The organism is Emticicia aquatilis (assembly GCF_014644295.1).
Classification (GTDB): Bacteria; Bacteroidota; Bacteroidia; order Cytophagales; family Spirosomataceae; genus Emticicia; species Emticicia aquatilis.
In genome coordinates, this window is sequence record NZ_BMKK01000022.1 from 1 (window position 1) to 48,092 (window position 48,092).

Annotated in this window: 45 protein-coding genes; 24 read left to right on the plus strand and 21 right to left on the minus strand. The window is 38.4% G+C overall.

Going from position 1 to position 48,092, the window contains the following annotated elements:
- Window positions 1-77: 77 nt before the first annotated feature.
- From IEX65_RS27100 to IEX65_RS27115, 4 genes are all read right to left on the minus strand, one after another.
- On the minus strand, window positions 78-728 hold the full coding sequence (locus IEX65_RS27100; RefSeq protein ID WP_188771395.1) for a response regulator transcription factor: 651 nt from the start codon (window positions 726-728) through the stop codon (window positions 78-80).
- Between the two features lie 48 nt (window positions 729-776).
- Window positions 777-1,586, minus strand: coding sequence for a sensor histidine kinase (locus tag IEX65_RS27105; RefSeq protein WP_188771397.1), 810 nt, complete (start codon window positions 1,584-1,586; stop codon window positions 777-779).
- Window positions 1,587-2,294: 708 nt separating this feature from the next.
- Entirely contained in the window at window positions 2,295-2,708 is a 414-nt protein-coding gene (locus IEX65_RS27110) for a hypothetical protein (RefSeq protein ID WP_188771399.1), read from the minus strand.
- Between the two features lie 304 nt (window positions 2,709-3,012).
- Window positions 3,013-3,207 (minus strand): cold-shock protein, encoded by a 195-nt coding sequence (locus IEX65_RS27115; protein WP_188771401.1) that lies wholly within the window; start codon window positions 3,205-3,207, stop codon window positions 3,013-3,015.
- Between the two features lie 200 nt (window positions 3,208-3,407).
- Between IEX65_RS27115 and IEX65_RS27120 the strand changes: the two genes are divergently transcribed.
- Window positions 3,408-3,638 (plus strand): PspC domain-containing protein, encoded by a 231-nt coding sequence (locus tag IEX65_RS27120; protein WP_188771403.1) that lies wholly within the window; start codon window positions 3,408-3,410, stop codon window positions 3,636-3,638.
- A 92-nt stretch (window positions 3,639-3,730) separates the two neighbouring features.
- On the opposite strand, the gene IEX65_RS27125 is transcribed toward IEX65_RS27120, so the two are convergent.
- The gene (locus tag IEX65_RS27125; RefSeq protein WP_188771405.1) at window positions 3,731-6,340 is read right to left on the minus strand and encodes a DNA gyrase/topoisomerase IV subunit A; all 2,610 of its coding nucleotides are present in this window, start codon (window positions 6,338-6,340) and stop codon (window positions 3,731-3,733) included.
- Window positions 6,341-6,554: 214 nt separating this feature from the next.
- Here IEX65_RS27125 and IEX65_RS27130 point away from each other — a divergent pair, with 214 nt between their 5' ends.
- From IEX65_RS27130 to IEX65_RS27160, 7 genes are all read left to right on the plus strand, one after another.
- Window positions 6,555-6,785 carry a hypothetical protein gene (locus IEX65_RS27130; protein WP_188771407.1) on the plus strand — a complete coding sequence of 77 codons (231 nt, stop codon included), beginning with the start codon at window positions 6,555-6,557 and terminating at the stop codon, window positions 6,783-6,785.
- A 117-nt stretch (window positions 6,786-6,902) separates the two neighbouring features.
- The gene (locus IEX65_RS27135; RefSeq protein ID WP_188771409.1) at window positions 6,903-9,257 is read left to right on the plus strand and encodes a TonB-dependent siderophore receptor; all 2,355 of its coding nucleotides are present in this window, start codon (window positions 6,903-6,905) and stop codon (window positions 9,255-9,257) included.
- Between the two features lie 76 nt (window positions 9,258-9,333).
- Window positions 9,334-10,509 carry a PepSY-associated TM helix domain-containing protein gene (locus tag IEX65_RS27140; protein ID WP_188771411.1) on the plus strand — a complete coding sequence of 392 codons (1,176 nt, stop codon included), beginning with the start codon at window positions 9,334-9,336 and terminating at the stop codon, window positions 10,507-10,509.
- Window positions 10,502-10,963: a Fur family transcriptional regulator gene (locus tag IEX65_RS27145; protein ID WP_188771413.1), complete on the plus strand. Its 462-nt coding sequence runs from the start codon at window positions 10,502-10,504 to the stop codon at window positions 10,961-10,963. The genes IEX65_RS27140 and IEX65_RS27145 overlap by 8 nt, the downstream gene beginning before the upstream one ends.
- Window positions 10,964-11,097: 134 nt before the next feature.
- Window positions 11,098-13,524, plus strand: coding sequence for a TonB-dependent receptor (locus IEX65_RS27150; RefSeq protein ID WP_188771415.1), 2,427 nt, complete (start codon window positions 11,098-11,100; stop codon window positions 13,522-13,524).
- Window positions 13,525-13,619: 95 nt separating this feature from the next.
- A complete protein-coding gene (locus IEX65_RS27155; RefSeq protein ID WP_188771417.1) occupies window positions 13,620-15,974 on the plus strand; it encodes a TonB-dependent receptor in 2,355 nt (784 codons plus the stop codon).
- A 7-nt stretch (window positions 15,975-15,981) separates the two neighbouring features.
- The gene (locus IEX65_RS27160; RefSeq protein WP_188771419.1) at window positions 15,982-16,524 is read left to right on the plus strand and encodes a PepSY-associated TM helix domain-containing protein; all 543 of its coding nucleotides are present in this window, start codon (window positions 15,982-15,984) and stop codon (window positions 16,522-16,524) included.
- A gap of 74 nt (window positions 16,525-16,598) precedes the next feature.
- Here the strand turns inward: IEX65_RS27160 and IEX65_RS27165 are convergent, their stop codons facing one another.
- The 4 genes from IEX65_RS27165 to IEX65_RS27180 all read right to left on the minus strand — a co-directional run bounded on the left by IEX65_RS27165 (window position 16,599) and on the right by IEX65_RS27180 (window position 19,116).
- Window positions 16,599-17,306, minus strand: a complete 708-nt coding sequence (locus tag IEX65_RS27165; RefSeq protein WP_308424975.1) for a superoxide dismutase — start codon at window positions 17,304-17,306, stop codon at window positions 16,599-16,601.
- 89 nt (window positions 17,307-17,395) lie between these two features.
- Window positions 17,396-18,049 (minus strand): phosphoribosylanthranilate isomerase, encoded by a 654-nt coding sequence (locus IEX65_RS27170; protein ID WP_188771421.1) that lies wholly within the window; start codon window positions 18,047-18,049, stop codon window positions 17,396-17,398.
- A 39-nt stretch (window positions 18,050-18,088) separates the two neighbouring features.
- Complete coding sequence (gene recR, locus IEX65_RS27175; RefSeq protein ID WP_188771424.1) at window positions 18,089-18,694, minus strand: recombination mediator RecR; 606 nt, start codon at window positions 18,692-18,694, stop codon at window positions 18,089-18,091.
- Window positions 18,695-18,822: 128 nt separating this feature from the next.
- On the minus strand, window positions 18,823-19,116 hold the full coding sequence (locus IEX65_RS27180; RefSeq protein ID WP_188771426.1) for an ATP-dependent Clp protease adaptor ClpS: 294 nt from the start codon (window positions 19,114-19,116) through the stop codon (window positions 18,823-18,825).
- 202 nt (window positions 19,117-19,318) lie between these two features.
- Here IEX65_RS27180 and IEX65_RS27185 point away from each other — a divergent pair, with 202 nt between their 5' ends.
- Entirely contained in the window at window positions 19,319-20,761 is a 1,443-nt protein-coding gene (locus IEX65_RS27185; RefSeq protein WP_188771429.1) for a sodium:solute symporter, read from the plus strand.
- An 86-nt stretch (window positions 20,762-20,847) separates the two neighbouring features.
- On the plus strand, window positions 20,848-21,471 hold the full coding sequence (locus IEX65_RS27190) for a hypothetical protein (RefSeq protein ID WP_188771431.1): 624 nt from the start codon (window positions 20,848-20,850) through the stop codon (window positions 21,469-21,471).
- A gap of 171 nt (window positions 21,472-21,642) precedes the next feature.
- Here IEX65_RS27190 and IEX65_RS27195 read toward each other — a convergent pair whose 3' ends face one another.
- Window positions 21,643-23,526 (minus strand): M1 family metallopeptidase, encoded by a 1,884-nt coding sequence (locus IEX65_RS27195; RefSeq protein ID WP_188771433.1) that lies wholly within the window; start codon window positions 23,524-23,526, stop codon window positions 21,643-21,645.
- An 87-nt stretch (window positions 23,527-23,613) separates the two neighbouring features.
- Between IEX65_RS27195 and IEX65_RS27200 the strand changes: the two genes are divergently transcribed.
- From IEX65_RS27200 to IEX65_RS27210, 3 genes are read left to right on the plus strand one after another with little or no spacing between them, the layout of a single operon-like run.
- Window positions 23,614-24,237 carry a polysaccharide deacetylase family protein gene (locus tag IEX65_RS27200; protein WP_188771434.1) on the plus strand — a complete coding sequence of 208 codons (624 nt, stop codon included), beginning with the start codon at window positions 23,614-23,616 and terminating at the stop codon, window positions 24,235-24,237.
- Window positions 24,238-24,272: 35 nt separating this feature from the next.
- Window positions 24,273-24,812 (plus strand): hypothetical protein, encoded by a 540-nt coding sequence (locus tag IEX65_RS27205; RefSeq protein WP_188771436.1) that lies wholly within the window; start codon window positions 24,273-24,275, stop codon window positions 24,810-24,812.
- 51 nt (window positions 24,813-24,863) lie between these two features.
- Complete coding sequence (locus IEX65_RS27210; protein ID WP_188771438.1) at window positions 24,864-25,841, plus strand: glycosyltransferase; 978 nt, start codon at window positions 24,864-24,866, stop codon at window positions 25,839-25,841.
- Window positions 25,842-25,915: 74 nt separating this feature from the next.
- Here IEX65_RS27210 and IEX65_RS27215 read toward each other — a convergent pair whose 3' ends face one another.
- From IEX65_RS27215 to IEX65_RS27230, 4 genes are all read right to left on the minus strand, one after another.
- Window positions 25,916-29,137 carry a WD40/YVTN/BNR-like repeat-containing protein gene (locus IEX65_RS27215; RefSeq protein ID WP_188771440.1) on the minus strand — a complete coding sequence of 1,074 codons (3,222 nt, stop codon included), beginning with the start codon at window positions 29,135-29,137 and terminating at the stop codon, window positions 25,916-25,918.
- A gap of 170 nt (window positions 29,138-29,307) precedes the next feature.
- Complete coding sequence (corA, locus tag IEX65_RS27220; RefSeq protein WP_188771442.1) at window positions 29,308-30,390, minus strand: magnesium/cobalt transporter CorA; 1,083 nt, start codon at window positions 30,388-30,390, stop codon at window positions 29,308-29,310.
- A 1-nt stretch (window position 30,391) separates the two neighbouring features.
- On the minus strand, window positions 30,392-30,970 hold the full coding sequence (locus IEX65_RS27225; protein WP_188771444.1) for a Uma2 family endonuclease: 579 nt from the start codon (window positions 30,968-30,970) through the stop codon (window positions 30,392-30,394).
- A gap of 40 nt (window positions 30,971-31,010) precedes the next feature.
- Complete coding sequence (locus IEX65_RS27230) at window positions 31,011-32,438, minus strand: ATP-dependent DNA helicase (RefSeq protein ID WP_188771447.1); 1,428 nt, start codon at window positions 32,436-32,438, stop codon at window positions 31,011-31,013.
- 167 nt (window positions 32,439-32,605) lie between these two features.
- Between IEX65_RS27230 and IEX65_RS27235 the strand changes: the two genes are divergently transcribed.
- From IEX65_RS27235 to IEX65_RS27255, 5 genes are all read left to right on the plus strand, one after another.
- On the plus strand, window positions 32,606-33,091 hold the full coding sequence (locus IEX65_RS27235; protein ID WP_229250931.1) for an NUDIX domain-containing protein: 486 nt from the start codon (window positions 32,606-32,608) through the stop codon (window positions 33,089-33,091).
- A gap of 159 nt (window positions 33,092-33,250) precedes the next feature.
- Complete coding sequence (locus IEX65_RS27240) at window positions 33,251-34,129, plus strand: DUF3822 family protein (protein ID WP_188771449.1); 879 nt, start codon at window positions 33,251-33,253, stop codon at window positions 34,127-34,129.
- A gap of 65 nt (window positions 34,130-34,194) precedes the next feature.
- A complete protein-coding gene (coaD, locus tag IEX65_RS27245) occupies window positions 34,195-34,650 on the plus strand; it encodes a pantetheine-phosphate adenylyltransferase (RefSeq protein WP_188771451.1) in 456 nt (151 codons plus the stop codon).
- 24 nt (window positions 34,651-34,674) lie between these two features.
- Window positions 34,675-35,106, plus strand: coding sequence for a hypothetical protein (locus IEX65_RS27250; protein WP_188771453.1), 432 nt, complete (start codon window positions 34,675-34,677; stop codon window positions 35,104-35,106).
- Window positions 35,107-35,154: 48 nt separating this feature from the next.
- Complete coding sequence (locus IEX65_RS27255; protein ID WP_188771454.1) at window positions 35,155-37,644, plus strand: bifunctional UDP-N-acetylmuramoyl-tripeptide:D-alanyl-D-alanine ligase/alanine racemase; 2,490 nt, start codon at window positions 35,155-35,157, stop codon at window positions 37,642-37,644.
- Between the two features lie 52 nt (window positions 37,645-37,696).
- On the opposite strand, the gene IEX65_RS27260 is transcribed toward IEX65_RS27255, so the two are convergent.
- Entirely contained in the window at window positions 37,697-38,272 is a 576-nt protein-coding gene (locus IEX65_RS27260) for a peptidoglycan recognition protein family protein (RefSeq protein WP_188771456.1), read from the minus strand.
- Window positions 38,273-38,703: 431 nt separating this feature from the next.
- Between IEX65_RS27260 and IEX65_RS27265 the strand changes: the two genes are divergently transcribed.
- Window positions 38,704-39,075, plus strand: coding sequence for a hypothetical protein (locus IEX65_RS27265; protein ID WP_188771458.1), 372 nt, complete (start codon window positions 38,704-38,706; stop codon window positions 39,073-39,075).
- A 54-nt stretch (window positions 39,076-39,129) separates the two neighbouring features.
- Here IEX65_RS27265 and IEX65_RS27270 read toward each other — a convergent pair whose 3' ends face one another.
- Both IEX65_RS27270 and IEX65_RS27275 read right to left on the minus strand, forming a co-directional pair.
- Window positions 39,130-40,782: a L,D-transpeptidase family protein gene (locus IEX65_RS27270; protein ID WP_229250933.1), complete on the minus strand. Its 1,653-nt coding sequence runs from the start codon at window positions 40,780-40,782 to the stop codon at window positions 39,130-39,132.
- A 34-nt stretch (window positions 40,783-40,816) separates the two neighbouring features.
- A complete protein-coding gene (locus IEX65_RS27275) occupies window positions 40,817-41,455 on the minus strand; it encodes a murein L,D-transpeptidase catalytic domain family protein (RefSeq protein WP_188771463.1) in 639 nt (212 codons plus the stop codon).
- A gap of 191 nt (window positions 41,456-41,646) precedes the next feature.
- Here IEX65_RS27275 and IEX65_RS27280 point away from each other — a divergent pair, with 191 nt between their 5' ends.
- The 4 genes from IEX65_RS27280 (at window position 41,647) to IEX65_RS27295 (ending at window position 44,552) form a co-directional block, all read left to right on the plus strand.
- A complete protein-coding gene (locus IEX65_RS27280; protein WP_188771465.1) occupies window positions 41,647-42,246 on the plus strand; it encodes a DUF4136 domain-containing protein in 600 nt (199 codons plus the stop codon).
- Between the two features lie 52 nt (window positions 42,247-42,298).
- A complete protein-coding gene (locus IEX65_RS27285) occupies window positions 42,299-42,460 on the plus strand; it encodes a hypothetical protein (protein ID WP_188771466.1) in 162 nt (53 codons plus the stop codon).
- Window positions 42,461-42,751: 291 nt separating this feature from the next.
- Window positions 42,752-43,465: an RNA ligase family protein gene (locus IEX65_RS27290; RefSeq protein WP_188771468.1), complete on the plus strand. Its 714-nt coding sequence runs from the start codon at window positions 42,752-42,754 to the stop codon at window positions 43,463-43,465.
- Window positions 43,449-44,552, plus strand: a complete 1,104-nt coding sequence (locus tag IEX65_RS27295; protein WP_188771470.1) for an AAA family ATPase — start codon at window positions 43,449-43,451, stop codon at window positions 44,550-44,552. Before IEX65_RS27290 ends, IEX65_RS27295 begins: the two co-directional genes overlap by 17 nt.
- Before the next feature lie 31 nt (window positions 44,553-44,583).
- On the opposite strand, the gene IEX65_RS27300 is transcribed toward IEX65_RS27295, so the two are convergent.
- From IEX65_RS27300 to IEX65_RS27315, 4 genes are all read right to left on the minus strand, one after another.
- Window positions 44,584-45,366 carry a hypothetical protein gene (locus tag IEX65_RS27300; RefSeq protein ID WP_188771472.1) on the minus strand — a complete coding sequence of 261 codons (783 nt, stop codon included), beginning with the start codon at window positions 45,364-45,366 and terminating at the stop codon, window positions 44,584-44,586.
- Window positions 45,353-45,784, minus strand: coding sequence for an ABA4-like family protein (locus tag IEX65_RS27305; protein WP_188771474.1), 432 nt, complete (start codon window positions 45,782-45,784; stop codon window positions 45,353-45,355). The genes IEX65_RS27300 and IEX65_RS27305 overlap by 14 nt, the downstream gene beginning before the upstream one ends.
- Before the next feature lies 1 nt (window position 45,785).
- Window positions 45,786-46,208, minus strand: coding sequence for a DUF2141 domain-containing protein (locus IEX65_RS27310; RefSeq protein WP_188771476.1), 423 nt, complete (start codon window positions 46,206-46,208; stop codon window positions 45,786-45,788).
- 87 nt (window positions 46,209-46,295) lie between these two features.
- Complete coding sequence (locus IEX65_RS27315; protein ID WP_188771478.1) at window positions 46,296-46,886, minus strand: Crp/Fnr family transcriptional regulator; 591 nt, start codon at window positions 46,884-46,886, stop codon at window positions 46,296-46,298.
- Between the two features lie 147 nt (window positions 46,887-47,033).
- On the opposite strand from IEX65_RS27315, the gene IEX65_RS27320 reads away from it, so the two are divergent.
- Complete coding sequence (locus IEX65_RS27320) at window positions 47,034-48,005, plus strand: formylglycine-generating enzyme family protein (protein WP_188771479.1); 972 nt, start codon at window positions 47,034-47,036, stop codon at window positions 48,003-48,005.
- Window positions 48,006-48,092: the final 87 nt, after the last annotated feature.

Genomic DNA, 48,092 nt, shown 5'->3' on the forward strand with positions numbered 1-48,092 from the left:
AGGACAACTCCATTTCGCCTTAATAGGGTTCAACCCTACTTCGCTCGGCACATGCAACGTCTCTACAAATTATTGAATCAAACCAAATTATTTCTAATAGCATACGCCACCAAGCCGGCTGTATTCTTTAGCCCAAGTTTTTCCATCATTCTGAGGCGGTGGCCTTCAACCGTGCGTGGGCTGAGCGACACTATATCACCGATTTCGGCCGTTGTTAGCCCTTCACAGATATATTTTAAAACCTGTATTTCACGCTCCGAAAGGTCAGTTTTATAATTAAATATTTTGCTTTCTTGCTGAGGTTTACGGTTCATTTTGCGAAGCATAATTTTGCTCACAAAATCGCTGAAATATATATCTGTTTCGTTTACCTTTCTGATAGCTTTTTCTACTTCTTCGGGGTCGGTGTCTTTCAATAAATAGCCATTTGCACCGATTTCCATCAAATGCAACACAAATTGGTCTTCGTCTTGCATCGAAAGTATCAAAACCTTCGTATCAGGAAATTGGGCTTTTACGATTTCGGTAGTTTTTATGCCGTCGAGAATAGGCATTTGTAAATCTAATAATACTACGTCGATTGTCTGATTTTGGAGTTTGTCAATAAACTCTTGACCGTTGGTAGCTTCCATAACTACCTCAAAATCAGGTACTTGCTGAAGGATTGAAATCATTCCTTTGCGGAATAGATTATGGTCGTCAACGACCGCTAATTGTATCTTTGACATGGCAGTATAGGGTACGAGTTTAAAGAAAACTTCTCTAAACACTGGTTGTTAAATAGGTATTTCGATAGTTGTTTTTGTGCCTTGTCCTACTGTGGATTTCACTTCAATAGTGCCATTAATTACGCTCAGACGGCTTTCCATATTACGAAGTCCCAAGCCTGATTTAGGGTCATTGCGAATGGCAGCAAAATCAAAACCTTTACCATCATCGGTAAAGTTAAATATTATCTTATTGTTATTCTTCGCCAGCGTTAAAGTTATTTCGGTAGCCTCCGAGTGCTTGAGTGCATTGTTGACCAATTCTTGGATAAGACGATAAATTGTCAATTCAATTTTTTTATCGAAACGCTCTTTTTCTGAGATTCCTTCGTGACTAAAAGTAAAAGATGTAGTAGAAGCTAAATGTACTTTTTGGATAAATTCGTCGATAGAAAGTATAAGGCCGAATTCTTCGAGAGTGCTGGGTACGAGTTCTTTAGATATACGGCGAACTTGCCCGATTGATTGTTCGAGTAATTCACGAGTTTGTTTTCCCATGACAGCCAAATCTTCTGCGTTATCGAGTTTACGGAGGAGTTGGTTGAAACTCATTTTGGTAACCGAGAGCATCGCTCCAACCTCATCGTGTAGGTCTTTTGCAATTCGGATACGCTCTACCTCTTGTACTTCAAGGGCCGACTCAAGCATTTGGCGTTGCATTTCGTCTTTAAGCTCCTGCATTGCTTTTTGCTGCTCAAGGTCACGTCGGAGTTGCTGTTGTTGATAATAAGCCACAAAAATAACCAAACCAACACCCATCAGTAAAAGTATTCCTGTACCGATTACAATTAGCGTAGATGAGTCGTTGGTATTAATCATAGTGTACTTATAAAAAATTTAGATTGGGTATAAAATTACTTCTTTTCGTATTTGCTAACAATAAAAGCTACACAAATTAATAACCTGAAGAGAATATTGATTACTGAGATAATATCATAGAACAGCATGAATTTGTCATGTGGTGCGGTTGATGATAGTATTTGCTCGCCAAAAAGGAAGATAATTATACTACCCGTAGAGTATATCGTGAGGGTAGCACTGAGCCAAAATGGGGGGTGTAATAAAATATTCTTTACAGATATTTCGGAAAGAAGGGTATTGAAATAAAGAAATACCAATACCATATAGCATAGCCTATTGAAGACATAAGGTATAAAGGCGAATTCCGTTGCACGAAATTTAAATATACCGATGCTAAAAATTGTGATTAATAGTACCAATAAAAAGTTCTTTTTCAGAGGCTGTTTGGCAAGCATCCAAAAAATAAAGCACATAGTACTTACCTCAATAATTTCGAGAATATTGAAAATATTAAGATTATTTACCCATTTGACCGATAGCCAAGTGGAGTAAATATCTCCAATAAAGTGTATTACCGAGAAGTAAAAGAGTACTTTAAGCTCTTTTGATAAATACTTGTAGTAAATAATACCAAATATAACGGGGAAAATCGTAATGATATCAGATGTCGCCGTTATTGGGTATTTGTTGTATAAATACATGTATCTGTCCCACATAGGCTAATCCTTATATTTCGTTGCAATCTTGAGGACATGGTAGGCCACCACCAACACCGCCGCCATTAGGTTCATCTTTTAAAGCTGAAGCATCTATTTCAATATCTTTACCGTTTTCATCAACTGGTACTAAGAATAAACGTGGGCGTAGTTTGCCGCCTTCTTTGATAGTGCCGTCTTTATCTTCGGGGGCGTGACCGTAGTAGATTCTGATGCCACCAACTTCTTTGCCTCCAATATTTTTTAGTAGTTTTTCTAATACGTTTCTTCCAAATAATTCGGCTCTTCTTACCTCTCCATTGTCATCGTGAAATACATCAGAAGCAGCTTTTTTCCCTTTGACATGGGCAACATGATTTTTTACATGGCCTTGAATATCCTTTTTTTGGAAGAATGTTCCAGCATTTAATATTTTGTCTTTCATGACTTTTAAATAAATTTTAACAGTATTAGTGTTTGAGCGAGTATTTACTTTGAGTTATTCAAAAATATAAAAAAAACAATTTGTGCAAAAGTATAGATATGTTAGGTTTTTATTTAAATATCTCATTATAAGTGTTTTGTCGTAAATCCACGTATTAATTTTAGTAAAATTACCTGATGAATAGCGTAAAAATACGTATTGCTTGATACGTAAAAATACGTAGTCTTTAGCGAAATAAAAACCCCTCAAATCTTTTCAGAATGAGGGGTTAAGTAATGAGGTCAATTCTTAACTTAGAAAAAAACTATATTCTTTTCACGTTAACGGCATTTAAACCTTTACGCCCTTCGACAGTTTCGAACTCGACACGGTCGTTTTCACGAACCTTTACGCCGTTTAAGCCCGTCACGTGAAGAAAAATTTCTTGTCCTGAAGCATCATCAACAACAAATCCAAAGCCTTTAGTTTCGTTGAAGAATTTTACTGTACCTGTTTGCATTGAAATTAAATAAATTAAAAGAGTAAATAAATGAAATGCAATGTACGTATTTTTTAAGAAAAAACAAGTTTTCAAGAAAAATATTTTTGTACTAAACCAATATTTGATTGTACAAAATCTTAGTGTATATTATTATTTTATTGTTAAACTCTTGACAAACACGTTTTTTTCACTAACTTCGTATTCACTTTTTCAAAACAATGCTAAAAACAGGAAGATTTAGATACTTAGTTGAAAACCAACTTTTTGGGGTTTGTTCTCGGCTCGGCGAAAAGCTCAACTTTTCGGCAGGGAGTATTCGCATATACTTCATTTACGCATCGTTCTTTACATTCGGCTCACCAATTATTATTTATTTGGTACTCGCTTTTTGGATGGAAGTCCGAAAACACCTTCGCCGCCGACAAAATCCCACAGTTTGGGAGTTTTAAGTTAGTCAATAGTCGATAGACCACAAGTCCACGGTGAAAGACTGGAAACTTGGAGACTTCCCAAGTCTTTGAGACTTAGGAAGTCTATTCAATCAAAACAAAGCTAATTGTTTGTCATCATCTTGATTATCAATGTTTTCTGAGTCGATGTCTGAAATATTATCTTCTGACTGTTGACCGTTGACTGTGACTTGTGGACTAACAACTACTTCTTCGGGTTTTGGTTCGAGTTGTTTTACTTCCAACACTTCATAAGCATTGATTTTCTGTCCGATAGCTTTCCAGCCACGTACTTCTACAAATTCATCGACCAAAATTGTTTGGGTTTCGATAGCCGCTTTTTTATCAGCTTTGGTTTTTATTTCAAAACGAGGATATTTATCTAAGCAGGCCGTAAGCAAACGAGAGTTTTTGGTGTCAGAAATAAACAAGAATTTCTTATCCATCGTAGTAGTTTCAATCTTGAAACGTTTGATGTAATAAATCTTGTGTTCGCCCTCGTAGTGTAAGCACGAAATTGCTCTTTCTGGCTCGTATTTTACAACTTTCAGAATATCTTTTTGCTCGTAGCGGTTCGTTAGCTCAAAGTTCGTAAACTCATATTGACCATCTTTATAGATAACCAAAATCTTATCTTCCGAGCCAAAATTGCCCAAATATTGCCCGTGTTCGTCACGGTTGAGTTTTCCGATTACTGCATCGAACCAAATATCTACTCCACCAAGGGTTGATTTACCCACCGATTTCAAGACAATTTTACGCACTGGGAATTTCGTCAGAACATTCCCCATCGAACTACGATTTTTGATGGCTAATGTCGAGAAATCCCAATCGAATTGTTTCTTTTTGGCGGTCGAATTGGCCGTAAGATTTACCGCAACGGTTTCGGCTTCGCCATTATCATTGGCCGTAAAATACAATATTTTTGATTTCGGATTTCCCATCGAAACATCGTATTCTTTATCACGAGTGATACCCGTCACGAAGAAACGCTTTGCGTAAGATGTACCAGATTTTCCGTCGAGATAAACCGCATTATAGATTTTACGCTCATCGTTTTTGCGGAAAACCGAGCAGTAAATAATGTCTTTTCCTACGAATACTTTCTCTTGGATTTTAGTAATGACATATTTGCCGTCACGTTTGAAAGCAATGATATCATCAATATCCGAGCAGTCCATCACGTATTCGTCTTTTTTCAAGCCATAGCCAATGAAGCCTCCTTCACGGTCAACGTAAAGTTTTTGATTGTTGGCTGCCACTACGGTTGCTTGAACTGACTCAAACTGACGAATCTCGGTTTTACGCTCACGTCCTTTTCCGTATTTCTTCAATAATTCTTTGTAGAACGAAATCGTGTAGCGAACAATATTGGCTAAGTTATCTTCCACTTCGGCCAATTCATCGAGCAAGCGTTTCATTAATTCATCTGCCTTGAAAGAGTCGTATTTTGATATACGTTTGATTCTGATTTCGAGCAAACGAAGCAAATCATCTTCTATAATTTCACGGTAAAAATCTTTTTTGTAAGGCTCTAAACCTTTATCGACAGTTGCCACCACATCCTCAAAAGTCGTACACTCTTCAATGTCACGATAGATTTTATTTTCGATAAAAATCTTTTCAAGCGAGCTATAAAGCAATTTTTCTTTGAGTTCGTGACGCTTGATTTCGAGTTCACGTTGAAGCAAATGTTTGGTTTGCTCCGTACATTCTTTCAGAATATCGCTGACAGTGACGAAATGCGGTTTGTTATCAATGATGATACAAGCATTAGGCGAAATAGAGTTTTCGCACTCAGTAAATGCAAAAAGTGCATCAATCGTAATATCAGGCGAAGTATTGGGTGCCAAATGGATGATGATTGAAACATCTTTGGCCGTATTATCTTCAACTTTTTTGATTTTTATTTTTCCCGCATCATTGGCCTTGATGATAGAGTCAATGAGCGTTGCGGTAGTTGTACTGAACGGAATCTCTTGGATTTCGAGGGTTTTCTTGTCGATTTCGGCAATTTTTGCACGAACTTTAATTTTTCCGCCACGTCCGCCATCGTTATAGTTCGTTACATCAACCAAGCCGCCTGTCAAGAAATCGGGGTAAAGTTGAAATGGTTCTTTTTTCAGATAAGCGATTGATGCTTCGCACAACTCAATGAAGTTATGGGGCATCACTTTGGTCGAAAGACCTACGGCAATACCTTCAACACCCTGAGCAAGTAGGAGCGGAAACTTAGCTGGAAGATTAACAGGCTCACGCTTACGGCCATCGTACGACATCTGCCATTCGGTGGTATCTTCATTAAATAACACATCGTTGGCAAACTTCGATAAACGCACCTCAATATAACGTGGAGCTGCAGCACCATCGCCCGTACGAACATCGCCCCAGTTTCCTTGGGTATCGAGCAAAAGGTTTTTTTGTCCCATCGACACAATGGCATCACCGATAGAAGCATCGCCGTGTGGGTGATATTGCATACTCGAACCAATCACGTTGGCCACTTTATTGAAACGTCCGTCGTCCATTTCTTTAAGGGCGTGCATGATACGGCGTTGAACGGGCTTCAAACCATCTTCGATGGCAGGCACGGCACGTTCGAGAATTACATACGACGCATAGTCGAGAAACCAAGTCTCAAACATATCGTCAATTACTTCTTTTTGTTGTAGGGGGTCGTATTTGGAAGTTTCGTCACTCATAATAGTCTGTTAGCGAAAGCATAATAATATAAGGCAAATATAGTAAAAATGGTATTATTTATTGATTTTTTGACAATATGAGTTTTTTATTTAGAAATATTCTAAATAATGTTTGTGATTTTAAAATTCACTTTTACCTTTGTGTTATTATTTAGAATTAGTCTAAATAAATATAATTTCAATTTTAAAATTAATTCTGATTATAATCTGAGCCATGAAAACAATCAATTTCTTAGTCGATTTGCAGCAGTCAGTTAGTTTACAAAATCTTAAGAGCGAACTAAATACAGTAGGAGTGAGGGCTTTTACGATTGATTATGTGAAGCAGCAAATTTCAATCGTGAGTTCGGATGAAATAAAAGATGAAACGATTGATTGTGCAGTAAGGAAAGCAGGTTTTGACTGTAAGTGTTTTCGGGTGTGTAATCATACCGACTGTCTGTGAATCAGCTAAATATCTAAACCTAAGCCTAAAAAGACCTCGTTTTCGGGTGACATCGAAAACTGCCAAGACCCTAAGTCTGCACACTTTTTTAATTTTTATCTAAATCACTAAAGAAAAATGAAAAGTAAATTTATTAAAACTGGTATTCTCTTATTTATAAGTTCATTGCAAGTTGTTTTTGCCCAAAGTGGCATTATAAAAGGAAAAATCACGACATCTGATGGAAAACCCGCCGAGTTTGTAAATATAATTTTGAAAGGTACGACCAAAGGGGCTGTTGCCGATGTAGAGGGGAATTACGAGATTAAAAATATAAAGGAAGGTAACTATACTATACAAGCTACATTTGTTGGTTTGAAAACTGCATCAAAAAAAGTAACGATTGAGAATGGGCAAACTGCAAATCTTGATTTTGTATTGGAAGCCAACGCCAGTCAATTGCAAGAGGTTTTAGTAACGGCAAATCCGAGCAAATACGTAACCGATTATCCTTCTATTTCACTTCGATTGAAGACTCCATTGCTCGAAATTCCACAAAATATTCAGGTAATCACTCGCCAGAATCTACAAGACCAACAGATTTTTGATATGCAAGAAGGCGTGATACGCAACGTGAGTGGGGCTACTCGCTCTGAACACTGGGAAAACTATGCACGTATTGTGATGCGTGGCTCACGGATTGCGGCTTTCCGTAATGGAATGAATGTGCAGGCTACATGGGGGCCACTCAATGAAGACATGAGCATGGTTGAGCGTATCGAATTTGTAAAAGGCCCTGCGGGTTTTATGTTGGCCAGTGGCGAACCGAGTGGTTTTTATAATGTAGTTACAAAAAAGCCAACTGGCATAACGAAAGGCGAAGCCAATATGACAATTGGGAGTTTCGGGACGTATCGCACGACGGTAGATTTGGATGGTTTATTGAGCAAAGATGGAAAATTGCAATATCGTTTAAACGTAATGGGGCAAATGAAAGGTACGCAACGAGCCTTTGAATACAATAATCGTGTTTCGATTGCTCCAGTCATTAAATATCAAATCAATCCGAATACTTCTATTACGGCCGAATATACTTATCAAGGCGTAAATATGTCGCCATTAGGTTCGAACTACATTTACTCGCCAAATAATTTAGGCGATGTTGCTGCTGATTTTACTACGCTGGAGTCGAATATGGCTCCAACCAAAATCAATGACCAGTCACTATTCGTGACGCTCTCGCACAGCATCAATAATAATTGGAAATTTACCGGACAAATTGCTTACATGAATTTCAGTCAAGTAGGCTCAAGCCTCTGGCCGTCGGGTTTCAAAGGCGATACATTGCAAAGAGCCACATCGGTTTGGGATATTTTGGGACAAACTCGTGTAGGTCAGTTTTTTGTGAACGGCGATGTTGAAACTGGTAGAATCAAACACCGTATTTTGGCGGGTGTTGATATGGGCGATAAAGATTATTACCACGATTGGGCTCAGGGCGGAGCAATTGTTGGCTCACAAGGATTTAATGTGTATAACCCAGTTTTTGGAAAAGTACCTGCCTCGGCGTACCCTAAATTCGACCGTAGCCTAAGCATTCGTGAGCGTGGTGTACATTATAATAATCTTTACACCGCACTTTATGCCCAAGATGAAATCAGACTTTTAGATGATAAACTTCGCTTTACTTTAGCAGGAAGATATACTTCAACTGGCGATGAAGACCCGTATTCGGGAAAAGTTACGGCAGGGAAATTTACCCCGAGAATTGGTGTGAGCTATTCGCTCAATAAAAATACTAGCGTGTATGCGGTTTTAGATGAATCGTTTATTCCGCAGGCGGGGGCGTCATATACTGGCAAAAAATTCGACCCGATTACTGGCACAAACAAAGAAATTGGCTTTAAGCGTGAATGGCTCGATGGCCGTTGGACGGCTTCTGTAGCGGCTTACCAGATTACAAAAAATAATGTACTGACGGCCGACCCTGTCAACCAATTCTTCTCGGTGCAACTTGGTCAAACCAAAACCCAAGGAATTGAATTTGATGTGCGTGGACAAATATTGACCGGTTTAGACGTAACAATGAATTATGCCTATACCGATGGAAAAGTGACAAAAGATACCGAAAATCAGCAAGTTGACCGCCAGTTGCCAGGAACAGACAAACACATTGCGAATGCTTGGCTTAGCTACCGAGTGCCAAGTGGAGCTGCACAAGGCTTGGGGCTTTCGTTGGGAATTTCGCACGCAACGGGAAGAACTTCGTGGTACTCGGAATATGATAAAACTATTGACCCAGCGATGCCAAGTTATACACGTTTCGATGCCGCAGCTTCTTATCAATTCGGGAAATTTGGGGTGGCTCTTAATGTAAATAATTTATTCAACGCTGATGTTATTTCGGGGGCTTATTATTCATGGAGTAAATTTTACTACTGGCAAGCCGAAGCCATGAGAAATACTCGTTTGAGTATCAATTATAAGTTTTAAAACCATTATAAAAAACACTTCTAAGCTCCCCTCTCCAATTGGAGAGGGGCTGGGGGTGAGGTGAAAAAATCAACAAATGAATTTCAAAAAAATCATAGGTAACCGAATCGTCGGACAGTTACACCTTTGGCTGGGGCTTTCGACTGGCTTGGTGGTGTTTGTGGTCAGTATTACGGGTTGTTTGTATGCGTTTCAGCAAGAAATTCAAGATGCTACGCAGCCTTTTCGATTTTCAAAAGTAGAGAATCGTGCCGTTTTGCCACCATCTGCTTTTGAAGCGGTAGCCAGAAAAAAATTGCCCAAAGCTCATTTACACGCCATTAATTATCCTGCAAAAGGCCGTAGTGTAGAGGCTATTTTTTATGGTTTTGAGCCAGAGCATTATTATATCATTTATCATAATCCATATACTGCCGAGGTGATTCATGTGCAAAACATGGAAGAAACTTTCTTTCATTGGGTGCTTGATGGGCATTATTATTTGTGGCTTCCGCCCCAAATCGGCCAGCCGATAACTTCGTATGCTACGCTGATTTTTGTTTTTATGCTCATTTCGGGTATCATTCTTTGGTGGCCAAAAAACAAAGCAGCAGCCAAACAACGCTTTTGGTTTCGTTGGAAAGATGCTACTCAGTGGAAACGCAAAAACTACGATTTACACAATATTTTAGGGTTTTATAGTTCATTTTTATTACTGGTCATTGCTGTTACGGGTATTTTCTTCGGCATTCAGTGGTTTACTTCTATTGTTTATAAAACTCTTGGCGGAAACAAAGAGTTGTTGTTCGTAGAGCCAGTTTCTCAGCAACCCATTGCTACCGATTTCAAGAAGCCAGCGACCGATTTAATTTGGGAAAAAATGAAAGCCGAACATCCCGATGCGGTTTCACTCGAAGTTCATGCTATTGAATCTGATTCTTCGGCGATTGGAGCAAATGTAAACACCCGTGAAGGAGTTTATTGGAGTACCGACTATCGTTATTTCGACCAATATACTTTGAAGGAAATCTCAGTAAACAATGTTTATGGTCGACTGAAAGATGCCAAAATTGCGGATAAGTTAATCAGAATGACGTACGATATTCATACGGGTGGAATATTGGGTTTTTCGGGAAAAATTTTGGCGTTTTTGCTTTCGCTGGTTGCGGCAAGTTTACCAATTACAGGCTTTTACATTTGGTGGGGGAGACGCAAGAAAACGCACAAAGGAAAGTTGAATAACCACATGATAAACGATATGAGACATGTTTGAGCAAAATCATTATAGAGAAGTAAAGGCAATTTTAGATGCCAAGATTGAAGAGTTGGGGCTTCGGAAGACAGTTGAACGATATAAAATCTTAGAAGAAGTATATAAGCGTGACGACCATTTTGAGGCTGATGAACTATATTTTGCTTTTGTAGAACGTAATTTTTCAGTAAGCAAATCGACCGTTTATAACACGCTTGATTTACTTGTAGAGTTGGGACTCGTAAATAAACGCCAGTTTAATGGTTCGCACGCAGCTCGCTACGAAAAGTCCTTTGGCCGAAAACAACACAGCCATTTAATTTGTGTGGATTGTAATCGAGTATTTGAGTTCTGCGACCCACGCCTACAAGCCATTCAAGATTCAATCTCTCAATTCTACCAGATGCCTATCATCGAGCATTCGTTGATTATATACGGTCAATGCCAACGAGAAAACTGCCAGAAAAATGGGTAGTCCAGAAGCAGTTATGCTTATCTGTAAAATTCCTTATTTAAAATTAATCTAAATAAATCCTTGCTCATTAAAATTTCGTATTTACTTTTGCAGTGTTATTTAGAATTGGTCTAAACAAAAATAAGAATACTTAAATGAAGTCTTTAATTTATACAATTTTACTTTCTCAGTTGGTGGTTTTTGCCGCTTTTGGACAAAAAGCAGCTATCAATGGGAAAGTTACGGATGGGGCGAAGCAAGCGATTGTGGGAGCGAGTGTGACTTTGAAAGGAACGGTGAGAGGAGTACAGACCAACACCAACGGAGAATATGTGATTAAGGGTTTAAGAAATGGCGAATATACACTTGTAGTATCGAGCGTTGGTTTGAAAAATAAAGAATTGAGTTTTACACTTCAAGAAAACGAAGTAAAAAGTCTTGATTTTGAGTTAGAAGACGAAACTTATACTTTGAAAGACATTCAGGTAGTAGCAAGCCGTGGAGTAAGAGGAAACGAACATTTAGCCGAAGTTGATGGCTATTCGATTAATGCCACAAAGAAAAATGAAGTTATTAAACTCGATAACCTTAATGCCAACTTGGCAATGAATAATAGCCGTCAGATTTTTAGTCGCACGCCGGGTATTTCGGTTTGGGAAAACGATGGTTCGGGTATTCAGTTGGGCGTGGCATCTCGTGGTTTGAGTCCGAATCGTTCGTGGGAGTTTAATGTAAGAATGAATGGCTACGATATTACACCCGACCCAATGGGTTATCCAGAAGCATATTATACGCCACCAATGGAAGTGGTTGACCGCATAGAAATTGTCCGTGGAGCATCTTCACTTCAATATGGGCCACAGTTTGGCGGTTTGATGAATTTTGTACTTCGTAAACCTGATATTTCTACTCGTGTGACGGTCGAGTCGCAGAATACAACTGGAAGCAATGGTTTGTTCAGTACATTTAATTATATCGGTGGTACAGAAGGGCGTTTGAGCTATACGGCTTATTATCAAAAACGTTTTGGCAATGGCTGGAGAGATAATAGCTATTACAACACCGACCACGCTCACGCCGAATTGAGTTATGCCATCACGAATAAGTTTAAGATTGGAGCAGAAGCAACATACATGACTTACAAAAGTCAGCAAGCAGGTGGCTTGACCGACGCTCAGTTTGCTCAAGATGCACGCCAGAGTGTACGTAGTCGAAACTGGTTTAGTACGCCTTGGTTGGTTCCTTCGCTTTCAGCTGAATATATTTTTAGTGAGAAAACAAAACTGAGTTGGAAAGCCTTCGGTGTAATTGCCGAGCGTAGTAGCGTTGGAAATGTTTCGGCCATCACGACGGTTGATAATTTGACATCTAACCGACAAGTTGACAGAGATTATTATAATAATTATGGTTCAGAATTACGCTTCATCACAGATTATAAATTGTTGGGTTTAAACAATACCCTTGCGAGCGGATTGAGGTATTATAACGGAAACATCGACCGCAAACAACAAGGAAAAGGCACAATTAGCCAAGACATGGAATTTAATATCGAAGGCGACTATCCACGCGATTTAGACTTTAATAATATCAATAAAGCGGCTTATTTTGAGAATATTTTCCGCCTGAACAAGAAATTTTTAGTAACAGCAGGAGCAAGAATAGAAAATATCAGCTCGACCATGCAAGGGCGTTTTAGCCTATCGAATGGTGTTGCCAATAATCTTACATCGATTACCCGAAATCGTAGTTTCTTACTTTTTGGTGGAGGTGCTGAGTATCACCTGACCGAGCAATCAGAGTTTTATAGCAATATCTCGCAGGCCTATCGCCCAGTTTTGATTTCTGACCTTACACCTCCGGCTACAACCGATGTGATTGACGAAAATCTACAAGATGCTCGTGGCTATAATTTTGATTTCGGATACCGTGGCAAAGTAGCTAATTACTTGAACTTCGATGTTGATTATTTCTATGTGAATTACAATAACCGAATCGGAACAATCACACAAACCAATGCGGCCAATCAACGTTATCAATTCCGCACCAATTTAGGTCGTTCGGTAAGCCAAGGTTTTGAGGGTTATATAGAATTCGACCCGATTACGGCTTTCTTCAAAAAATCTAAAATTGGTTATGTGAGTATGTTTGCTTCGATAGCCTACATTGATGCAACTTACCGTGATTTCAAGACAACTTCGGTAGTGAACGGACAGGTAGTAGAAGGAAATCTTTCTGGAAAAAGAGTTGAAAATGCTCCTCGTAAAATCAACCGTTTTGGTATTACCTACAACAAAAAAGGCTTCTCGGTTACGTGGCAGATGAGCGATATTGGCAAAGCTTATGCCGATGCTTCGAATACAGAAGTTGCCAATGCTGCCGCTACAACTGGCGTAATTCCAGCTTATACCGTACAAGACCTTTCGGCGAGTTTCAAATTCTTGAAGCACTACAACTTTAAAGCAGGTGTAAACAACCTCACCGACGAACGTTATTTTACACGTCGTGCGGGTGGGTATCCAGGCCCAGGAATTTTACCAGCCGATGGCCGTACATTCTACATTTCAGCAGGATTTAAGTTTTAATAATCAATAGTTAGCAAAGGAAATTCAAACGAATTTCCTTTTAAAATAAACATTATTTATAATTAGTCTAAATAAAAATTAAACCATAGAAAAAAATGAAAAATATTATTTGTACCTTATTAATTCTTTGGGCGATAGGAGTTAAAGCCCAAACTGGTCAAATCAAAGGAGTGGTCACTAACAGCGAAGGACAACCCGCACCATTTGTGTCAGTTCAGTTGAAGGAAATTAAGAAAGGTACAAACTCGGATGACAAAGGTGAGTTTGCCATCACAAACATCAAAGCTGATACTTACACACTTGTAGCTTCATTTGTAGGTTATAAAACACTCGAACAAAAAATTAAAATCGAAGAAGGCAAAACATTGAATCTTTCACTCGAATTGTTTGAAAATGCCGAAACATTGAAAGAAATTGTAGTGAAAGGATATGTGAGTCAGAATGAAAGAGTGGTTTCGGTAGGAAAAATAGCTATTAAACCGATGGATTTGCCACAAAGCGTAATGACGATTGACAGAAGTGTGCTTGATAATCAGCAAGTTTTACGCATGAGCGATGTATTGATGAATACCAACGGCGTGTATATTTCGGGAACAACGGGTGGCTATCAAGAGGAGATTTCGGGTCGTGGGTTTTCGTTTGGAAGCTCAAATACCTTCAAAAATGGCGTAAGATATTTTAATGGTATGCTGAACGAAATGAGTGGAGTTGAGCGTGTAGAGGTAATGAAAGGTAGTTCGGCTATATTATTCGGAAATGTGGCAGCGGGTGGAATCTTGAATTTGGTGACCAAAAAACCAAAATTTGATTTTGGTGGAGAAGTTGCCATGCGAGTAGGTAGTTTTGGACTTCTCAAACCAACATTTGATGTTTACGGTGGCATAGGAAAAGGTGAGCGTGTGGCGTATCGTTTGAATGGTAGCTACGAAAAGGCCAATAGTTTTCGTGAAGGTGTGAGTTCGGAGCGTGTTTATGTAAATCCTTCGTTGCTTTTTAAATTGGGTGTAAAAACTGAGATTTTGCTCGAAGCTGATTATATGAAAGACCGCCGTACACCAGATTTTGGAGCGGGAATTATCAACTATCAGATTGTAGATTTACCGAGAGAAAAATTTATTGGTTTGCCGTGGAGTTATTTCAAGTCGGAGCAACTTTCTACCACCGCCACAATTACACATCGTTTTTCAGAAAATTGGAAATTGAACGTAACGGGTGCTTACCGCAACTACAACACCGATTTATTTGCCAATACTCGCCCTAATACAGGTACTTTGATTAATACCGCAGGTACGTGGATTCGTAATGTGCAACGCAGCGAAGTAGCCGAAGATTATTATTTAGGTCAAGCCGATTTAACTGGAAATTTCAATACAGGAAAGGTTTCGCACCAAGTTTTGGTAGGAATGGATACTGATTATTTCAGTACACTTACTACTGCCTATACACAACTGGCTCGCTACGATACTGTCAATATTTTCGGTTCGAAACAATATAAAGTGCGTACGGATATTCCTACCTTAAATCCTGCAACGTTGACGACAGCCCCAGTGAATCGTGTGGGAGTTTATGTGCAAGATTTGATTAGTATTACACCAAAATTAAAGGTTTTAGCAGGAGTGCGTTATAGCTATCAGCAAACCAAGAGCGATGTTTACACCTCCGCTACTAAAGCTACCACAACAGTTCTAAATTTTGATGGAGCATTCTCTCCACGTTTCGGATTGGTATATCAACCGAGCAAAAATCATTCAGTTTTTGCCAGTTATTCTAATTCTTTCACGCTTAATACTGGCGTAGATGTGAATAACAATGCTCTTCCTCCATCATTGATTGACCAATTTGAAGTTGGTGTAAAAAATGAGTTATTGAATGGGAAATTATCGGCAAACGTAACACTTTACCGAATTTTGAATAGCAATTTAGCTCAAATATCGTTGGCTAATGGCAACACGAACACCAATATCAAAGAGTTGGCTGGTTCGGTGCAAAGCGAAGGTTTAGAAGTAGATTTAACGGCTCGCCCTGCAAAAGGCCTCTATTTGATGGCTGGGTATAGCTACAACGAAACAAAGTATGTAAAAAGCAATACGTTTGTAGAAGGAAGTTTGTTGAGATACAACCCAAATCACACGGCCAATGCAAGTGCAAACTATCGTTTTGAAGAAGGTAAATTGAAAGGATTAACTTTTGGTTTGACAGGTGTGTATATTGGCACTCGTTATGCAGGACGCTCGACACGTGTACAAGTGGCCAATGATACTTATCGAATCATTGCTTTGCCGAGTTATGCACAAGTTGATGCTACTGCTGGATATACTTACCGCAATATCTCGCTTCGTGCTAAAATGGCCAATGTATTTAATGTATTGAGCTATAATGTGCATGATGACAATAGCGTAAATCCGATTGCTCCGAGAAATTATTCTGCCACTTTATCATTTAAGTTTTAAGGAAGCCATGAAGTTGAACAACAGAGAATTACACCGAGATTTAGGCTATTTTTTTATTGGATTGATTATTTCATTTTCAATTTCAGGAATTTTGCAAAATCATCGTCAGACTTGGCATCCTGAAAAATATACGGTTGAGGTAAAGCCCATAACGATACAATTACCGAAAGATGAAAAGGATATCACAGAAGATTTTGCCAAGAATTTATCGTTTGGCTTTAAAGATAAATTTCGTCGATATTCCATTAAGAAAGGAGAATTGAAGATTTCCTACGAAAAACATGATGTAGAAATTGATATTAAAACGGGTAAAGGAGAGGTGATTACTTTCAAGAAAACACCATTTATTGCCCAGATGAATCAACTGCATAAAGACACTTCTGTTTGGTGGATTTATTATTCGGATGCCTTTGCGGTTGGTTTGATTGCAATTGCCGTGACGGGTGCAATGATGTTTCCGAGAGGGAAGTTTAGTTTCAAATCAAGAGGGTGGAAATTAGCAATTTTAGGAATTATTTTCCCTCTAATTTTCTTATTTATAATAGCTTAAATTGTATGTATATTTATTAAAAAGGCTTATTTCGCTACGAAATAAGCCTTTTTAAGTTGAGAAGTATTAGATAATTACTTCATTGCTGCTTCAAAGTTTTCGCTAACTTTTTTCCAGTTTACAACATTCCAGAAAGCGGCTACGTAATCGGCACGTTTGTTTTGGTATTTCAAATAATAAGCGTGTTCCCAAACATCAAGAGCCAAAACTGGCGTTCCTTTGTCGGTTGCAACATCCATTAATGGATTATCTTGGTTGGCTGTCGAAACGATTTTTAATTTCTTATCAGGGGTTACGATTAACCAAGCCCAACCCGAACCAAAACGAGTTGTGGCAGCTTTGCCAAATTCTTCTTTCATTTTATCAAAACCACCAAAAGTTGCCGTGATGGCATCAGAAAGTTTACCAGTTGGCATTCCTCCAGCATTTGGAGCCATGATTTGCCAGAAAAAAGTGTGATTCCAGTGTCCACCGCCATTATTTCTTACTGCAACTGGGTATTTGCTGATGTTGCTCAATAATTGGTCGATTGAAAGTTTTTCCATGTCGGTTCCTGCAATGGCTTTATTGAGGTTATCGACATACGCTTTGTGATGACGGTCATGGTGAATTTCCATCGTCATTTTGTCGATATGTGGCTCAAGAGCATCGTTGGCGTAGGGTAGAGGAGCAAGTGTAAACATTCCGTCGAAAAAAACTGGAGCTTTGCTTGCATAAATATCGCTTAACTTAAAAGCGAAGGCACTTCCTATAAAGGCTTTGATGAAATCTTTTCTGTTCATTGGTTTATCAGATATAAGGTATATACAAATCTACTATTTTAAAAACAATAGCCTATGATTTAAGTTTACTTTAACTAAAATTTAACGTTTCAGACCCGATTTACTTCATTAAAAAACGCTTCTAATTTATAAGGGTCTAATTTGCCGTCGGTGCGGACACTGCTACATAAATCCAAACCATAGGGCTGCACGGCATCAATGGCGGCTCTTACATTTTCAGTTTTTAGTCCACCAGCCAAGAAAACAGGTACTTTTGATTGCTCCACAATCTTTCGGCTGATTGCCCAATTATGTACTCTGCCAGTTCCGCCCAGTTCTTTTACTGCTAAATTAGGGTTTCCTGAATCAAGCAAAAGTGCATCCACTTTCTCTGATATTTCGAGTGCGGCATCCAAAGACTTTTCGTCAACTACGTGAATCACCTGCACGATTTTTATAGCAGGAATTTCTCGCCTAAAATCATCATAAGAGCCAGTTTCTAAGGCATCAACAATCTGAATGACATTTGAATTGACTGTTTTTTGATGCTCAATAATTTCCAAACTATTAGTGCGACTGGTCAGTAAAAACGATGCAATCGGCGGTGGTATTGTTCGAACTATTTCTTGAATCAATTCATCAGAAATTGGCCCCGGCCCGCTCGGCATTTTGGCCACCAAACCCAATGCCGAAGCTCCGAAACTGATAGCCTGTTTAGCTTCAAGAGGCGAACTAATACAACAGATTTTAACTTTTGGTTTCATGTTTTAAACTCCCCTTTAGGGGCTGGGGGTGGTTAGGGACTACTCATAAGCAATCCTACTCGTAATACTTCGGCCGAGGGTTACTTCATCGGCATATTCGAGGTCGCCACCGATTGGAATTCCACGAGCTATGGTACTTATTTTTTTATTGAAAGGTTTTAGTCGTTTTTGTAGGTAAAAGGCGGTAGTATCGCCTTCCATTGTTGGGCTAAGTGCTAAGATAATTTCTTGAATATCAGGCTCTTGCTCGACTCTTTTTATCAACGACTCAATGTTTAAATCGTTAGGTCCAATGCCCGCTAATGGCGAGATGATTCCTCCTAAAATATGATAAAGTCCACGATATTGGGCGGTATTTTCGATGGCCAGTACATCACGGGTATCTTCTACAATACAAAGCACCGAAATATCACGGCGTGGCGAACTGCAAATTAAGCAGAGTTCGTCATCAGAAATATTGTGACACTTTTTGCAGAAAGTAGTTTTTGTACGCATACTGATAAGAGCATCAGCCAAGAGTTGCGTCTGCGATTCATCTCTTTTCAATAAGTGCAAAGCCAGCCTCAAAGCCGATTTTTTACCGATTCCCGGTAGCTTTGAGATTTCAATAACAGCTTCTTCTATTAGTTTTGAGGGGAAGTTCATTTTTTTAGTCCATTGTCATAGACGATGGTCGATAGTTTTTGCTTTGCATAATGTGACGAAGAAGAGATTCGAACTCTGCGTCTGAATTTATTTTAGTAGCCAAAAGAAAATTTTTGTTGAACTATAGCCTACTTCAACATAATTTCAGCCGAAATCTCACGGCGACAGATTTCGTTTCTCATGGCAGCTAATTCCTCAAAATCTCCTGATTTTACACCACATTTTCCTTTATAATGAATAATCAAAGTACACTGTTCGGCTTGTTCGGGCGAGTGCTGGCAAACATCAATAAGGGTAGATATTACGTGGTCGAAGGTGTTTATGTCATCATTGAAAACGACTAATTCCCATAATTTAATAGCTTCGAGGTCTTCAGTAACCTTTTCAATTACTTCAATTTCTGGACTTGGTAACGTTGTCATTTGTCGAGTTTTTTGCACAAATTTGGGTTAATTAATTTTTATAAAAAATTGATAGTCAAGTGTTTTTTAAACAAAAAAACGCATTTTTAAATAATCAAACATCAATTTCTAATGCTAAGATAATTCATTCTTGCGAAAGAGTAGTTTTGTTATCGAAAAAAAAGTTTTGATATTTGGATAAGATTTTAAACCCTAAACATTTATGTCATCAACACTCGCACTAACGATTCTGGTTATTTATTTTTTAATTCTAATTGCAATTTCGTTTTATACTGCCAAAGGAGCAGATACTAATACCTTTTTTACTGCTAATCGCCAATCGCCTTGGTATTTGGTGGCTTTTGGTATGATTGGAACATCAATTTCGGGCGTAACGTTCGTTTCGGTACCGGGTGCAGTCGGAAAAATTCAGTTTTCTTATTTTCAGGTGGTGCTGGGTTATGCAGTGGGCTATTGGGTAATTGCCACGATTTTGATGCCGATGTATTATCGACTAAATCTGATTTCGATTTATGGTTATCTCGAAAAACGTTTTGGTTTTTGGTCGTATAAAACTGGGTCGGCTTTTTTCTTACTTTCTCGTACTGTTGGTTCGGCGGTGCGTATGTATGTGGCCGTACAGGTTTTGCAACTCGCCATTTTTGATGCTTTAGGTGTGCCTTTTGAGGTGACGGTTTTGATTGCAATGGCTCTAATTTTTGTTTATACATTCAAAGGTGGTGTAAAAACTATCATCATTACCGATACACTTCAAACTTTTTTCTTGCTTACGGCATTGGTTTTGACGATTTATTTGATTGGACAACAACTCAATTTAGGCGTTGGCGATTTATTTTCAACTGTTCGAGATAGTCAATATTCAAAGGTTTTTGTGTGGGACTGGGCGAATAAACATCATTTTGTGAAAGATTTCTTGTCGGGAGCGTTTATTGCCATCGTCATGACTGGCCTCGACCAAGATTTGATGCAGAAAAACCTTACTTGCAAAAGCATCGGCGAAGCACAGAAAAATATGTTTTGGTTTTATGTAGTTTTGGTTTTTGTGAATTTGCTTTTCTTGAGTTTGGGTGTATTGCTCTATTTGTATTCTGAAAAAATGGGCTTGCCAATTCCTGCTAAAACTGATGATTTGTATCCTTCGTTGGCACTGGGTAATCAGTTCGGGACTTTGGCAGCCGTTACGTTTTTGTTGGGTATTACTGCGGCTACTTATGCCAGTTCGGACTCGGCACTTACGGCACTTACGACTTCATTTTGTGTAGATTTCTTGCATATCGAGAAGTACGAAGAAGCCAAACGCCAGAACCTCAAACACTATGTGCATATTGGTTTTACGGTAGTGTTTATTATAGTAATCTTGATTTTTAGGACGTTGAATAGCCAGGAAGTTATTTCGGCGGTATTTAATATTGCGGGTTATACTTACGGCCCACTACTCGGACTTTTTGCCTTTGGACTTTACCTTAAACGTCTATTAATGGATAAATATGTGCCTTTTGTATGCGTAGCTGCTCCATTTCTAACTTACGGAATTGAAGAGTTCACGAAGGCAAATCTTGATTTTGAATTTGGTTTCTCGAAATTAATGCTCAATGGATTTATAACATTCGTAGGGCTTTGGATACTTTCGAGAAAGGCTGAATAGTTAGTTTTCTAAGGAAGACTTCGCTCCAAGCGAAGCCTTCCTTTTTACATCGAAATCTTTTGCTGAATATAAAAATAACATTTGGTATGAAAACCAATATTGAGCCACTCCAAGCTGATAGTTATTATCACATCTATAATCGAGGAATCAACGGAGAAAACATATTCAAAGAAGAAAGAAATTATGTGTATTTTCTGCAAAAATATACTCAATTTGTAAGTCCAGTTGCGGAAACGTATGCTTATTGCTTGATGAAAAATCACTTTCATCTGTTAGTAAAAACTCGTTCTGAAAATGAAATAAAACTATCAGAAGATAGTTTGGTTAAAAACGCTAATAAGCCTATTCATTGGCTTTTGAGTAATGCTTTTGCGAGTTTTTTTAAGAGCTATTCTCAAACTATCAATAAAGTGTATAAACGTACTGGAAGATTATTTGAAGAGCCTTTTCGTAGAGTATGGGTTGATAACGATGAATATTTTACAGAGCTAATTTACTATATTCATCACAATCCTGAAAAACATTGCTTTATAAATGATTTCAGAAAATACCCACATTCTTCTTATCAATCACATTTGCGAACTACTACTACAAGATTAAAGAGGGATGATGTTTTAAAATGGTTTGGTGGTAGGGAGGAATTTGAAAAATTTCATGCAAGATGTGATAACCTCAATAATTTAGAAAAATTTGAAATTGAGTTTGATTAGATTTTCAGGAAGACTTCGCTTTAAGCGAAGTCTTCCTTTTTTATTTCACCCCACCCAACTCAATAAATTCTGCATCCAAAACATCAATTTTAGGGCGTATTTGATGAAAAATAAATATAATGAGTAGTTTTAAGGAAGACTTCGCTTAAAGCGAAGCCTTCCTTTTTTATTTCACCCCACCCAACTCAATAAATTCTGCACCCAAAACATCATTTTTAGAGCATATTTGATGAAAGGTAGTGAAGATTGCTCGATGCTTCGGCTATTGTTATTGAAGTTTAAATCAAACAAAATCTTGTTTTTTGGGTCGATTGTTACTGAGCTGATTGGCTTTTCAAACTTCAATAATTTAGAATAGTCTTCGCCGCTCCAACTGATTAATTCTTCTTTTCCATCAGTAAACTTTACGAGTATTTCAGTTGCAATTATCATATCGCCCAAACGCTTGATGGTGCATTGCTTTTCATCGATTTCACTTACTTCGTAATCACAATCGGGGGCTTTATAAAGCGTTTGCTCAAAATACCAATTGAAGGTTTTTCCGTACTTATAATTGGTGCGTTTGGGAGCAATTTCGTTGACTATTGCCACAAAATCTTTTACGGCAGGATGCTTAAAACGCCATCTGATAAAGTATGTTTGCATCACCTCATCCATTACTTCCGTTCCAATCAGGTTTTCGAGTGTTTGTAGCATGGTGGCGGTTTTCATGTAAGTCAATGTGCCGTAAGTGCCTTTTGGGTACTCCCACGATTTTCGGAAAATCTCCGAAATTTTTACATTTTTCATACTTACATAGGCAATTCGAGGGTTTTCGGAATCGTTCAGTTTGAAACCAAAGAGATTTATCATTGAACCTTTGCCGTAGGTGGCATCCATGATTCGGCTTTCATAATATTGATTAAAACCTTCATCTAAAAACGATTCCTCAAACTCATTCGAGGCCAGCATACCTTGAAAATATTGATGTCCGAATTCGTGAATTGTCACTACTTCGGGCGAGCGAATTCCTTTTGGCAAGCCCCAAGTTGTTTCGCCACAAGTAATAAAAGTTGGGTACTCCATACCTGCCGAACCTGCAGCTGCCAGCGGTGGGTCAACCAATGTCAAAACTGGGTGCGGATATTTACCGAGGTGTTTCTGGAAATACTCTAAAGCTGCAATAGCCGACTGAAAATAGCGTTCGGTGCTACCGCTGTGTTCGGGCTGCACGACCGCTTTTATTTTTACGTGCTTCCACTGGCGTTCGCTTACCTCAAAGCGGGGCGAAACCGTCCACGCAAAGTCATGCACATCATCGGCTCGGTAGCTGATGGTTTTTGTGTTGTCTTTATTGATTTTTTCGTTCTGAAAAACACCCGTTGCGGCCAAAACAAAGTTTTTCGGAACGTTCATATCTACTCGATAAGTGCCAAAATCGGCATAAAACTCGCTGTCAGCGTGAAATTGGTGGCAATTCCAAGCACCTTTTTTTGCATAACGCATTCCTGCCGATTCATAAACACCGATTTTCGGAAACCATTGCCCGACCAAATGATAATCGTCCGCATAACCTGTTCGAGCAAAAACTTTGGGCAATCGAGCTTTGAAATTGATGTCGAGCGTGATGCTTTCGTTGGGGGCAATTGGTCGACTAAGCGGTACACTTATCACGGTTTGGTCTTTGTCGTTGAGGTCGTCGGGTTGAATAAATTTGATTTTTGAGGTCAGATTTTCTCTACCACGAACTTTCATTGAAGTAATATCAATCCAGCCAAAATTACCTTTGTTTTTATTATCCATCATTTCGCCCCGAAGCTGTCCGCCCGATTCTTTCATGAAAGTCGAGTTTTTGTTTTTGAAAGCATTGAGGTACAAATGAAATTGCAATTCGGTGATGTAATCGGTCGAAGTATTTGTCCAAACCAGCGTTTCTTTGCCCGTGAGCGTATGTTTTTCGGGGTCGAGTTTTACCGAAATATCATAGTTGGCAATGCGGTTGCTCAAAGGTTTGGTTTGTGCCGCCGCATTCAGAAAAGAAAACAAGAATATAATAAACAGAAGATGCTTTTGCATGAAATTTTATGATTTCGTTGGTGCAATTTAGAAATTAAATATTATTTCTGACTAAAAATTCAGACTTTTGCATAAAAACCGTGAGCGATGTTTTTGCACAAAACTAATTTTTTGATGCGGGCTTTATACCCTAATTTCGTTTGGAGAAAACCCTCTGATGAAAAGAAAATCTATCTAACTTTTGATGATGGCCCAATACCCGAAGTAACCGAGTTTGTGCTGGAAACACTCGAAAAATATCAAGCAAATGCCACTTTTTTCTGTATCGGGGATAATATTAGTAAAAATTCGAGTATTTTTCAGAAAATAATAAATAATGGGCATTCGGTCGGAAATCATACTTTCAACCATCTGCGAGGTTGGGCAAGCGATGATGTTACTTATTTGGAAAATAGCGTCAGATGTAAAACTGAAATCGAAAAACACGGCATTGAAACTAAACTTTTTCGGCCTCCTTATGGGCGTATCAAGCGAAGCCAAGCCCGTAGTTTATTGCCTAACCATGAGATAGTTATGTGGGATGTACTTACTGGTGATTTCTCTCAAGACTTATCGCCCGAGACTGTCCTACATAAAACAATTAAGCACACTGAAGCTGGCTCAATTGTACTTTTTCATGATAGTATTAAGGCCAACAAACGGATGTCTTACGCTTTGCCGAGATTTTTAGAACATTTTTCGAGTCAGGGATTTCAGTTCTCAAAACTTTAAATACTTTTGCAAAAACTAAACACGTCCCCTTACTCATGAACCTCAAACAATTACTTTTTCTAACCGTTATCCCCATTTTTAGTGCCTCCCAAAGTTATTCTCAGACCAAATTCGTAGAACAAAAAGCAGGGCATATTATTTACATGTCGGTTCCCGATTACATGGTCAAAACCACTTCGCTCAATGATGTTGCTTCGATGCAATACATGAACAAAACCAAAGAAGCCTATGTTGTAGTAATCGAAGATGCAAAGGAAGATTTGGAAGCCGAAGGTACAAAGTATAACAGCCTAAAAGAATTTCATGATTCGGTGATTGAAAGCTTAAAGTCAGAAGACCCAAAGGCACAAGAATCAAAACCGACTGAATTTCAGCAGAATGGTAATAAATTCTATCAAACTGACCTAAATGCTACTTTACAAACCGAAGATGGTAAAGATATTAAAGTGACATATTTGGTAACTTATGTAGAATCTAAAACCCATTACTATCAAGTTTTGTGCTGGACTTTGGCCAGTAGCTACAAAGATTTAGTGGGTGATTTCAAGAAAATTGCTTCAACAATTAGAGACTAATTTTAGTCCATAGTTTTCGGTCAACAGTCCAAGGTTGTAAAAAAAGTAGTCATGAAATTTCCGAACGTAAGTATTTTAGTAGCTGCCAGAAATGAAGAAGAAAATGTTGCGGATTTATTGTTTACGTTTACTCAACTGAGTTACCCGAAAGATAAGCTACAAATTCTTATCGGAGATGATGATTCGACTGATGCAACATCTGAAATTATTGAAAGATTTACGGCCAAAAATACTTATATTCAATACATTAAAATAGAAAAACAAATTGTTGGACTGAAAGGTAAGGCAAATGTTTTGGCACAATTGGCTCATCTGGCAACGGGTGAGCTTTTTTTCTTTACCGATGCTGATATTGAGGTGCCTAAAAATTGGATTGAATCTTTTATTGTTGCGAGAAAAAACGAAGGCGTAATTGTCGGGCTTACCCTCGTAAAAAACAAAAATTGGTTTGAAGCCAGCCAAGCAATTGAGTGGCTTTTTACGCTGAAATTAATGAAAACGTTGGCCGATTTCAAGATTCAATCAACAGGAATGGGCAATAATATGATGGTTTCGGCGGAGGCTTATTGGGCGGTTGGCGGTTACGAAAAAGTTGGTTTTTCGATTGTGGAAGATTATGCCATTTACAAGGCAATTATTGATAAAGGCTTTGCTTTTAAACAATTATTCATGCCTGATGCTATGACGCTCACCAAGCCACCAAAAAGGTATTTTGAGCAACGTAAACGTTGGGTTTCGGGCGGAATGTCAACCCAATCTGTTTTGATTTTTCCTGCTTTAATTCAAGGTTTCTTATTGCCTATTTTGCTGATTATTAGTTTTTTTTCGTGGAAAAGTGTTTTGGCGTTTATTTTCCTAAATCTTTTAATTAATTTTTTGGTAGGAAACCGAATTTTTAAAATTTTAAATCAGACTCAGCTTCTGAAATACATTCCTGCCTACACGATGTATATGTATGTGTTTTGGTTTTTGCAGTTGGTTTCTTATTTCTTACCAACTAAATTGGTCTGGAAGGGTCGAGAATATTAGTTTTTCGTGAAGATAATTGTGGCACACCTTTAAGGATGTGCCACAAGTGTTTTCAAGCTATTTTAATGCAAATTCTAAGGAATAATAACTTTACTGATTACCTTCTCGGCACAGAGTTTATTGTAGGCGGCAATATCTTTCGAAATCAACTCATTCATTTCGGTTTTTAGTACATTCCATTGAGCATCGAGGGCGGCGAGTTGTTTTTTCTGCCCGCTCGTTACGGTCGGTACGTTTGAGTCAACTTCGCCTCTTACGAAAATATAATCGGCACTTAGCATATTCTTGAAATTGATAATATCATCGTTCGATTCTGCTTTGTTCTGTACCAATTTTTCTTCCCAAACTTTGATTTTCTTCACAATCGCATTTCCGGCATCCACTACTGCTTTTAGCTCAGTTTTTGTGGCCAAAAGACTGCTCACTTCGCTAATTTGCTTAGAAATCTTTCGCATTTTGGCAATTGACTCGTGAATATCATTTACGCTATTTTCGAGCGATTTGAGTGTATTTTCTTGGTCTTGATAATCGGCGGCCGTTGCATTGATGCGTGGGTCGGCGAGAATTTTCACAGGAACAGTTTTAATTTGTTTTCCGTAGGTAAATTTAGCCGAATAAGTACCTGGAGACATTTTACGGCCATCATAACTACCTTCGATAAATACTTTCGGAATACCTTTGATGGTTTCGGCACGCATATCCCACACAAAACGATTCATGCCGCCTTTCATAAGAAGCGTTGGGTCGGGCGATGGGCCACCTGGGTAAACCTCAAAACCTTTTTCTTTTTTGCTGCTGTACGTTCTTACGATTTCGCCTTTTGCGTTGCTGATTTCTAAGGTGAAGGCCAAGGTAGTATCAGGTTTGGCAGGTAAACCATAATAAAAAACTACACCAGTTGATGGATTTTCTCCGAAAGTTGAAGTTGATTCTTCGTCTTCTTCACTAACTTTGTCAAGCGAGCTACGCCCCGAAACTCGGTAAGCATCTTCGGGAGTGAAAGCCGTCAAACTATCTTTTGATAATTCACCTTTCAGTTCTCTAATCGGAGCTAAATCATCCAAAATCCAAAACGAACGGCCTTGAGTTGAGGCAATCAAATCATTTTGATGAACTTTCAAATCGGTGATTGGCGTAATTGGAAGGTTCAATTGCATATTCGACCAATTCTTACCGCCATTCATTGATACATAAAAACCAGTTTCCGTTCCTGCAAAAAGCAAATCTTTTCGCTGAGAATCTTCACGCACCACCCGCACACACGCTCCGTACGGAATTCCTTCGGTGATTTTAGTCCAAGTTTTACCGTAATCGGTTGTTTTATAGATAGAAGGCGTAAAGTCATTTTGCTTGTAGCGATGCGTAGCAATGTATGCCGTTGCGTTATCGTGTGGTGAAACTTCTATTGCATTTACCAAACATTCTTCGAGGCCAGCTGGTGTCACGTTTGTCCAAGTTTTGCCATTGTCTTTTGTGATATGCACCAAGCCATCATCGCTACCTGCCCAAAAAACACCTGCTTCGTTAGGCGATTCAATTAGGTACGAAATCGTTGCGTAGTTTTCGCCACCTGCACCTTCGTTGGTATAGGGAGCTCCGCCTAAACCGAGTTTGGTTGTATCTTTTCGCGTTAAATCAGTCGAAAATTCCGTCCAAGTTTTGCCCAAATCGCTTGTTTTCAAAACCACATTTCCTGCATGATAATAGGCTTTTTCACGTTTTGAGTAGATGATTGGAGCATTCCAATTGAAGCGGTACTTCATTTCCTTCGCTTTCAAGGCTTGGTATTGAATCGGGGCTGTCATTACGCCTTTTCCTTCTTTGTTTTGCAAATCGAGTAGCTCAATTGTGCCTTGATAACTTCCGCCCATTACGTAGCGAGGTGCATCGGGGTCGAATGCTAAAAATGCACTTTCACCTCCTGCCGAATATTCCCAGTCACGTTCACGGATACCGCCACCATTGGTTACTCGACTCGGAATCATGACCGAAGTATTATCTTGCTGACCGCCATAAATTCGGTATGGAAACAAATTATCAGCATTGATTCGGTAAAACTGAGCCGTAGGCATTTGGTTTTGCGGAGAAAATGACTGCCCACCATTGAACGAAACGGCTGCACCACCATCATTTCCCAAAACCATATTTTTACCATCTTTCGGATTCATCCACAAGTCGTGGTGGTCGCCGTGGGTTCCGCCAAAAACACGAGTGAAGGTTTTGCCACCATCAATAGATTTAAGGGTGGGAGAATTAAGTACATAAACGATGTTTTCGTTGGCTGGGTCGGCAAAGATTTCGATGTAATACCACGCACGTTGAACCGTTCGGTGGTCTTTGCTTACACGAGTCCAAGATTTTCCTGCATCGTCGGAGCGAAAAACACCACCTTGCTCTTTTTCAGTATCAGATTCAATGACCGCAAAAACTCGGCTCGGATTTGCTCTCGAAACCACAATTCCCATTTTTCCCAATTCTTTCGGCAAACCTTTATCGAGTTTTGTCCAAGTTTCGCCACCATCAACCGATTTATACAAACCACTGCCTTTGCCACCGCTCACCATTTGCCACGGTAAACGACGGTGGTCCCACATGGCAGCGTACATAATTCTTGGATTAGTCATGTCCATACTTAAATCCGAACAGCCTGTGTTATTATCAACAAAAAGTGTCTTTTTCCACGTTTTACCACCATCAATTGATTTGTAAACGCCTCTTTCTTCGCCAGCACCGTGCAATGCACCTTGAGCCGCCACATAAACAACATCAGGATTTTGTGGGTGAATACTAATGCGAGAAATATGACGAGTAAGGTCAAGACCCAACTTTGTCCAAGTTTTTCCTGCATCGGTCGATTTATAAACGCCATCGCCGTAAGAGGTCATCACGCCACGAGGAGCGTGTTCGCCCATACCCACGTACACAACGTTCGGGTCAGATTCTGCCACCGAAACTGCCCCAACCGAACCAGTTTTGAAATAACCGTCCGAGATATTTGTCCAATTAAGTCCAGCGTCGGTAGTTTTCCAAAGTCCTCCGCCAGTTGTACCCATATAATACACTTGTGGATTACCAACTACGCCCGAAACTGCCACCGAACGACCGCCACGGAATGGGCCGATATTTCGCCATTTGAGTGCTTTAAAAGTACTGTCGTAGTTGATTTGTGGAGGCTTTGGAGCCTGCACGACCGTTGTAACAGGTGTTGGAGAAGCTTTGGTTTTCTTTTTATTTTGGGCAAATGCCCCGAAAGAAGCCAATACAATCAACAATAAAATTGATAGTTGTTTCTGCATTTTTAGAGATGAGTTTTGTTAATGAAGACCATACTGCTCAAAGATAGTTAATATCTAATTAAGCTTGGATACATGGTGCTATTCTATCCTGCTTTTCAGCGACAAACAGGTATTTTGATGGGGTAAAAGTTGAAAAAATGCTTGATAAGGTGAGTATTCGCCTTACAGAATCAAACATATTTTTTCCATTTGAAGTAAATCCAAAGAATGATTGAAATAACAATCATACTACCGAGCGTATAAAAATAGCCATTTGGGTGATGTAATTCGGGCATATTATCGAAGTTCATGCCGTAAATACCCGCAATAAAGGTTAAAGGCATAAAAATAGCGGTAAAAACCGTGAGTGTTTTCATGACCGAGTTCATTTTATTACTCAAGCTGGTGAGATAAATATTCTGAATGTTTTCAATCATTTCTCGATAAGATTCAATCGTTTCGAGGGTTTGCAGAATATGGTCGTAAACATCACGTAAATAGATGATTGTGTTGGGGTGAATCAGTTCGGATGACTCACGAGTGAGTGTGCCAAAAATATCTCTGAGCGGCAAAACTGCTTTACGAATTTGCATCAATTCTCGGCGAAGTTCATAGAGTGCTGTTTGGTCGTCTCGATGAGGATTTTCGATGATTTTTATTTCTAATTCCTCCAATTTTTCACTAAATTTTTCGAGAACGACAAAATAGTTATCAACCACTAAATCACAGAGGGAATAGAATAAATAGTCGGCTTTGCCTTTTCGGGTTTTGCCCACTGATGCTTTAAGTCGAGCGAAAATCGGAGCAAAAACATCAGATTTGTGCATTTCTTGAAACGAAACTACGTAATTTTTTCCCAAAACGAGTGCTACGTGTTCGGTTTCAACTTCGTTGAGAGCTTCGTTGAATTGTAGCATTTTCATTATCACAAAAATATTTTGCTCACCAAAATGCTCCAGTTTGGGTTTCTGCTCGGTATTCAGTACATCTTCAAGTAATAGCGGATGTAAGTGATAGTGCTTACCGATTTCTTCAACAATATGTACTTCATGCACGCCATCAACATCAAGCCAATTTACGTGCGTTTCGATAGGAGAGAGTTGACACTCACTGATTGATTTAACTATTTTTTGCTGGTAAATTTCATCATTAAACTCAACTAATTTTACGACAGTATCAATCGGCACATCTTTGCCTACATACTCAAGAGTTCCAGGCGATGTAAAAACCTTTTTCTGAACGTATTTCTTATATTTTTTATGATGCTTCGACATTCTATGCTTCTTTTTTCCAGCCTAAATAAATATCACTCAAAGCGACGTTACAGTTGATTGATTTCAACTCAATTACATCATTTAAAGAATCATACGAGCGATACTGCCAAAAAATAATATTTTCATGTTTTGAATAAACTTCAACTCGAACCCTGTCTTGAGCAATCAACAAATATTCTCTTAGCGACTCAATCTGTTGGTATTTTCTAAATTTTTCTCCTCGGTCATACTTTTCGCTTGAGTCAGAAAGAACTTCTACAATTAATATTGGATTTTTTGCCGCATTTGGGTGTTCAGAATAACTTTCAATTTCACCACAAACAACCGAAGCATCGGCATAGACAAATTCATCTTCGGCAGTGGCAATGGCCAAGTCGCTATTATAAGCCAAACAAGGTTTTCCTTTTAGACTATTTCGTAGTTCGGCAGCTATGTTATTTGAAATCAGGGCGTGCGAGGGTTTTCCGCCTGCCATTGCGTAAATTTCTCCACCAAAGAATTCATGTTTTTGGAGCGATTTTTCTTCCAGTTCTACATATTCTTTGATGCTGATTTCTTTCTTTAAAACCGAATCTCCCATTTTTATGCTTGATTTTTATGCAATTTAAAGATTTTTCTCCTCAGCTCTCCAAAAACTGTTTATTAAAATTAAGCAAGAAAACTTCCTTTACCCCACGAGTAATGGCCGTATAAAGCCAACGAATAAAATCGCTATCTACTTCGGCATCGGGGGGCAAGTAGCCTTGGTCAACAAAGACAGCATCCCATTGTCCACCCTGCGATTTGTGGCAGGTTAGGGCGTAAGCAAACTTTACTTGAAGGGCATTTAGGTAAGCATCTTTACGCAGTAAATCTTGGCGTTCTTTCTTTGATTTTACCCAAAAATAATCTTTTAATACATTTTCATAGAGCATTTTATTCTCTTCAGCCGATAAGGTAGGCGAATTTGAATAAAGTGTATTCAGAATAATTTTGCAATCGAATTCTTCTTCATCGGGATAATCAACCAGTTTGAGTGTTACGTTAGCAAAGCGTAAACCGTGCATTTCTTCTTCTCTCCGAATCTTGATTACCTCCACAAAATCGCCATTGGCAATAAAACCTGCCTTTGATTCTTCGCCCAAAACCGTATAATTATTTCTGACAACCATTAGCATATCGCCCGAATCAAGCTCATTTTCGGAGTAATTGATGGCCGTTCGGATATAACGATTATACTGCACCGCCGTTTTATTCGAGCGAGTAATAATTGTTGTGTTTTCTCGACCATATTTATCGTAGGCATACCTAATTCCATCTTCCAGTCGCTCGCCCGTCATTCGATAGAAATCTTTATACTTGCTCGTAATGAGTTTAATATTAGGCTCTTCAGCTACAAGTTGTTTTCTTAAATCAGTTGCATTTGTCAAAATCCCCGAACCTTCTCCCTGACGCATTACTTCGGTGAGTACGTGTTCGGTAACAGTAGCATGGTATCGGCCAGCCAAATGAGCCGCACTGAGGGCGGGGCTGACTTGCATACCTACTGGTGGAAGCTGAGCTTCGTCGCCAATCAGAAGGAGTTTATTGGTTTCCTGCTCGAAAACAAAGTCGAGCAAATCATGGAGTAAGCTATTCGTACCAAATTCTCGTTCGTCTGAAATCATCGAGGCCTCATCGACAATATAAACCGTGCCTTCTTGGGTATTTTTCATGCGTTCAAAAACCAACGCACCCGTGTAGGCATTTTCAACTTGGCGATAGATTTTTTTGTGAATCGTTAAGGCCATTCTCTTCGAGTAGCTCGACATCACTTTGGCAGCTCGACCCGTTGGAGCGAGTAAAACTGCTTTATAGCCAAATTCTTTCAGAACCTTAATGAGCGTACTCACAAAAGTCGTTTTACCTGTACCTGCATATCCTTTCAGAATGAATGTATCACGGAAGCGGTCTTCTTCCAGTATAAATTCGTCCATTAACTTAAAAAGCTTCGCTTGCCCGAAGGTGGGTGTAAACGGAAATTTTTTAAGAAATCTTTCTGAAGGTTTTATATTTTCGTCGAGTGCCATTGTTTAATGTATAATTAAGAATGTAGAATGAAGAATGCAGTTTTTTTCTGATGCTACACTCCTAATCTCTAATCCAACTGCAAAATAAACCTTTAAATTTTAAAAACATTCAAGATTCGTGAAATCCCTCGTGGCTGATTCATTATCTTTGCGGGCTAATTTATAAAATGCTCAGTGTAATGTCAGAAAAAGACCCTAAAATCAATGCTCAAGAGCTTTATGGAAATCGTATTCGGGTACGAGCTTGCGGAGTATGTATCGAAAATGACCGAGTGTTGATGATTGGGCATCGAGCTATTTTGGGCGAAAATACTTTTTGGAGTCCCCCGGGCGGAGGAGTTGAACTCGGAGAAATGGCCGAAGATGCCCTCCGACGTGAGTTTTTGGAAGAAACTGGGCTTGAAATAGAAGTAGGTAAGTTATTATTAATGAATGAGTTTGTGAATTTGCCACTACATGGCATCGAATTGTTTTTTGTAGTGAAAAGAGTAGGAGGAGAATTGACTTTGGGGCATGACCCAGAGATGAATTTGGGCGAACAACTGATTCAAAAAATAGAATGGTTGTCGTTAGATGAAATAAAAAGCTTAAATTTGAGCGAAAAACACCAATTTTGGCAAAAGTTTGGAAGTTTTAATGAGATAATTGCTTAAATTCGTTCTTTAGTCAAACGGCCAACAGACGACAGTACGCAGAATAGTAAAATGCTGAATCTGAGTTACTTATAAATAAACAGACAAGCAATGTTGACTATCGACCGTAGTCTTTGGACTAAAAAAACTTTTGCTAATAATCTAAATTGATTAAAATCATTGGAGAATCCTGTTTTAAATATATCACCGAGTTTTGAAATCAAAGACGACCGCTTCGACACCAATCAGATATCCGACTGCCATCTGTTGATTGAAGTAAGCCGTGACCGTTTTCGTTTTACTGTTTACAATACCCTCCACGATGTAATTATGTGGTTGGAAGATTACCATATTTTTTCATTATTAAACGAAAATCAATTACTCAAAACCCTCAAAACAATTTATCAAGAACACCAGTTTTTGGCTGCAAATTACTGGAAAACGATTCGTTTATCGGTTAATGCAAATAATTTTACGCTTATTCCAGACGAATACTATGAAGCCAACGAAGCGGCCAAATACTTAAATTTTGCTGCTGGTAAAAACGTTTCGGAGCGAGAACAAATCTTTGACTTTAAGCATAGTCGTTTTGGGGCAGTTTGTATTTTTGGTATCGAAAAAGATACTTTTTCGTGGTTCAAGGAAATGTATCCTGCTCGAAAGATTGACCCTGTACCAGTGGTGGGGTCATTGATTGAAGGTATCGTGCAAGATAAAAATAATGATGGCTTACATCTTTACTTTGAAGATTACTACATCACAATTATTTATTTCAAAGAAGCCAAATTACATTTCTGTAATCGTTTTCATTTCCGAACTTCGCAAGATATGGTATATCATGTGCTATTTGTGATGAACGAACTCGGTTTACCAGTTGATACTCAAACAATGTTTTACGGCGAGATTACCTCATTTTCGGATAGATATGTGCAGCTTACTCAATCGCTCACGAATATTAAGTTTGCACTAAATCCCTCAAAAATTCGTTTTAGTCAATATTTTGAAGATTTGCCCGAACATCGTTATTATACCTTGTTTAGCTCATTTTATTTATATTGATTACCTCTAATATCTTTTAGAATTTTTAAAGAATGCCGTTAGTCAAGTACTAAAAGCTAAAAAATATGAAAAAAATTGCCCTTTTTCCTGGTTCTTTCGACCCCTTCACTAAAGGGCATGCTGATATTGTGATGCGTGGACTGAAACTTTTTGATGAGGTGATTATCGGTATCGGTACAAATTCAGCTAAGAAACGCTATTTCTCGCTCGAAATGATGACCGAGAAAATCAGAGAAACGTTCAAAGACAACGAAAATGTGAAAATCATTTCTTACGATGACCTAACAGCTAATGCGGCGGTAGCACACGGAGCTAATTTTTTATTGAGAGGATTAAGAAATACGACTGATTTTGAATACGAAAATACGATTTCGCAAGTAAATAGGCATTTGGTTGGTGGCCTCGAAACGGTTTTCTTGATTACCTCGCCAGAGCTTGCCCCAATCAGTTCGACAATCGTGCGTGAATTACACAAATACGGTGCGAAGGTAGATGATTTTTTGCCTTATGATATTGACTAAGATTACATAAATTTATCAAGTACAATGAAAAACTTATTATTGATTACTTTGGTCTTATTTGCCTTTAGCTGTAAAAAATCAGAAGTAACTGTGAATGAACCAACAAAAGTCCTTTCAGCTAATTTTTGGAAACTCGACCGTTTTGCTGATACTGATGGTAAAACATTGAGTCAAAATCAGCTAAATTCGCAAGCACAAGCACTTTTTGGCTTAGATTATGAATTCCGTGATGATAACGTCACTCGTGCAAAAGACCGCATAACAAAGCAAATCTTAAATGCAGGAACTTGGTATTTGATTCAAGATAACCAAGTTTTGGATATTGATATTTTGGGCTTCAAAGGACAATTCAAAGTAATCGAAATCTCAAAAACTAAGCTGGTTCTGCAAGCTGAAAATAATAAAATGATTAGTGCTGGTCAATTCGTAAATATGGAATTTATTCCAGCATTGTAGCCCACCCCAGCCCTCCCAATAGGAGGGAGCTAAATCTTTCTTTTGTAAGTGAATTTCCTTTCCGAACCTATTATCTCTCAGGCTACGGTGCTGCTAACCGATAGCCGTTTTGTGTCTCAACCAGAGCATAGTATATTTTTTGCCATCAAAGGCGAGCGTCACGATGGACATGCGTTCATAAAAGACCTTTATGAAAAAGGTGTACGTGAGTTTGTGGTTGAGAAAAAAGCATTGAATGATGCTCTAAAAACGCAACTCGAAAATCTTTCAGACGCCAAATTTTTTGTGGTAGAAAATGCCATCAGGGCATTGCAGCATTTGGCGGCAAATCACCGTCAAGCTTTTGATATTCCTGTGGTGGGCGTAACTGGCAGCAATGGCAAAACTATCGTCAAAGAATGGTTGAGCGTATTGCTGGCTAAGGACTATAATTTAGTAAAAAGTCCACGAAGCTATAATTCACAAATTGGCGTGCCGCTATCGGTTTGGGAGATAAACGAGCATCATAATTTCGGTATTTTTGAGGCAGGTATCTCGAAATCAGGCGAGATGGAATTTCTCGAACCCGTTATTCGTCCAACCATCGGGGTTTTTACTAACCTTGGTTCGGCACACGATGAAGGTTTCAGAAGCCGCAAACAAAAAGCTACCGAAAAACTCCGCTTGTTTCAGCGAAGCAAAACTCTTATTTACTGCAAAGATTACGAAGACATCGACGATGAAATCAGAATTTTGTTGAAAGCGGTAAATCCAACTATCGAACTCATCGGTTGGTCGAGAAAAGCAGGAAGTAAAATCTTTGTTAATGCTACTAAGCAAAACACTTATTGCACTTTACAGATTTTATGGAATAGCCAAATCTACGATTTCAAAATTCCATTTGCCGATGATGCTTCCATCGAAAACGCAACGCACTGTATTTTCTTGATGCTGCACCAAGGTATCAATACGGCCGAGATTCAGAGTCGCTTAGATATGCTCAAGCCAATTGCTATGCGTTTGGAATTGAAGCAGGGAATCAATGATTGTTATCTGATTGATGATACCTACAACAACGACTACGCAGGGCTTTCGGTCGCTCTTGATTTCATGACCCAGCAACATACAAAGCGAGATAAGGTGTTGATTATCAGTGATGTATTGCAGTCGGGCTTAGAAGAGTCAGATTTGTACGAAAGCATAGCCGAACTCATCAAAGGCAAACAAATTGATAAAGTGATTGGTATCGGAGAAGTGATTTCTCGCAATCAAAAATCCTTCTATACATCGGCCGCTGGTGATAGAAAAGCTCCTGTTGCACCAATCGTTTTTTATCAATCTACCGAAGAGTTTTTGGAGAAATATCCCATCAACCAACTTCAAAGTTCGTTGATATTGGTGAAAGGTGCCAGAAAATTTGAATTCGAGAAAATCATCAATCGACTAACGCTGAAAGTTCACGGAACTGTCTTCGAGGTCAATCTCGATGCTTTGACCAATAATTTGAATTTTTACAGGAATAAAATTGGTTCGGATACAAAAATAATGGTGATGGTAAAAGCATTTGCCTACGGAAGTGGCAGTGCCGAAGTAGCGAGTTTACTCGAATATCATCGTGTTGACTACTTGGGAGTGGCTTACACCGACGAGGGCGTTGTACTTCGCCAAAATGGAATCAAACTGCCAATTATGGTACTTAACCCGCAACCAGAATCCTTTGCCAAGCTAATTGAGTATAATTTAGAACCAGAAATTTATAGTTTTAAAGTTTTTGAACAGTTTTTAACTTTCATAGAATCTTTTGAGCATCATACCTTTAAAATTCATCTCAAACTCGATACAGGAATGCACCGACTGGGTTTTGAGGCACAAGATATTGAGCAACTGGTTGCGTTATTGAAGCAAAATCCGAAAATAAAAATAGCTTCTATTTTTAGTCATTTGGTTGGGGCTGACGAGAGCGAACACAATGCGTTCTCGAAAACTCAAATCGAACGATTTGAGCAAATGTCGAAACAAATCATTGATGCTTTAGATGGCCAAAAACCATTGCGACACATCTGTAATTCGGCAGGAATTATTCGTTTTCCAGAGGCAAAGTTTGATATGGTTCGTCTTGGAATCGGCTTATATGGCGTGGAAGTAACAGGCACCGAGCAGAAAGAATTACAGACCGTCGGGACATTGAAAACGGTTATTTCACAAATAAAATACTTGAAAGCTGGTGAAACCGTTGGTTATAGCCGAAAAGGAGTATTAGAAAAAGACTCCAAAATAGCCACCATTGCCATTGGTTACGCCGATGGATTCGACCGTGGGTTTAGTAAAGGCGTAGGCAAAGTTTTGGTGAATGGGGTGGCTTGTCCAGTTGTTGGTAATGTGTGCATGGATATGACAATGGTTGATGTAAGCGAAGCTGACTGCCAAGAAGGTGATGAGGTAATAATATTTGGTAAAGACTTATCAATCAAAGATTTAGCTGCTTCGATTGGCACAATTTCGTACGAAATTCTTACGGGTGTAAGCGAGCGAGTGAAGCGAGTTTTTTATAAAGAATAAAGAAAAGAAAGTGGCACATTCGTCCGAAATTACAGACGTGATGTGCCACTTTTTATAGTAGAGGTAGAAAGTTCTTCTTGAAATCTTCTACCTTATTTCCTCCAAAAAAGTTAGTACCTGGGCATGATTTTGTATTGCCAGTTCCTTCTACTTTGATACGCTTTCCCAGTATTAAATCATACCAATGATGATAAACTACCGTCTGGTCGCTTGGTTGTAAATTGAATTTCTTCAATAAGGTCTTTGTAATAGATATAATTGTGTCTTTCTGAGCTACCGACATTTTATCCTTGCCTTTATCAAAATTTCCTACGTTTTCGATACAGATGCCGTTCGCATTAGCTCCTTTTATACCCGCAGGAATCTGATTGATATTACGACAAACCATTATTTTTCCATCTGGAAATGTGGTAAAGGTCTGGGCGATTTCTGAGAATCCTCGCTCAATGTGTGCTTGCTCCATACTCTTGCATAACTCAAAATGATTGTTACCTTTAAAAGTCTTATAGGCTGGCAGGTAAGTGTGGTGCTGCTGAACCAAGCTAATCTTGCGAGTGATGATTTGCATATCGAGCCAGCTTGAAAACTCGCTGGCATCCAACAAAATAAATTTTCCTACTGCTTTCATGGTCTAACGTTTTTTAGGTGTAAGTTTCACTATATCAGCAAGTTATAGTTTTTTCTTAATATTCACCAAACGATTTTTATTCTGCGGTAAAATTTTGCCGAAACGCTTTCTTAATCTATAAATGAGAATAATTGTATAATATAAAAATAATAAACACTACATTTACCCGATTTTAGAATATCATCCCTAAACTCCACCAAATGTATGGCAAAAAGCCAAGATGCGAAGAAAGCTGTAAAAAAAGAACCTTTGAAAACAGCCAAAGAGAAAAAAGAAGAAAAGCGTGAGAAGAAAGCCAAACGAGATTAGAACGAAATTAGAATTGAGTATTTTTACTCAAAAAAGTCTTTCAATCTTTGTTTTGTATTTATTTCGAGTATAATTTTGAATTGTCGCCGAAAGGAGACATGTAACAAAAATTATTCGAAAAAATGAAAAATACACTCAACGCCTTAGTGGTGTTATCGGCTTTGGCGATAACTACCACGAGCTTCGCACAGACAAAAGCTCCTAATTCGGCTAATTATAAGCAACAAAATCAGCTTTTAGGACGCAAACAGACGGCCACAGCTCCTGCTCAAGTTCAGTTGAATAATGATTATTCAACTAATCCTCAAGCTAATCATCGTAATTATAAAGCACAAAACACGCAAGAGTCTACTTCAAAAGTGATGATAGTTGCTGTAAATAATGATGATAAACTTAAAAATTATAAGCAGAAGAATTTGTTAACAAGAAATGGCCGTGATGCCAACTATAAGAAAATAAATAAGGCCGATTCGACCACAGTAGTTGCAGAATAAGTTGAAATAAAAAGAGTAGCCTTAAAAAAGCTACTCTTTTTATTTATGATAGGCTTATTGAAGTGATTTTGCCCCGCCCGACTGCCCGAAGATTTCTTGAGATAGTTTCTCATCCAAATCATAAATGTCTTTTCTGAAATTTAGCTGCCCCGAACTACTCACCCAAGTCGTAAAATAGACGATATAAACAGGAACCGTCGGTTTGACTTTAATGATGTTTTCTTTGTCGGTTTCGAGTACTTCATCTACTTTTTCGCTGCTCCAGTTTGCATTGTTTCGGAGTAAATACAAAGCCAATTTTCGTGGTTCAGCAAGTCTGATACAACCGTGGCTAAAGGCCCTGTTCGATTCGTTAAATAGTCCTTTTGATGGTGTATCGTGCAAATAAATGCTATAACTATTCGGGAACAAAAACTTCATTTTGCCCAAAGAGTTTTTATTGCCAGGTTTTTGTCGGAAATTATAAGGTGGAATACTATTGGCGTATTTCGACCAGTTGACACTCGAAGGGTCGATGACTTTATTTCCCGATAACACTTCCATATTATTTCTGCTTAGGTATGATGTTCCTTGTTGAAGTTTGGGCATGATTTCATTGCGTATGATACTCGTGGGTACATTCCAATAAGGGTTCAGCACCACCATTGATAAATCGCCCCTGAAAATACTCGTCTTTGAAGCCTCTTTTCCTACAACTACATTCATATCCCACGCCAGTTTTTTGTTTTCAAAAACATGTAGCCTAAATTCAGGGATATTTACCATCAAATAATCATTTTCTAATTCGACTGGTGCCCAGCGGAGGCGTTCCATGTTTATCATCATCTGTCTGATTCGAGCCTCAATTGGCACATTCAAAGCTGCCAAAGTTGCTGTACTAACTTTACCGTTTTCTGCCAAGCCCATACGTTTCTGAAAACGCTTCACGGCACTGGCCAGCGAATCGGTAAAGAGCATGGTAGTATCTTTCTCTTTCCAGTCGCCTGTAATCAGAAAATAGTTTTTTAGATTCAAGACCGAAGAATCTTTATCGCCCAAAGCAAGCACTTTTTTAGAAGTAATGATTTTCGGGAAACCACCTTTTTTCTGAATCTCTCGGTACTGACGAAGTTTCTCTTTGAGTGCGATATAATACTGATTAACAGGCTCTTGTACTCTATCGGCTTGCTTGCTTGATACCAACGAGTCGAGCAAAGCTTGATAATTTTTCTTTTTGCGAGGAATAAACCACTCAAGGTCAATAGGGTTTTTGGTCGTGCCGCCGTAGGCTCGGTGAGCAAACTTAAAGAAGGTAGTTGTGAGCAATAATTCCAGATTATGCATGCGGTCTTTGTGCTTCAAAAACTCTTTTTCGTTGTATTGAGCATCGGCCAATAAACTATCTAAAATATCATTATTGAGGGTGCTATCGGCAAAGTCATTGCTATAATTTTGAAGTTGACTGTAAAAGTCGGGTGCAGCGTGTGATAAGCCATTTTTATTGAGCCACGCAAACTGAAAATTTCGGCGGGAATAAAATGCCGAAACCTCATTTTTTATCGAATCTGTACTGTTATAAGTTTTGAAGAAACTGGAGATTTCGAGGCTATCAACCTTCAAATCGGTGAAGTTTTCATTCGAATAGACACTTTCATCGGCCAAAACTACTTTCTTTTTAGATTTGTCTTTGCAGCCTGTAAGGGCATTGATTAAAAACAATGCAATCATAAGAGAGGAAATACCTCGAAAAAAGACTGACTTTCTAAGCGTGTATATAGAGTAAACTGCCATTAGCGAGTACAGGAACTACCTGCGGAATTAGTTCGTTTGGCACGGCTGGACAGCCATAACTGCGGCCAAGTCTGCCAAATTGATGAATAAATGATTGACTAACGTAAGCAGCTCCATGAATAATAATTTCTCGACGACGGGCATTATCATTAACGCCTTTTTGCAAGCCTTCCAATAAAAGAGCATCGCCATGTTTCGGACTTTTAATCGGACTTCCGACCATATAAAAACCCAAACTGCTTTGGTGCGATTCCATCTTATTAGAGAACGAACAAGCTATATTTTCGCCTGATTTCTGACCATGAGCTACTAAAGATGAAATTAACAATTTTTTTTGTGAAATATCAATCACAAAAAGTCGTTCCACGCTCGATGGTAGAGAAAAATCCACAATTGTGATAATAGGTTTGGCAGGATGAAACTTCTGAAAACCCTCTAAAGACTCCTTGAAAGCTTCAAATTTTACTTTTCCAGCCAAGCTACATTCGTCATATAATTGATGAATCGTATCTGTTTCGCAAGCAATTTGGGCTTTTGAAACTGTATTTTCTTGTGGTTTGACTACACAAAGATTGAGCAAGAAGTATAGAAAATGAAAACTCGTAAACATAATAATTGCAATTTATAGACCATACTTTTATAAACACCATTTAGCAAGAAAATATTGCAAGAAATAAGATTTTTCTAAGAATATACTTTTTGTGTAATGTGCCGAATACTGATTGCTATCATACTTTTATGTGCCGTTTGACATAAAATAATAGATAGATTGAGGGTAGTTTTGAGAAAAATCAGAAAGACATGAAACGAATCGTAGTTGTAATATTTTTAGCCGTATTGAGCTTTAGCTGTACTCGAAATCTGCACATCGAACGAGAGCCAAATATTGCTATCGAGCAATACCGAACTTATGGGTGGAATAAACTCGAAACTACCAAAGCATCACATCCGCTTTACAGTTCGGTCGAGTTGAATCAGACCATTATGCGAGAGATTGATAAAAACTTAGCAAAAAAAGGTTTTCGTAGAAATATCGCCACACCCGAATTTTTGGTTGATTTTCATATTTATGTAGAAGAACAAAAATTCCAGAATTTGGTGTGTGGAGCTGGGTTTTATAGAGGCGAACGATATTTACCCGATTTGAGTCAACGTACTTACTGCGAAAGCCCCGAAATTGTAAAATATGATGACGGAACGCTAATTATTGATATAGTAGATGCCCAAACAGGGCAATTAGTTTGGCGTGGAACTGCGGGCGAAATCATTGACAATCCTGCTTATGCGACCGAGATTTTTCGTAAGAAAGTAAAACGCATTTTAAAGAAATTCCCAGTTCAAAAAGCAGGAAATACTACCAAACAAAAGACTGATTTAGAAAATGTGATTTCGGTAAAGTGAGGTTTTTTAGTCCACAGTCTATGGTCAACAGTCCACAGAGTTTTAGAAAAAAATGTATTTGAATAAAATCCCGAATGGATGGTATGATTATAGAAAAAAAGGTAATCGAAATTCTGAATCCCGAATGGATGAAATAGTTGTCGGGTATTCTACGAAAGCCACTCGATTAAACGAATTGAAAAGTCGAAGTATGAAAGTAATTTGGGGCAAATAAATGGTTAGGGCATTTCTTTACATGCTTTTTAAGGGCGTTGCCCTCAGTTAATGTGTTAAATGCCTTTTAGGCATAAATACTGAATAAGTTTAAAATGTGTAAGTTGAGAAATCATTCATAAGTTGTATGAATTAATAATTTATTTATAATTTTGCTACAGAAATCATTTGTATAGTTAAAATCTTCAAATTTTGAGAAGTCATGTAATGTTAAGTTGAAATCAGAGAGTTTTTGGTAAGCCGCAAAAGGTTTATCATGTTATTCTATTGTTTTTACTTAAATTTTATAATGATGGCTATTTCAAAAAAATATAGCAGAACCCTGCATTATCCGTTTTCGCCAGGAACTACCAGCGACGACCGCATAAACAATCAATATTGGCAAGATATACAGCAAATTAAGCAAATCGTTCATACAGAAAAGTTAGACGGGGAAAATAACTGCTTGAGTAAGTATGGTGTTTTTGCTCGTTCTCATGCTGCCCCTACTGAGTCGGCGTGGACTAAAAAACTGCGTGAGCATTGGACTCAAATAAAAAACCAATTGGGCGATTTAGAAATTTTTGGTGAAAACCTATATGCAATTCATTCGATTGAATATCAGCGTTTAAGCAATCATTTCTATGTATTTGCCATTCGAGAAAACGATTATTGGCTTTCTTGGGAAGAAGTAAAGTTTTATGCGGCTCTACTCGATTTTCCAACTGTACCAGAGTTAGGCATTGTTAATGCTCCGTTTGACCCAAAAGTGTTTGAAGAAAATATCTTTGGCTTTGTTGGCGAACCGAGTGTTTTTGGCTCGGTAGATGTTTTAGAAAATAAACCATGTGTAAAAGAGGGGATAGTTTCAAGAAATACCGCTTCCTTTCATGTAGATGATTTTTGTAAAAATGTTTTTAAGTATGTAAGGAAAGGTCACGTGAAAACTGATGAACATTGGACAAAAAATTGGAAAAAAGCCCCGTTAGTTTGGGAAAAAGGAGGTGACTATGTGGCAGTTAGCTAAAGATAAGCATTGGGATTTTCTTGTAGAACAATTCGATTGGCTAAAAGATATGGAAGCTGTGCCACAAGACCCCCGACATCATGCTGAGGGAAATGTAGATGTGCATACTCAAATGGTTTTAAAAGAACTTCTGTCTCTATCGGAGTTTCAGAAACTTGATGAACAAGCGAAAGAAATCTTAGGGGTAGTAGCTTTGATGCACGATATAGAAAAACGTTCGACAACCGTCATCGAAGCTGATGGAAGTATTACATCTAAGAATCATGCAAAAAGGGGCGAATTTACAGTTCGAGAAATTCTATATTGTGATATCGAAACACCGTTTTTCATTCGAGAACAAATTGCAAAACTGGTTAGGTATCATGGCTTACCTTTATGGATTTTTGAAAAATCTGACCCGCAGAAAACACTTTTGCAGGTAAGTTTAGAAGTCAATACCGAATGGCTTACCATATTTGCGAAGGCTGATGTGTTGGGTAGAATATGCGAAGACCAGTCAGAATTACTATACAGAATAGAATTATTTAAAGAATTGTGCATCGAAAATGATTGTTGGGGTAAACCCAAAGCTTTTTATTCTAATTTGGCAAAGTTTGAATATTTCATGAAAGAAGATAAACAGCCTAACTATCAGCCTTTTGATGATTATAAATCGGAAGTAATATTGCTTTCAGGCCTGCCCGGTGTCGGTAAAGATACCTATATTCGAAAGTACCTAAAAGATTACAAAATTGTATCTTTGGATGACATTAGGCGTGAACTAAAAATTTCTCCAACTGATAGCAAAGGAAATGGTAAAGTGGTTCAGTTAGCCAAAGAGCAAGCTAAGAAATACTTGCGTAATGAAACCCCATTTGTGTGGAATGCCACAAACATAACAAGACAAATGCGAGAACAATTGATAGATATGTTTACGACATACAAAGCAAGAACAACGCTCATTTATTTGGAAGTACCATTTACTGTGCAAAACAGACAAAATCAAAGTCGAGAGAGTATTGTTCCGCCGATGGCAGTTAGAAAAATGATTTCAAAACTTGAAATCCCTCAAATTTGGGAAGCAAATGAAGTGATTTATGTGGTTTGAAGCAGAAAAGGAGGATTATTTCCTCCTTTTCTTATAATTTTAAAAACGGCATTCCCATCAAAGCTTGAATCATTGTGAAGCAGACATACGCCAAATAAATGACCGAAAATACCCAAATAGCTTTAGTAGCGGTGGCAGACTCATATTTTTCTGAAACCCAATAACCAAAAATTGGAATGATTTGTAGAGCGTGAATACCAAAGAAGTGTGCCACTCGTAAATCGCCAAACATTGTACTCCAGTTGATTAATGGCAAGCCTTGTCCTCCATCATTTGCCCCGACGGTATGCCCATTTACACCACTTATATAGCCACCAAAAAAACTAAAGATTACGAAGTAAATCAAGCCAATCTGGATACTCAAAGCGAAAGGTGCAGAAATCGTATAAGTTTTTTGGCGAATAAAAGTAATGGCAATTCGTAAGGTTTGTACGGTTAAAACTACAATAAAAATACCCATTAAAGCATATAAAATTCCACCATAAATGCTTGAATTATTGAAGTGAGAAAGCTGCCCTTGGAATGCTTGCGAAATAATAGCAAACTGCTCAAATCCCATAGCTATGATGGCTACCCACGCATATTTTTTTACCTTACTTTGGTCATTAACATAGAATAAAAGTAAGGCCATTGTCCAAGCGTAAATCCAGATACTGAGAGCAAATTTTATGGGTTTTATCATCGAATTGATGCCCAAAACTACTTCTTTATTAAAAAAAGAGTAAAAAAAAAGCAGGATAGCCGCAATTAGGTTGACTGTTCCTAAGCTGGCAAGTAATTTATTTCTGCGATATATTTCATTAATGAGTGTCATTGTTAGATATAGATTTGATGGTTTTTATAATAAAGAAAATAAGGTAGCCCATAGGCCCAAACATGAATGTAAAAGGTAGTGCGAGCGTAGCCCACCAACGAGAAATTTGTAGTTCTTTTGCCTTGCGGACAATGTATGCCCCCACAAATAAATCGAAAGCTAAATAGTGAAACCAGCCCGCAGCCACGGCATTATCATTCTGAAACAATGCTTTTACGTTGGCCAATGTACTGAAACTATCGGCTTTAAAATCGCCAATATCTTTCAGAATCAAGAACGTATAAATGACCGAAAACAAGAGAATAAAGCCGTTCAAGATGATACTCTGCGTATGTTTCCAGTTTGGGGCAATGATTAGCAATAGCCAACCAAAAATGATAAAAGAATTACCAAATTGAAAAATTGAAGAAGCGTTCATGTTAGTCGATTAGTTTGATTGAAAATGTCGTATTTGAGGCATTAAAAACAACTTTACACTCTTCGTAGGCAGGTGCCGAAAACTTAGGTTTGATATTCTGCGAGAAGCCAAAAGGTTCTTTTGGATAACCTACTAAATTTGTGTCCAGTTTTTTGTTGCCGTTTGAATCTTGGTAAATAGCCAAAGCATATTCTCCCGCAGGAATGTCCGTAAACGTAAGAGTAACATCGCCAGTTTTTGTCGGCTTGAATTCTTTGGCAAAGGCGAATTTACCTTCGTCGGGAAATTTGTTTTCTTTCTTATAAAAAGCGATGCGGAGAATGGCGGTACTTTTTACATTAGAAACTTTTAAATTAAAACTTTGTGCTTGGCTTTCTGCAAAACCAAAGAAAAGGAGGGAAGTGAGCAAAAGAATTGATTTCATAATTTTGATTCTTAATTGATTCTGGGACAAAGTACCGAAATCTAAAACTCTTTTAGCTGTCACATTTGTTACAAAATGTTGAAGAAATTATTTCTTGGCGAGCATTTTTCGTATTCGGCTGAGCGATTGGCGTTCGATACCGAGATAAGATGAAAGATAAGTAAGCGAAATGCGATTGAAAAGATTGGGACTACGCTTGATAAAATTAAGGTAACGTTCTTCAGCTTTTTCAAATAAAAAACTCTCCAGACGGGTTTGCTGTTGCACCAAAACTTCTTCTGTTACCAAGCGACCGTAACGTTCGATGTTCTTGTATTCATTATACCCATCTTGCATTTCTGAATATGGCAAATTGACTACTACACTCGGTTCGAGGCATTGAAAATAGTATTTACTCGGTTTCTGCCTCACAAAAGCTCCATAATCAGTAGCATATTCCTTTTCTTTAACGAACGAAATGGTTATTTCATTGCCTTTGTCGTCAATGTAATACGACCGCATGAGTCCAGTTACAACATAACCAATGGCGGTTTGAATTTGCCCTGCTTTCAGGTAATATTGCTTAGTTTTAAACTCTGAAACGGTCAGACCTTTACTGATGTAGGCAAGTTCTTCGTCAGTAATTTGATTACAAATCTGCTTGTAAGATTCCAAATAGATGCTGATGGGTGTTTCCAATTTTGTGGCATAAATTTTCAATAAAGATATGAAAAACTTTTGTTCACTGATTTATCTTGTTTTGCAAAATATCTTGAAATTTCTATTCAATCATTTTAACCTAAGTCAATTCATCGACTATATTTGTAAAAAAAAACTTATTCAACCTTGAAAAAACTCACTATCTCCCTACTTTTCTTCACTTGCGTAGCTTTTCGCAATGAAGATTTTAAATCCTACACAGAGCATATCCCAGGTTTGCAGCATGGTTTAGAAATGCAGGCCATTCCCGCAGGCGAATTTATGATGGGAAGCCCAGAGTCTGAAAAAGACCGCAAACCCGACGAAGGCCCACAACACAAAGTAAAAATTGATGCTTTTTGGATGGCCAAATACGAAACTTCGTGGGAAATGTACGAAGCTTATTTCAATAAAGAATTGGAAGTAAAAGACGAAAAAAACACGGCTGAGGTCGCTACTCGTGTAAGCACAGTGGCACGTCCAACGCAGCCTTATGTCGAAATGTCGTTTGGACAAGGAAAAGAAAGTGGTTTTCCTGTTTGTAACGTAACGCAGTTTGCAGCTCGCTCATTTTGTAAATGGCTATATGCAAAAACTGGTCATTTTTATAGACTTCCAACCGAAGCTGAGTGGGAATATGCCGCTCGTGCTGGCTCGAAAACTACGTTTTATTTTGGAGATGATGCCTCTAAAATGAAAGAATATGCCTGGTATTTTGAAAATTCGGATGGAGCATACAAAAAATCTGGACAATTAAAACCTAATGCATGGGGGCTTTACGACATGTATGGAAACGTGGCCGAATGGACTTCTGACCTTTATGTAGCAGATTTTTATAGCAAACCAGAGGCTGCAAATAATCCTTATATTAAACCATCGAATCATTATCCACACGTCATTCGTGGCGGGCATTGGGACGATGATGCTGATAAACTCCGTAGTGCTTCTCGCCGAACTTCAACACCCGAATTGAAACAACGTGACCCCCAAATTCCGAAATCGGATTGGTGGTTGACTGATGCTCCATTTTTAGGTTTTAGAGTAGTTCGACCAGTAAAACAGCCTTCAAAAGAAGAAATCGAAGCTTACTTTGCTCGCCCTCCGAAAGATATTCCTTGATAGAATTCTTTATAAAAATTAAGGTAGTCCTAAAAATGTAATGCTTTCATTTCAAGGTTATAATTGCAAATAAAGTATTTGATTGCT

Coding starts and splice junctions, on each gene's coding strand:
- IEX65_RS27100 (WP_188771395.1), bottom strand. CDS start 728: ATGTCAAAGATACAATTAGCGGTCGTTGACGACCATAATCTATTCCGC.
- IEX65_RS27105 (WP_188771397.1), bottom strand. CDS start 1,586: ATGATTAATACCAACGACTCATCTACGCTAATTGTAATCGGTACAGGA.
- IEX65_RS27110 (WP_188771399.1), bottom strand. CDS start 2,708: ATGAAAGACAAAATATTAAATGCTGGAACATTCTTCCAAAAAAAGGAT.
- IEX65_RS27115 (WP_188771401.1), bottom strand. CDS start 3,207: ATGCAAACAGGTACAGTAAAATTCTTCAACGAAACTAAAGGCTTTGGA.
- IEX65_RS27120 (WP_188771403.1), top strand. CDS start 3,408: ATGCTAAAAACAGGAAGATTTAGATACTTAGTTGAAAACCAACTTTTT.
- IEX65_RS27125 (WP_188771405.1), bottom strand. CDS start 6,340: ATGAGTGACGAAACTTCCAAATACGACCCCCTACAACAAAAAGAAGTA.
- IEX65_RS27130 (WP_188771407.1), top strand. CDS start 6,555: ATGAAAACAATCAATTTCTTAGTCGATTTGCAGCAGTCAGTTAGTTTA.
- IEX65_RS27135 (WP_188771409.1), top strand. CDS start 6,903: ATGAAAAGTAAATTTATTAAAACTGGTATTCTCTTATTTATAAGTTCA.
- IEX65_RS27140 (WP_188771411.1), top strand. CDS start 9,334: ATGAATTTCAAAAAAATCATAGGTAACCGAATCGTCGGACAGTTACAC.
- IEX65_RS27145 (WP_188771413.1), top strand. CDS start 10,502: ATGTTTGAGCAAAATCATTATAGAGAAGTAAAGGCAATTTTAGATGCC.
- IEX65_RS27150 (WP_188771415.1), top strand. CDS start 11,098: ATGAAGTCTTTAATTTATACAATTTTACTTTCTCAGTTGGTGGTTTTT.
- IEX65_RS27155 (WP_188771417.1), top strand. CDS start 13,620: ATGAAAAATATTATTTGTACCTTATTAATTCTTTGGGCGATAGGAGTT.
- IEX65_RS27160 (WP_188771419.1), top strand. CDS start 15,982: ATGAAGTTGAACAACAGAGAATTACACCGAGATTTAGGCTATTTTTTT.
- IEX65_RS27165 (WP_308424975.1), bottom strand. CDS start 17,306: ATGAACAGAAAAGATTTCATCAAAGCCTTTATAGGAAGTGCCTTCGCT.
- IEX65_RS27170 (WP_188771421.1), bottom strand. CDS start 18,049: ATGAAACCAAAAGTTAAAATCTGTTGTATTAGTTCGCCTCTTGAAGCT.
- recR (WP_188771424.1), bottom strand. CDS start 18,694: ATGAACTTCCCCTCAAAACTAATAGAAGAAGCTGTTATTGAAATCTCA.
- IEX65_RS27180 (WP_188771426.1), bottom strand. CDS start 19,116: ATGACAACGTTACCAAGTCCAGAAATTGAAGTAATTGAAAAGGTTACT.
- IEX65_RS27185 (WP_188771429.1), top strand. CDS start 19,319: ATGTCATCAACACTCGCACTAACGATTCTGGTTATTTATTTTTTAATT.
- IEX65_RS27190 (WP_188771431.1), top strand. CDS start 20,848: ATGAAAACCAATATTGAGCCACTCCAAGCTGATAGTTATTATCACATC.
- IEX65_RS27195 (WP_188771433.1), bottom strand. CDS start 23,526: ATGCAAAAGCATCTTCTGTTTATTATATTCTTGTTTTCTTTTCTGAAT.
- IEX65_RS27200 (WP_188771434.1), top strand. CDS start 23,614: ATGTTTTTGCACAAAACTAATTTTTTGATGCGGGCTTTATACCCTAAT.
- IEX65_RS27205 (WP_188771436.1), top strand. CDS start 24,273: ATGAACCTCAAACAATTACTTTTTCTAACCGTTATCCCCATTTTTAGT.
- IEX65_RS27210 (WP_188771438.1), top strand. CDS start 24,864: ATGAAATTTCCGAACGTAAGTATTTTAGTAGCTGCCAGAAATGAAGAA.
- IEX65_RS27215 (WP_188771440.1), bottom strand. CDS start 29,137: ATGCAGAAACAACTATCAATTTTATTGTTGATTGTATTGGCTTCTTTC.
- corA (WP_188771442.1), bottom strand. CDS start 30,390: ATGTCGAAGCATCATAAAAAATATAAGAAATACGTTCAGAAAAAGGTT.
- IEX65_RS27225 (WP_188771444.1), bottom strand. CDS start 30,970: ATGGGAGATTCGGTTTTAAAGAAAGAAATCAGCATCAAAGAATATGTA.
- IEX65_RS27230 (WP_188771447.1), bottom strand. CDS start 32,438: ATGGCACTCGACGAAAATATAAAACCTTCAGAAAGATTTCTTAAAAAA.
- IEX65_RS27235 (WP_229250931.1), top strand. CDS start 32,606: ATGCTCAGTGTAATGTCAGAAAAAGACCCTAAAATCAATGCTCAAGAG.
- coaD (WP_188771451.1), top strand. CDS start 34,195: ATGAAAAAAATTGCCCTTTTTCCTGGTTCTTTCGACCCCTTCACTAAA.
- IEX65_RS27250 (WP_188771453.1), top strand. CDS start 34,675: ATGAAAAACTTATTATTGATTACTTTGGTCTTATTTGCCTTTAGCTGT.
- IEX65_RS27260 (WP_188771456.1), bottom strand. CDS start 38,272: ATGAAAGCAGTAGGAAAATTTATTTTGTTGGATGCCAGCGAGTTTTCA.
- IEX65_RS27265 (WP_188771458.1), top strand. CDS start 38,704: ATGAAAAATACACTCAACGCCTTAGTGGTGTTATCGGCTTTGGCGATA.
- IEX65_RS27270 (WP_229250933.1), bottom strand. CDS start 40,782: ATGATTGCATTGTTTTTAATCAATGCCCTTACAGGCTGCAAAGACAAA.
- IEX65_RS27275 (WP_188771463.1), bottom strand. CDS start 41,455: ATGTTTACGAGTTTTCATTTTCTATACTTCTTGCTCAATCTTTGTGTA.
- IEX65_RS27280 (WP_188771465.1), top strand. CDS start 41,647: ATGAAACGAATCGTAGTTGTAATATTTTTAGCCGTATTGAGCTTTAGC.
- IEX65_RS27285 (WP_188771466.1), top strand. CDS start 42,299: ATGTATTTGAATAAAATCCCGAATGGATGGTATGATTATAGAAAAAAA.
- IEX65_RS27290 (WP_188771468.1), top strand. CDS start 42,752: ATGGCTATTTCAAAAAAATATAGCAGAACCCTGCATTATCCGTTTTCG.
- IEX65_RS27295 (WP_188771470.1), top strand. CDS start 43,449: ATGTGGCAGTTAGCTAAAGATAAGCATTGGGATTTTCTTGTAGAACAA.
- IEX65_RS27300 (WP_188771472.1), bottom strand. CDS start 45,366: ATGACACTCATTAATGAAATATATCGCAGAAATAAATTACTTGCCAGC.
- IEX65_RS27305 (WP_188771474.1), bottom strand. CDS start 45,784: ATGAACGCTTCTTCAATTTTTCAATTTGGTAATTCTTTTATCATTTTT.
- IEX65_RS27310 (WP_188771476.1), bottom strand. CDS start 46,208: ATGAAATCAATTCTTTTGCTCACTTCCCTCCTTTTCTTTGGTTTTGCA.